Annotated in this window: 53 protein-coding genes, 1 tRNA gene and 1 pseudogene (2 of these 55 cut by a window edge); 30 read left to right on the forward strand and 25 right to left on the reverse strand. The window is 33.9% G+C overall.

Translation table 11 applies throughout. The features are described 5' to 3' along the window. From LXH21_RS14800 to LXH21_RS14875, 16 genes and pseudogenes are all read left to right on the forward strand, one after another. A protein-coding gene (locus LXH21_RS14800) for a sulfatase family protein (RefSeq protein WP_239867618.1) crosses the window boundary here: on the forward strand, positions 1–991 show its 3' portion. Its footprint begins 458 nt before the window's first position; 991 of the gene's 1,449 nt are visible here — the last part of the coding sequence; its start codon lies beyond the left edge, outside the window; its stop codon occupies positions 989–991. Positions 992–1,248: 257 nt separating this feature from the next. Continuing rightward, entirely contained in the window at positions 1,249–1,569 is a 321-nt protein-coding gene (locus tag LXH21_RS14805; protein WP_239867621.1) for a hypothetical protein, read from the forward strand. A gap of 12 nt (positions 1,570–1,581) precedes the next feature. Then, positions 1,582–2,550 carry a family 16 glycosylhydrolase gene (locus LXH21_RS14810; RefSeq protein ID WP_239867624.1) on the forward strand — a complete coding sequence of 323 codons (969 nt, stop codon included), beginning with the start codon at positions 1,582–1,584 and terminating at the stop codon, positions 2,548–2,550. 28 nt (positions 2,551–2,578) lie between these two features. Continuing rightward, entirely contained in the window at positions 2,579–2,929 is a 351-nt protein-coding gene (locus tag LXH21_RS14815; protein ID WP_239867627.1) for a hypothetical protein, read from the forward strand. A 770-nt stretch (positions 2,930–3,699) separates the two neighbouring features. Continuing rightward, a complete protein-coding gene (locus LXH21_RS14820) occupies positions 3,700–4,545 on the forward strand; it encodes an RteC domain-containing protein (RefSeq protein ID WP_239867630.1) in 846 nt (281 codons plus the stop codon). Positions 4,546–4,815: 270 nt separating this feature from the next. Then, positions 4,816–5,154: a helix-turn-helix domain-containing protein gene (locus LXH21_RS14825; RefSeq protein ID WP_239867632.1), complete on the forward strand. Its 339-nt coding sequence runs from the start codon at positions 4,816–4,818 to the stop codon at positions 5,152–5,154. Between the two features lie 56 nt (positions 5,155–5,210). After that, entirely contained in the window at positions 5,211–5,423 is a 213-nt protein-coding gene (locus tag LXH21_RS14830) for a hypothetical protein (protein ID WP_239867635.1), read from the forward strand. 76 nt (positions 5,424–5,499) lie between these two features. Further along, positions 5,500–6,537 carry a DUF3945 domain-containing protein gene (locus tag LXH21_RS14835; protein WP_449536212.1) on the forward strand — a complete coding sequence of 346 codons (1,038 nt, stop codon included), beginning with the start codon at positions 5,500–5,502 and terminating at the stop codon, positions 6,535–6,537. Between the two features lie 21 nt (positions 6,538–6,558). Then, complete coding sequence (locus tag LXH21_RS14840) at positions 6,559–8,640, forward strand: type IA DNA topoisomerase (protein WP_239867638.1); 2,082 nt, start codon at positions 6,559–6,561, stop codon at positions 8,638–8,640. A 654-nt stretch (positions 8,641–9,294) separates the two neighbouring features. Beyond that, complete coding sequence (locus tag LXH21_RS14845) at positions 9,295–9,849, forward strand: RNA polymerase sigma-70 factor (RefSeq protein ID WP_239867641.1); 555 nt, start codon at positions 9,295–9,297, stop codon at positions 9,847–9,849. A 108-nt stretch (positions 9,850–9,957) separates the two neighbouring features. Further along, positions 9,958–10,881: a FecR family protein gene (locus tag LXH21_RS14850; RefSeq protein WP_239867644.1), complete on the forward strand. Its 924-nt coding sequence runs from the start codon at positions 9,958–9,960 to the stop codon at positions 10,879–10,881. Positions 10,882–11,011: 130 nt separating this feature from the next. Beyond that, entirely contained in the window at positions 11,012–14,404 is a 3,393-nt protein-coding gene (locus tag LXH21_RS14855; RefSeq protein WP_239867647.1) for a TonB-dependent receptor, read from the forward strand. Positions 14,405–14,428: 24 nt separating this feature from the next. Then, positions 14,429–15,964 carry a RagB/SusD family nutrient uptake outer membrane protein gene (locus LXH21_RS14860; RefSeq protein WP_239867650.1) on the forward strand — a complete coding sequence of 512 codons (1,536 nt, stop codon included), beginning with the start codon at positions 14,429–14,431 and terminating at the stop codon, positions 15,962–15,964. 186 nt (positions 15,965–16,150) lie between these two features. Next, complete coding sequence (locus tag LXH21_RS14865) at positions 16,151–17,977, forward strand: alkaline phosphatase (RefSeq protein ID WP_239867653.1); 1,827 nt, start codon at positions 16,151–16,153, stop codon at positions 17,975–17,977. 31 nt (positions 17,978–18,008) lie between these two features. Further along, entirely contained in the window at positions 18,009–19,514 is a 1,506-nt protein-coding gene (locus LXH21_RS14870) for a calcineurin-like phosphoesterase C-terminal domain-containing protein (RefSeq protein ID WP_239867656.1), read from the forward strand. A gap of 204 nt (positions 19,515–19,718) precedes the next feature. Next, positions 19,719–19,907: pseudogene (locus LXH21_RS14875) on the forward strand (topoisomerase C-terminal repeat-containing protein); the annotation flags it as partial. 905 nt (positions 19,908–20,812) lie between these two features. Here the strand turns inward: LXH21_RS14875 and LXH21_RS14880 are convergent. The 4 genes from LXH21_RS14880 to LXH21_RS14895 all read right to left on the reverse strand — a co-directional run bounded on the left by LXH21_RS14880 (position 20,813) and on the right by LXH21_RS14895 (position 23,956). Further along, the gene (locus tag LXH21_RS14880; protein WP_239867662.1) at positions 20,813–21,724 is read right to left on the reverse strand and encodes a helix-turn-helix domain-containing protein; all 912 of its coding nucleotides are present in this window, start codon (positions 21,722–21,724) and stop codon (positions 20,813–20,815) included. 87 nt (positions 21,725–21,811) lie between these two features. Further along, positions 21,812–22,264, reverse strand: coding sequence for a nuclear transport factor 2 family protein (locus LXH21_RS14885; RefSeq protein ID WP_239867665.1), 453 nt, complete (start codon positions 22,262–22,264; stop codon positions 21,812–21,814). Positions 22,265–22,527: 263 nt separating this feature from the next. Further along, positions 22,528–23,418 (reverse strand): NmrA family NAD(P)-binding protein, encoded by an 891-nt coding sequence (locus LXH21_RS14890; protein ID WP_239867668.1) that lies wholly within the window; start codon positions 23,416–23,418, stop codon positions 22,528–22,530. A 1-nt stretch (position 23,419) separates the two neighbouring features. Further along, on the reverse strand, positions 23,420–23,956 hold the full coding sequence (locus LXH21_RS14895) for a nuclear transport factor 2 family protein (protein ID WP_239867671.1): 537 nt from the start codon (positions 23,954–23,956) through the stop codon (positions 23,420–23,422). A gap of 118 nt (positions 23,957–24,074) precedes the next feature. Between LXH21_RS14895 and LXH21_RS14900 the strand changes: the two genes are divergently transcribed. After that, a complete protein-coding gene (locus LXH21_RS14900) occupies positions 24,075–24,485 on the forward strand; it encodes a winged helix-turn-helix transcriptional regulator (protein ID WP_239867674.1) in 411 nt (136 codons plus the stop codon). A gap of 725 nt (positions 24,486–25,210) precedes the next feature. Here the strand turns inward: LXH21_RS14900 and LXH21_RS14905 are convergent. From LXH21_RS14905 to mobA, 11 genes are all read right to left on the reverse strand, one after another. Then, positions 25,211–25,696 carry a Rossmann-fold NAD(P)-binding domain-containing protein gene (locus LXH21_RS14905; RefSeq protein ID WP_239867677.1) on the reverse strand — a complete coding sequence of 162 codons (486 nt, stop codon included), beginning with the start codon at positions 25,694–25,696 and terminating at the stop codon, positions 25,211–25,213. 81 nt (positions 25,697–25,777) lie between these two features. Further along, complete coding sequence (locus LXH21_RS14910; protein ID WP_239867679.1) at positions 25,778–26,116, reverse strand: Rossmann-fold NAD(P)-binding domain-containing protein; 339 nt, start codon at positions 26,114–26,116, stop codon at positions 25,778–25,780. Positions 26,117–26,191: 75 nt separating this feature from the next. After that, the gene (locus tag LXH21_RS17320) at positions 26,192–26,488 is read right to left on the reverse strand and encodes a helix-turn-helix domain-containing protein (protein ID WP_394799582.1); all 297 of its coding nucleotides are present in this window, start codon (positions 26,486–26,488) and stop codon (positions 26,192–26,194) included. A gap of 724 nt (positions 26,489–27,212) precedes the next feature. Then, complete coding sequence (locus LXH21_RS14915) at positions 27,213–27,518, reverse strand: SDR family NAD(P)-dependent oxidoreductase (RefSeq protein WP_239867682.1); 306 nt, start codon at positions 27,516–27,518, stop codon at positions 27,213–27,215. A 367-nt stretch (positions 27,519–27,885) separates the two neighbouring features. After that, entirely contained in the window at positions 27,886–28,794 is a 909-nt protein-coding gene (locus tag LXH21_RS14920; RefSeq protein ID WP_239867685.1) for a helix-turn-helix domain-containing protein, read from the reverse strand. Beyond that, positions 28,781–29,143, reverse strand: coding sequence for a DUF4345 family protein (locus LXH21_RS14925; RefSeq protein ID WP_239867688.1), 363 nt, complete (start codon positions 29,141–29,143; stop codon positions 28,781–28,783). The genes LXH21_RS14920 and LXH21_RS14925 overlap by 14 nt, the downstream gene beginning before the upstream one ends. Continuing rightward, a complete protein-coding gene (locus LXH21_RS14930) occupies positions 29,143–30,057 on the reverse strand; it encodes an alpha/beta hydrolase (protein ID WP_239867691.1) in 915 nt (304 codons plus the stop codon). Before LXH21_RS14930 ends, LXH21_RS14925 begins: the two co-directional genes overlap by 1 nt. Before the next feature lie 574 nt (positions 30,058–30,631). Further along, complete coding sequence (locus LXH21_RS14935) at positions 30,632–30,823, reverse strand: helix-turn-helix domain-containing protein (protein WP_239867694.1); 192 nt, start codon at positions 30,821–30,823, stop codon at positions 30,632–30,634. A 94-nt stretch (positions 30,824–30,917) separates the two neighbouring features. Continuing rightward, positions 30,918–32,918, reverse strand: a complete 2,001-nt coding sequence (mobC, locus tag LXH21_RS14940) for a conjugal transfer protein MobC (protein WP_239867697.1) — start codon at positions 32,916–32,918, stop codon at positions 30,918–30,920. A gap of 104 nt (positions 32,919–33,022) precedes the next feature. Further along, positions 33,023–34,339 (reverse strand): conjugal transfer protein MobB, encoded by a 1,317-nt coding sequence (mobB, locus tag LXH21_RS14945; protein WP_239867700.1) that lies wholly within the window; start codon positions 34,337–34,339, stop codon positions 33,023–33,025. Next, positions 34,336–34,776, reverse strand: a complete 441-nt coding sequence (gene mobA / locus LXH21_RS14950; RefSeq protein WP_239867926.1) for a conjugal transfer protein MobA — start codon at positions 34,774–34,776, stop codon at positions 34,336–34,338. Before mobA ends, mobB begins: the two co-directional genes overlap by 4 nt. 714 nt (positions 34,777–35,490) lie before the next feature. Between mobA and LXH21_RS14955 the strand changes: the two genes are divergently transcribed. From LXH21_RS14955 to LXH21_RS14965, 3 genes are read left to right on the forward strand one after another with little or no spacing between them, the layout of a single operon-like run. After that, positions 35,491–36,258: a ParA family protein gene (locus tag LXH21_RS14955; protein WP_239867704.1), complete on the forward strand. Its 768-nt coding sequence runs from the start codon at positions 35,491–35,493 to the stop codon at positions 36,256–36,258. Positions 36,259–36,270: 12 nt separating this feature from the next. After that, positions 36,271–36,675, forward strand: coding sequence for a DUF3408 domain-containing protein (locus LXH21_RS14960; RefSeq protein WP_239867707.1), 405 nt, complete (start codon positions 36,271–36,273; stop codon positions 36,673–36,675). 22 nt (positions 36,676–36,697) lie between these two features. Then, positions 36,698–37,330 (forward strand): conjugal transfer protein TraD, encoded by a 633-nt coding sequence (locus tag LXH21_RS14965; protein WP_239867710.1) that lies wholly within the window; start codon positions 36,698–36,700, stop codon positions 37,328–37,330. Between the two features lie 147 nt (positions 37,331–37,477). On the opposite strand, the gene LXH21_RS14970 is transcribed toward LXH21_RS14965, so the two are convergent. From LXH21_RS14970 to LXH21_RS14995, 6 genes are read right to left on the reverse strand one after another with little or no spacing between them, the layout of a single operon-like run. Next, on the reverse strand, positions 37,478–38,284 hold the full coding sequence (locus tag LXH21_RS14970) for an HNH endonuclease family protein (protein WP_239867713.1): 807 nt from the start codon (positions 38,282–38,284) through the stop codon (positions 37,478–37,480). After that, positions 38,281–39,885, reverse strand: a complete 1,605-nt coding sequence (locus tag LXH21_RS14975; RefSeq protein WP_239867716.1) for an AAA family ATPase — start codon at positions 39,883–39,885, stop codon at positions 38,281–38,283. The genes LXH21_RS14970 and LXH21_RS14975 overlap by 4 nt, the downstream gene beginning before the upstream one ends. Next, on the reverse strand, positions 39,882–41,441 hold the full coding sequence (locus LXH21_RS14980) for a restriction endonuclease subunit S (protein ID WP_239867719.1): 1,560 nt from the start codon (positions 41,439–41,441) through the stop codon (positions 39,882–39,884). Before LXH21_RS14980 ends, LXH21_RS14975 begins: the two co-directional genes overlap by 4 nt. Further along, positions 41,438–42,859: a class I SAM-dependent DNA methyltransferase gene (locus LXH21_RS14985; protein WP_262916220.1), complete on the reverse strand. Its 1,422-nt coding sequence runs from the start codon at positions 42,857–42,859 to the stop codon at positions 41,438–41,440. Before LXH21_RS14985 ends, LXH21_RS14980 begins: the two co-directional genes overlap by 4 nt. A 43-nt stretch (positions 42,860–42,902) precedes the next feature. Next, on the reverse strand, positions 42,903–43,592 hold the full coding sequence (locus LXH21_RS14990) for a nucleotidyl transferase AbiEii/AbiGii toxin family protein (protein ID WP_239867726.1): 690 nt from the start codon (positions 43,590–43,592) through the stop codon (positions 42,903–42,905). Then, positions 43,585–44,106 (reverse strand): hypothetical protein, encoded by a 522-nt coding sequence (locus tag LXH21_RS14995; protein ID WP_239867729.1) that lies wholly within the window; start codon positions 44,104–44,106, stop codon positions 43,585–43,587. Before LXH21_RS14995 ends, LXH21_RS14990 begins: the two co-directional genes overlap by 8 nt. Before the next feature lie 275 nt (positions 44,107–44,381). Between LXH21_RS14995 and LXH21_RS15000 the strand changes: the two genes are divergently transcribed. Genes LXH21_RS15000 through traN form a run of 9 tightly spaced genes read left to right on the forward strand, consistent with a single transcriptional unit; the run spans position 44,382 to position 52,247 of the window. Then, positions 44,382–44,684, forward strand: a complete 303-nt coding sequence (locus tag LXH21_RS15000) for a DUF4134 domain-containing protein (RefSeq protein WP_239867731.1) — start codon at positions 44,382–44,384, stop codon at positions 44,682–44,684. A 10-nt stretch (positions 44,685–44,694) separates the two neighbouring features. Then, positions 44,695–45,027 carry a DUF4133 domain-containing protein gene (locus LXH21_RS15005; protein ID WP_239867929.1) on the forward strand — a complete coding sequence of 111 codons (333 nt, stop codon included), beginning with the start codon at positions 44,695–44,697 and terminating at the stop codon, positions 45,025–45,027. After that, the gene (locus LXH21_RS15010; protein WP_239867734.1) at positions 45,024–47,531 is read left to right on the forward strand and encodes a TraG family conjugative transposon ATPase; all 2,508 of its coding nucleotides are present in this window, start codon (positions 45,024–45,026) and stop codon (positions 47,529–47,531) included. Before LXH21_RS15005 ends, LXH21_RS15010 begins: the two co-directional genes overlap by 4 nt. 21 nt (positions 47,532–47,552) lie before the next feature. Then, entirely contained in the window at positions 47,553–48,185 is a 633-nt protein-coding gene (locus LXH21_RS15015; protein WP_239867737.1) for a DUF4141 domain-containing protein, read from the forward strand. 2 nt (positions 48,186–48,187) lie between these two features. Further along, positions 48,188–49,180, forward strand: a complete 993-nt coding sequence (gene traJ, locus LXH21_RS15020; RefSeq protein ID WP_239867740.1) for a conjugative transposon protein TraJ — start codon at positions 48,188–48,190, stop codon at positions 49,178–49,180. Positions 49,181–49,200: 20 nt separating this feature from the next. After that, positions 49,201–49,824, forward strand: a complete 624-nt coding sequence (traK, locus tag LXH21_RS15025; protein WP_239867743.1) for a conjugative transposon protein TraK — start codon at positions 49,201–49,203, stop codon at positions 49,822–49,824. An 11-nt stretch (positions 49,825–49,835) separates the two neighbouring features. After that, entirely contained in the window at positions 49,836–49,991 is a 156-nt protein-coding gene (locus LXH21_RS15030; protein WP_239867746.1) for a hypothetical protein, read from the forward strand. Positions 49,992–50,050: 59 nt separating this feature from the next. Beyond that, on the forward strand, positions 50,051–51,310 hold the full coding sequence (traM, locus tag LXH21_RS15035) for a conjugative transposon protein TraM (RefSeq protein WP_239867748.1): 1,260 nt from the start codon (positions 50,051–50,053) through the stop codon (positions 51,308–51,310). A 25-nt stretch (positions 51,311–51,335) separates the two neighbouring features. Further along, complete coding sequence (gene traN / locus LXH21_RS15040) at positions 51,336–52,247, forward strand: conjugative transposon protein TraN (RefSeq protein WP_239867751.1); 912 nt, start codon at positions 51,336–51,338, stop codon at positions 52,245–52,247. A 763-nt stretch (positions 52,248–53,010) separates the two neighbouring features. Here the strand turns inward: traN and LXH21_RS15050 are convergent. Further along, positions 53,011–54,078 carry a DUF932 domain-containing protein gene (locus LXH21_RS15050; RefSeq protein WP_239867754.1) on the reverse strand — a complete coding sequence of 356 codons (1,068 nt, stop codon included), beginning with the start codon at positions 54,076–54,078 and terminating at the stop codon, positions 53,011–53,013. Positions 54,079–54,123: 45 nt separating this feature from the next. Then, positions 54,124–54,516, reverse strand: a complete 393-nt coding sequence (locus tag LXH21_RS15055) for a single-stranded DNA-binding protein (protein WP_239867756.1) — start codon at positions 54,514–54,516, stop codon at positions 54,124–54,126. 1,122 nt (positions 54,517–55,638) lie between these two features. Between LXH21_RS15055 and LXH21_RS15060 the strand changes: the two genes are divergently transcribed. Beyond that, positions 55,639–55,953, forward strand: a complete 315-nt coding sequence (locus tag LXH21_RS15060) for a hypothetical protein (protein ID WP_225876795.1) — start codon at positions 55,639–55,641, stop codon at positions 55,951–55,953. A gap of 82 nt (positions 55,954–56,035) precedes the next feature. On the opposite strand, the gene LXH21_RS15065 is transcribed toward LXH21_RS15060, so the two are convergent. Both LXH21_RS15065 and LXH21_RS15070 read right to left on the reverse strand, forming a co-directional pair. Next, positions 56,036–57,340: a site-specific integrase gene (locus tag LXH21_RS15065; protein ID WP_262916221.1), complete on the reverse strand. Its 1,305-nt coding sequence runs from the start codon at positions 57,338–57,340 to the stop codon at positions 56,036–56,038. Between the two features lie 292 nt (positions 57,341–57,632). Further along, a tRNA-Tyr gene (locus LXH21_RS15070) sits at positions 57,633–57,671 on the reverse strand (it continues 43 nt past the right edge of the window).

Consider the following 57,671-nt stretch of genomic DNA (forward strand, 5'->3'; position numbering starts at 1 on the left):
TTATGGTTTTCTAGGAGGAGGACATAAATATTTCCCAGAAGATTATAAAGCACAATATGACGTTCAAGTAAAAAATGGAAACAAAAAGATTCACGCTTATTTAACGCCTTTATTGCATAATAAAATCGTTGTTGAGGAAACGGAATACATGACTGATGCACTTTCTAGAGAAGCTGTTCGTGTGGTTAAAGAAGCTAAAGATAAAAAGAAACCTTTCTTTATGTATTTAGCCTACAATGCACCTCATGTACCACTAGAGGCTAAAGCGGAGGATTTAAAAGTATTTGAAAACATCAAAGACAATGACCGTAGGACCTATGCCGCGATGGTATATGCCGTGGATAGAGGAGTAGGTGAGATTGTTAAAACACTGAAAGAAACAAAACAGTTTGAGAATACGCTGATAATTTTCTTGAGTGATAATGGTGGTAACATTGAGCATGGAGCTAATAATTATCCACTCAGAGGTACAAAAGGAGATACGTATGAAGGTGGTTTCCGTGTACCAATGTTCTTTCACTGGCCTAGTAAAGTCCCTGCTGGAAAACGTTTTGATTATGCTGTGTCAGCTATTGATTTTTATCCCACTTTTGCAAAATTAGCAGGAGCCACTCTTCCTGAAGGAAAGAAATTAGATGGTAAAGATATTTGGTCTAACTTTTTGGCTGGAAAAAACACACATAAAGATGATATGGTTTATGCTGTTCGTTACCGTTCAGGTTTCTCTGATATTGCAGCAAGAAAAGATGAATTCAAAATTGTAAAAGCAGGACCTAATAGCAAATGGAAATTATTTGATGTAAAAAATGATCCTAGCGAAACTAAAGATTTAAGTGCTAAGTATCCTGATATGCTTAAAAAAATGGTTAGCGAAATTAAAACTTGGAGCGAATCCCATGTTACACCGCTCTGGTTTGATAATAAAAAAGGGGAAGAAATGTGGTTTAGTACCAATATGCCTAACTATGACAAAGCATTCTTGTTGGATTAACTTTTGAATCATAATTTTAAAAACTGCAAAGCGTTGATTTAATGAATTGATTCTTTGCGGTTTTTTTGTTTTAGGTGTAAGTAGGGATTCTAAAGGTAAAATAAGCTAAGTAGTGGGTAATTTTCACTGTTATGTTTTAGAGCTTATTCGCTTACTTTGTGTATCAAGAAGAAATATTAAAGATATTTTTTTTTGAGAATGTGAAGGCTTTAGCTTGAATAGAGATGTTGTTTAGTAACCCAAAAAAAAAATACATTATGAAATATCCATTTAGTCATATTGGAATTCCAACTACCGAAGAGAAAAATTGGGATGGTTTTTATGAGCCAGGAAAAATACATTTTACAGATTTTTCAAAAGATGAGTATGGTGTGGAATGGGTAAAGTTTGATGCCGATAGCCCAATGCCTGAAATGATGCGTACCATTCCACATGTAGCTTATTTAGTTGATAATATGGAAGAGGCTCTAGAAGGAAAGGAAATTTTAGTACCTACTTTTTCTCCAGGAGAAGGAGTTCGTGTTGCATTTATCGTACACAATGGATCACCTGTGGAGTTTATGGAGGTTAAAGATTAATTTAATAAAGAAATGAAAAAAGGATTTTTTATTATATGTGCACTATTGCCCTTGGTACAATTACAAGCTCAGAAGGAGAAGGCTATTTTGCCACTTTCGGATCCTAATAATACGGGTAAATGGGTTTTGAATACAGAAGTTAGTGATGAGTTTGATACACCCACTTTAAATGAAGATAGATGGTATGTAGTAGGAAAGTTCGAAAACGGAAAACCTGTTTACAAACATCCTGATTTACCTAATAAAAATGTTTGGATAGGACGTGCGCCTTCGCAGTTTTCTGGAAAAAACTACCGACTAGAAAATGGGAAGTTAATTCTAGAAACGCGTTGGGAACCTGATTTTCCTTTTAGTGATAAACTAGATAAACCGTGGGGAAAAGACAATACGAGAAGTAAATTCGAAAACCTAACAACCGCTTGTTTGATTGGGAGAAAGTTTTTCCAATACGGGTACATGGAAATTAAAAGTAAAGCTGCCGATGCTGAAATCACAAGTGCTTTTTGGGCAATGGGACAAGGATTGGAATTGGATATATTTGAACACTTTGGTGACCATAGACAACCTAATAAATTAAAATTAGACAAGGAATTGTGGTGGTCTATTCACGATTGGACTGTAAAAGGAAATAATAGTGTCTATACGGAACACCATATTTTAGATTTTAGAGTAGCAGATGCTTTTCATATCTATGGAGTAGAATGGGATGAAAACGGAATCAAATATTTTATCGATGGAAAACTTTTTACTGAAGCTTCTAAAGAAAAAATTGATGAATGGGCGAAAGCCAAAGGTTTCGAAAAAGGCTATGTAGTAACTAAACCTATTTCAATTTGGTTGGATCAAGAAACGTTTCCATGGCATGGTGTTCCAGGTAGTAAAGAAGATTTAGAATTGAATAGCCCGGAAGGAAATAAAGATGATGGAATAGTTGATTTTGAAATTGAGTACGTACGCGTTTGGCAAAAGAATAATATATAACTAAAAAACAACTTTAAATTTTAAAATTATGAAAAAGATTATCGTAGCATTATTAATGGTGATATCTATTGGTGCTGTCGCACAAAACAAATCACAAGAAAAGAAAATTAAATATTTTGTAGAAGCAGCAACCAAAGAATTCAGTCTTGATGCTAAACAATCAAAAGAATTATTAGATGCACGTAGCGCTTACATTATTGTATTTATGGCAGTACAAGAGCAATTAAAAAGCGGAAAAGTATCACAAGAAGACAAACCAAAAAAGATGAATGAAGTGAATAAAAAATTCAATGATGTCTTTTCTAGAATTACAGATAAGCCTTTAAGTGAATTACAACCATTTTTTGGAAGAATGCGTGAAGAATTGCAAAATATTTAGTCTTTAATTAAAGAATAATAATAAGCTTTTAAGTAAGATTAAAAGTGAGGGCTTCGATTCTAGAATTGAAGCCCTTTTTTAGTATTTTATATTTTTTTTTTGAATTATAGCCTAAATGGATACAAAGTTCTGCCTCTAAAAGCATGATTTGGAAGTATATATTTTTGCCACTCTTAAATTTTATTATCAGTGATCATAAGACATTCCAGTTGTTAATTCTGGAAATAGTGTAAAAAAGAAATAGTTTATATATGTGAAATTTGCATTTATAAAGTACTATTATGAGAAAGTAAATCTGTTAATTATTAATCTATAAACCTATTCAAATGTAGAACTGCTCTCCCTGTATTGTATTTAAATTGAGAATTTACTTTTAAGCGATAAAATCAAAAAATAAATATCCTGTACTGATTTAAACTGCGATTTACCTCATTTCTATACTCTAATAAATATATAGAGCAGTAATTTGATAATTTATCAATGGTTTCTGCATTTATATTTATTGGTACCAAATACATATAATTAATGGCTAAAGCCTATTTATCTAGGTATTACAAATGATCATAAAAAGTGTGTGCCTGACAATTGACTAATCCATTTTTATGTTACCAATGCTGTATTATTAACTGTTTTTTGTGTAGATGTGTTATCTAAACATTGTGATTTTGTTAAGTTTTGATGTATTATAAAAATGTAGTCTTTTTAGTTGTTAAATTTATTTAAACTAAAACTCTAACTGTCAATGTTTTACAGTTTAAAATTAATTAAACATGAAAAATACATTAAAGAATATACTTTCTGACGTAAATAAATATGAAAGGGTAGTAAGTGAAAAAAGCAGTAATTTGATAGAGGAATCTTGTAAGTTAACTACTTATTTACGAGAGTTGTTAGTTGAGTTGAAATATAAAATTGTGCAGGAAGGTTTTGAAGATGAGGCTGAAGAAATTAATTTTTTTAAAAATATCAAGCCGCAGCTACTTGGGAAATTAATCTTTTATAATAAAGTATTTAGAATTGAGACCTCGTGTCCAGTTTACAATGGAAAAATGTACGAAGCCTATTTTACTAATGAACTAGAAGAATTGAAGCAGGAATTTAGCGAACATATTCGTAATTCAGATTTTTATAGATACTATCGGTCGGGTAGGACTGATCTTGATCGGGAGTACTACATGCTAGGAAAAATAAATTATGCAATGGGACTTAACAGTTTTGTTTTTGAAGTTGACTCCAATCATTCTACCTATTATGATTACAAAGTCGCTCGCATTATCGCAAATGAACTTTTATACACTTACCTGCTTTCAAAAACAGATACGAATTATAATACTGATCAAACACTACAAAATTCAGAATCGGTTAAGGAATTAATTTGGACTGACTCAAAAAATGCACTTATAGAATTAATATACGCACTCTATGCTGTAGGAGCTATTTCGCACGGAAAAGTTGGTATTCGTAAAATTAATTTAGCTTTTTTTATTTTATTCAAAATTCATTTAGGTGATATTCATCACGCGTTCCACCGGATGAAAGATAGAACAGGTTCTAGAACAGCATTCATCGATCAGCTAAAAGTATCACTTGAAGAGTATATGAATAAAAATTTATAACTCATTAGATTCCTCAATAAAACAGCGATTCTCTATGCTGTTTTTTTTTTGCCCATAATTACCAATTGGTAAGCAAGTATTCCATTTTTCATTGAATAGGGAATGTCCTGAAATGTTTGACACGTAGGCAGTACCGCTTGCCGTTTTTTTAATTAAATGAACTACAAAAATCTATTATTCAATTGGTTGGTCTTGGCAGAATTATACTTAAATCATTTACAAATTTGCACTAGATCATAAGTAAGTGTACAATTTTTAAAGTAAACCAATATGAATATTGATAGAATGGAATTTATAAGTTGGATGGAGCGAATCATGGATCGATTTGATTTAATGAATGATCAAATCAATGATGTTCAAAAAAGCAGAAACAATATTGATGGAGAAGAATTGCTGGATAATCAAGATCTTCTTCAAATGTTAAAAATTAGTAATAGGTCTTTACAGCGCTATAGATCGTCGGGCAAACTTTCTTACTATACAATTAGTGGTAAGATCTATTATAAATTATCAGATGTGCATCAATTTATACGGGAAAGCTTTAATGCACCTTTTGTAAGGTGCAAGGACAATTTAAGACATGATATTCCTACAGATGCCAAGGCGTAACGGTCTATTTTATATCTAGTTACTTTCGGATAAATTAATTTTTAAATGGAAAAGTTATGAAAGGAGATCTAAATAATAATTTGAACAAAGGAGGTCGTTTTTCGAAAGTAGTAAAAACCGAATTGGCCAAAAACGAATCTAAAGAAAAGACGAAAACAGACTCAGCTGGACTTACAATAGATGTATCTGAAATTGAAGTGAAACACTTTAAACGTGTAGATAAACAAGGTGATTTATTCTCAGATTTTTTTTCAGATTTCAAGAAGTAATTCTGAGTATTAAATCCATCTATGTAGCCTATTAAGCAGTTAAAATTATATTATCAACTATTAAAAATTATAAATTATGGAAGCAACACAGAACGCAACGGAAGCGGGAGAAAACCGTTACAAATTAGAACAAATCGATTGGAAGTCAATGTCTAATCTTGGTTTGTCTAAAGAACGACTAGAGAAAATGAATGTCCTTGAGCCTTTACTCAAAGGCTACAAAACAAATGAATTAGTTCCAGTCACTCTTGATTTAGGGTCATCAATTACTAAAATGGATGCTAGGCTTTCGCTGCAAGCAAAAGAAGACGGGCAACTGGTATTGGCAATCCACGGAATTCGTAAAGAACCTCAACTGCACTTTAAATTCTTTGGTCATGAATTTACAAAGGAAGACAAAGATAATTTGCTGAAAAATGGAAATATGGGACGAATTGTTGATTTGACAAATCCCAAAACAGGCGAGACAATTCCATCAATTATAAGCATTGACAAGTTGACTAATGAGCTCATTGCGCTACGTACAACACTCATTAAAATTCCAGAAGAAATCAAGGGAATTAAGCTTGATGATCAACAGAAAACTATATTATCGGAAGGTAAGCCTTTGTATTTAGAAGGTATGATTTCAAAAAAGGGAGAGCCATTTAATGCTTCTGTACAGTTTAATGCAGACAAGCGATATGTAGAATTTTTGTTCGATAGAGGAAATAGCAACAAGCAAGCAGAAAAGCAAGATATTGAAGCTCCAAAAGCTTTTCGAGGAAAAGAATTGGATAGTGCTCAATTTGAAAAATTCAAAGAAGGACAAACGGTTTATGTAAGCGGTTTGCTTGACAAGAAAGGAAAAGAATACCAAGGATACATCACTTTTGATAAGGATACAGGAAAAACAGGTTTTTCTTTTGACAATCCCAATAAAGTAAAAGAGAAAGCACAACCGAAAGAGGAGAGTAAAACCCAAGTTGCTGTCAATTCTGAAGGTAAAACCAACGAGGCCACTAAAAATAGTAAAGAGCCTCTGAAAAGCAAACAGACTAGCCCAGAAACTGAAAAGCAACAAGAACTGCAAGAGAAACCCAAAGAAGCCAAATCAAAAGGGCGAAAAATGTAATTATGCTAAAGACTTGTTCAGATGAAAGTAGTAATTGCAGAAAAACCAAGTGTTGCTCGGGAGATTGCTCTCTTGTTAGGAGCGACAGAAAAGAAAGAAGGTTACTTGATGGGAAATGGATATCAGGTAACCTGGGCGTTCGGACACTTAGTGACTATAGCTATGCCGGAAGATTATGGAATTAGTGGGTTTCAAAGAGAGGCTTTGCCTATATTGCCTAATCCATTCTTATTGACAGTACGTAAAGTAAAGAAAGGCAAGACTTATAGTCGTGATCTTGGGGCATTGAAACAACTAAATACTATTGATCAACTATTTAAAAACTGCGATAGTATAATTGTGGCTACCGATGCAGGACGAGAAGGCGAGCTTATTTTTCGGTACATTTATGAATATTTAAACTGCTCTAAACCTTTTGAACGGTTATGGATTAGTTCGTTAACTGAAAAGGCAATTCTTAAAGGATTTGAGAATCTAACATCGGGAAAAGACTTTGATAGTTTGCATGATGCAGGAGTAGGAAGGAGCCGTGCAGATTGGTTAGTAGGAATCAATGCGTCGCAAGCACTTACAGTTGCGAGTGGTAGTGGTGTTTTTTCGTTGGGTCGGGTTCAAACTCCAACATTAGCACTAATTTGTAAACGTTTTTTAGAAAACCGGTTATTCGCAGCTGAACAGTATTGGCAAATTGAATTAGAGCATAACAAAGAATACGTTGATTTTAAAAGTCTTTCCACTCTTAGATGGGATGAAGGCAAAAAGGCTGAGTACGTATTGAAAACAATGCATAGGCATGGAAAGGCTGCAGTTATTGACACAGAAACCAAAACCGTTAGTGAGCAGCCACCATTATTATTTGATCTAACCGCTTTACAGAAGGAAGCTAACACAAAGTTAAGTCTAACGGCTGAGGAAACGCTCAATATTGCTCAAAGTCTTTATGAGAAGAAATTTATTAGTTACCCACGTACTGGGAGTAAATATATCCCTGAAGACATGTGGGAAGAAATTCCTAAGTTAATAAGGATAATGGATGAGACTGAGAAATTCAAAGCTGTAGTTGCTAAAATGAGATTAAACCGTTTGAATAAACGAATCGTCAACGATTTAAAAGTGACCGATCATCATGGTATATTGATAACAGATAAAATACCATCGGCTTTATCAGCCAGAGAGAAGGCAATTTACGAAATGATTTCCTATCGATTATTAGAATCTGTTTCACCAGTTTGTGCTAAAGAGATAACAAACATTGTACTACAGGTGGCACACTATGATTTTGGATTAAAAGGAGTGAAAATTCTAGATGCTGGTTGGAGAGTTATCAAAGGTGATTTTAGCGATGAAGATAAGGATCCAATTCAAGAGTTACCAACGCTAAAAATAGGTGATGAAGTAAAGATTAAGACAGCAAAAGTAGTAGCAAAGAAAACCAAACCACCAGTTATTTACACGGAAGCAAGTTTGCTTTCTGCAATGGAAAGCGCAGGGAATCAGATTGAAAATGAACAGGAACGTAAAATAATACAAGGGGTAGGAATTGGTACTCCTGCCACTAGAGCAGCCATTATTGAAACACTTTTTAAAAGAGAATATATCAAACGCGATAAGAAATTGCTACTGCCTACAGAAAAGGGATTAAAGGTATATGAATTGGTAAAAGACAAGAATATTGCTAATGTAGAATTGACTGCAAACTGGGAACTAGCTTTGCAAAAAATAGAGAATAAGGAATCGAATTTAGTAACCTTCCAGAAAGAAATAGAAGCTTTTACAAGGTCTTTAACTCAAGAAATACTTGATTTAGTAATAGAAGTAGAGCGACAACCGGAGCTACTTTGTCCAAAATGTAATGTGCAAAAACTGATTATTCGAGACAAGTTGGTAAAATGCAGGGACGAAAAATGTAATTGGGTTCAGTTTCGAAATGTATGCGGCATCCAACTCAGCCTTATGGATTTGGAAGTATTAATAATTAAAGGAAAGACCAATCTCTTAAAAGGAATGATAAGTAAATCAGGAAAGAAATTCGATGCTTTTATCGCTATGGATGAAGGAGGAGAGACCTCTTTTATTTTTCCCCAAAAGAAGAAAAGGAAATAAGTAGGTTGATTGATTTGTACTTGTTTTAGTAAAATTTAATTATAAAAAAATATTGCAATTCTCGCAGTAGAAGATGAATCACTAGATTTGAGTACCAACTCAAATTATGGAAAGGAAGGCTATAAGCAGGATAGGGCTGGAATTTAGTGGAGCGTAAACACGGAGCGCAAAGGAATGAAGCTTTATCCTGCTTATATAAGCCTGACCGAACGCAAGGAATGAATGTGCGGAGCTGAGGAACGGAACAGCCTAAAAGAAACAGCTGCTTATTTTTAAGCTGCTGTTTTTTTTATGGGCTGTAAAGTGCCTGCGAGGGGTAGGTATGCCGAAAAACAGATGTCGTTTACACCTTAAAGCATGAAGGCATACCGACTGGAGCAGCCAAACGCAGTAAAGAGAATGACTGGAGTGAGACTTACAATTTCCATTAATAGCATTTTAATGTTAAGAAGATGTTTGATAAACCTTCCTTTTTATTAATGTAAACGTAACCTTGAAAACCTACCCATGCAGTTACTTTTGAAGACATATAGTAAAACCTTAAACTGTATTACATGGTATTTTTAAAATTACGAATACATCACAACATATTAAGCAAGTTAAGTCTTTCTGAGAATGTTTTTTATGTAACAAATAGTAAAAAAGCGAGCGGTCATGTATAAAAAATATGTAGACGAAGAGCTTATCGATTTATTAAAACAAGGTAAAGACAAGGCATTTGATGAATTGTATTTTCGATATAGAGATTTACTTGTTCGATTTGTATACATAAGGATGAAATCTATTCCTATTGCTGAAGAAATTGTTCAGGAAGTTTTTACCACCATTTGGGAAAGACGCAAAGACTTAGTGATTCAAAAGAAATTTTCCGCTTACATCTATACCTCAGTACGCTACGTCACCTTAGATTACATAAAAGCGCACACTGTAACCGATCAATATATAAAAGAAGTTATAGATAGTAATACATTAACTGTTAATAGCAACAATACCATGGAATCAATCTTCCATGATGAACTGCAGCAAGCTGTTGATAAAGCAACATCATTACTTCCCACAAAGGCTAAAGAAGTTTTTGTCATGAGTAGGTTCAAACAATATTCTAATAAAGAAATTGCAGAGGAGTTGAACATATCACTAGAAACAGTCAAATACCACATTTCGTATTCGCTTAAGTTTATGCGTTCCTATCTGGGAGAGTTTAATTAAGTGCGATTTCTTATTTAATACTTATCTATTTATTAACACAAGCGTAACCTTACGAACCTACCGGAAAATACAATTTCGAGGACATACTATTAAAGCAATAAACATACTATGATGCCAGAAGAACTACATCAAGATATAAAATATTTTTTAGAAGGAAAGTCATCCTTAAAAGGACAGGAACTTTGGGATTGCTGGTTTGAAAATCCTGAACTAAACGCAGAAAACCAAAAAATAACGGTTTCTAGTGATAGTAAAATAAAAAAAGAGATTGCAGTTATCAAAAATGCTAATAATTTATTTTTTATGCCAAGAAAAAATTGGACTATGGCAGCTTCATTTTTAATAGTACTGGGGCTCTCTTCTTTTTTTTTATTTTCCACGTCACTATTCAATGATAGAGAATACAATACTAATAGAGGAGAACAGGCTAAAATAACTTTGAGCGATGGTACCCAAATATGGTTAAATGCAGCCAGTACTTTAAAATATCCAATCGAGTTTAAAGGCGATACCCGCGAGGTTTATTTAACTGGGGAAGCTTTTTTTGATGTAGCCAAAGACAAAGCACATCCGTTTATAATTCACACTGACAAGATGGATACGAAAGTGGTAGGGACTAGTTTTAATGTGCATGCTTATACTGATCAGTTAAAACAAGAAGTTGCTGTAGTAACTGGAAAAGTAAATGTTAAGTCAACCGTTACTAATGAGAATATCTATGTAATTCCAGGTCAAAAAGTAGTTTTAAATGTGCATAACAACAAACTTCATGCTTATAATGGTGTAGCAAAACATACAGTATCGCTTTGGCGAAAAAACATTTTAGTTTTTGATGAAACTCCTTTGCAAGAAGTTATCGCTACACTAAATCGCAATTATAATGTGGCTATAAAAGTTGAAAATAAAAATTTGAATAATCTAAAGATAAATGCCTATTTCAAAGCACTTCCAGCAGATCAAGTTATTGATTTAGTGTGCAATATTATAAATGCTACTTATAAATTGGATAATGGTGTTTACACTATAAAGTAAATTTTTTCCTGAAAAACAAAAATCTCTTGCTTGTGCAATTGCCACAGCTAGAATAGAATACTAAGAAATGCTACGTAGAATACTTATATAAAATCATGAACAATCTAACTAAAAATTAAAACATAAGACTATGAATGAAAAACAAATGCGGTATGCCAAAAAAAATAAAGGTATTAATAAATCCGTGTTGGCAAAATTAATCCTCTTTGTCAGTTTATTTTTTATCGGAATAACAACAAAAGCGGCAACTATTGATGGTAATAACAGAGTGACATTAAAAGTAGAGAATGAAAGTATAAAAAATATTTTCCAGAGAATTGAAAATCAAGTTGATGTACATTTTATGTATGAAACGAACCAAATTAATACGAACCAAAAAATCTCTTTACAATTAAATGATGTTACTTTAGAACAAGCACTCAATAAAATTTGTGCAAATCTATTTCTTCGCTACGAAATTGTCAATAGTTATAACATTATCATTAAAAAAAGTTCAAAGGTAGGCGCAATAGATCTAGAAAAAATTATTATTACCGGAGTTGTTTACGGTGATGATGACGGAATGCCTTTACCTGGGGTAGGTATCAAAGTTAAAGGCGCTAATGTTAGCACTGTGACTGATTTTGATGGATCTTTTAGTCTTACGGTCAATGCTGATGAAGCTACGCTACTATTTTCTTATATTGGATATATTACGCAGGAAGTTCCCGTAAATGAATTAAATAAAGTTCTAAGTGTACGATTGGTGGCTGATATGAAGCAACTTAATGAAGTTGTAGTCATGGGATATGGTAGTGTGAAAAAGTCTCAAGTTGTTGGCGCTGTTTCTAGTGTGTCAATGAAAGAATCGTCAAGTAGAACTTACAATTCAACCGCTGAATTATTACAAGGAACTGTTGCTGGGGTTACGGTAATTAATAATGGGGGAGATCCAATGGCTCCGCCTACAATAAATATTAGAGGTGTAGGTTCAATAAATGCGGAATCTCCTTTAGTCGTTTTAGACGGAATTATCTATAGTGGTTCATTTAATGACATTAATCCAAATGATATTGCATCAATTAGTGTGTTAAAAGATGCGGCTTCTGCAGCAATATATGGAGCTCGTGCCTCGGGAGGTGTGATTTTAGTTACTTCAAAGAAAGGAAGTAGTGATCGCGTACGTGTTAACGTGAATTATCAAGCGGGCTATCAAAATGTAGCTAAAAAATTAGAAGCTTTAAATGCGGCGGAGTATGCTGATGCTATGAATACAGCAACGGATAATGCTGGTTTGCCTCGAGTTGCCGCTTTTGATCCAAATCAAGAACCGTCTGCTAGAACTACAAATACAGTATGGATGGATGAAATATTTCGAAAAGGAAATATTAATGACTTAACGCTTTCTATTGATGGAGGTAGCGAAAAATCAAATTTCTTTATTTCTGGAGGATACCGTAAAAATGAAGGGATTTTACTAAATACATTTTCTGAAAGATATACAGCTAGAGCCAACTCGTCTTTTAAAATTACATCCAACTTCACAATTGGTGAAAATATTACATACTCATTAAGAAATGGGCAAACAGCAAATACAAATGACGGTTATGTGGGTGCCATACTATCGGCTATATTTTATCCACCTAATGCTACTGTTTACAAGCAAGATGGATCTGGTCAATTTGGTGGTGTACCAAATAAATATATAGGTTCTTATGGTGATGTTATTAATCCTGTCGCTTATTTAAAAAGATTAGACAATAGCAATCCTATTAGCACAATTCTAATTAACCCTTATGCTCAATGGGAAATAGTTAAGGGACTTACTTTTAAATCTAATTGGGGTATTACTCGAATTGAAGACAACAGTAAACAATTTCTATCTAAAGTTACTGAGCCTGGGAAAATTTTCGATTTCAACCAACTGATTCAGTCTTCGACGACTTTAACTGATATATTAGGTGAACAAACTTTGACATTTGATAAAAAAATAGGAAAGCATAGTTTTACGGTCTTGGGAGGATATACTTATCAAGATACCAAGCAAGAATACTTCCAAATATCGGCAACTGGTTTTGATAACGAAGATCCTTCGCAACGCTATTTAGTGAATGGTAAAGATTTTAGGCAATTGGGCGCAAATGGAAATCACCAATTATTGATTTCTTACGTTGGGAGATTAAATTACTCGTATGCTGATAAATATTTATTCTCTGGAATTGTACGCCGAGACGGAACGTCAAAATTAACTTCTGCTAATCGTTGGGAAGTATATCCATCACTGTCAGCTGGTTGGTTAATTTCTAACGAGGGGTTTATGGCAAATAGTAAGAATATTGTTTCTAATCTAAAGCTACGTGCTAGTTGGGGACAAATAGGAAACTTAGGAAGCTTACAACCGTATGAATTCAGTGTTCCGTTAACGCAAACGACATCTTTACTTGGAGATACACCTATAATAAACTATGGGTACGCCGAAAGAAAATTGTCCAATCCAGATTTAATTTGGGAGAGTTCTGAGCAAACCAATTTAGGGCTTGATTTTGGTTTATTAAAAAATAAATTGAGTGGTACTATTGATGTCTTTGTGAAAACAAATAAAGATATGTTGGTTAATAATCAGTTACCAGGGCTTGCTGGTGCAAATGAAGGGCAGACTGTAAATGCAGGAAAAGTTGAAAATAAAGGAGTAGAGTTAAGTTTGAATTATAGAGAATCAATTGGGGATTTTAAAATGGACTTTACAATTAACGCATCTACATTAAAAAATCGAGTAGTTTCAATTAAAGACGATTTGACTTATTTTGAACCTCAAGGTAGAGCACGTGTGCGAAGTTTACCTATTGCAAATGTTTATGAGGTAGGTAGTGCATTAAATTCGTTCTACGGATTTTCAACTGACGGATTATTTCAATCTGTAGATGAAGTGAACAATTATGTAAACAGTACAGGTGTCAAATACCAACCCAATGCTGTAGCTGGAGATATTAAGTTTAAAGATATTAATGGTGATGGTCTTATTAATAATAGCGACAGAATCGTTTTAGGAAATCCTTTTCCTAAAACAACATACAGCTTTAATGCAAATTTAAATTACAAAGGGTTTGATATGAATATTTTCTTGCAAGGTGTAGCTGGAAATAGCGTTTTCAATGCTGTGAAACATACAGGACTTAATGCTTCATTTCCTGGATATAACTTGTTAGCTGAGTCAAAAAATGCATGGTCACCTACAAACACAAATACATCGATTCCTATTCTATCATCAAAAGACAATAATAATAATTTTGGTCGAATTTCAGATTTTTATATTGAAGATGGCTCTTTCTTACGATTAAGAAATGTATCACTAGGATATACTTTTAACAACCAATTATTTAATGATAAAGTAAAATTAAGAGTGTATGTCTCTGCGCAAAATTTGTTTACCATTACAAAATATTCAGGTATGGATCCTGAGGTAGGATTAAACAATTTCGGAATGGATTTAGGTCGTTATCCATTATCTAGAATTTATATGTCAGGTATCAATTTATCTTTTTAAAGAAAATAATAAAATAGAAGTAAAATGAAAAAAATAAGTTTTTTATTCATCGGTTTAGGACTCCTTTTTACCACATTAAGTTGTGAAAATGAATTGGATCAAATACCGCAAGGAGCGCCATCTACAGGGAATTTTTGGAAAACAGCTGCTGATGCAAAAGCAGGAGTAAATTCAATTTATGCTCTTTATAATGATGATAATATGTATGGTAGGGGATTCTTTTGGCTCAATAATGCCAGTGATGATATTGGAACTAAACCAAGGCAAAATGCAGAGCGTATTAAGAATTTTATTGTAGACGGGTCTGAATCTGATACTAAAGACATCTGGAAAGTTCATTACGAAATAATGAAACGTTGTAATGATGTGATTCGCAATATTCCAAATATTACGATTGACGAACCTACAAAAAACAGAATGTTAGGCGAAGCCTATTTTAACCATGCTGTAATGCACTTAGAATTGGCTTATCGTTATGGTGACGAGCGTGCGGGAATACCTATTCAAGATCGTGAAGATCCTACTAATATTTTTATTCCGCGTGCCAAAAATGTAGCAGAGAATTATGCTTACATCACAGCTGATTTAATCAAAGCTGCAGATTTACTTCCTTATTTTAATGAGTTAAGTGCGGATAATTATGGACGTGCGCATAAAACTGCTGCTTGGGGGTATATAGTGCGTACTTCACTTTATGCCAAAGATTATGATAGTGCAATTAAATATGCCGATTTAATAATGAAAAGTGGCAAGCATGCTTTGTTAACTAATTTTGAGGATGTTTTCAAAATTTCTAATAACTGGTCTTCTGAATATATTTGGTCTGCAACTTCAAGTGCCGCTAATACTACTTTAGGCTCTATCTTTCCGGGAGTTTGTCTTGAAGACAAAGGATGGGGTGCTTATAATGGATGGGGGAATTTTTATCCTACTAAAGAACTATTGGACACTTACGTTGCTAATGATAAGAGACTTTCGGCAACTATTTTGAAAAAAGGAGATAAATTCACGTACTTCGGTACCGAAGTTACTTTCAATGAAGGTTCTTACCAAGTGAGTTCTAGTAATCGTACGGGAATGCAATTCAAGAAGTATATGGATCCATTTAGTTTTCCTAAAACTACTTCAGGTAGTGTTGATACACGCTATGTAAATGCCAATGGAGACAAACCATCGACGGCATTAAATGTTCCGTTATTACGTTATGCAGATGTAATATTGATGATGGCTGAAGCGAAATTAATGAAAGGTCAAAATGCCGACACCGAAATAAATATGATTCGCAATCGTGCCGGTTTAGCCAGTATTTCTGGAGCAACAATGACCGACTTAAAAAGAGAAAGACGTTGTGAACTAGCAGGAGAATGGACAGACAGACATTTTGACCTTGTGCGTTGGGGAGATGCACAAGCAACATATGCAAAACCGCTTCACGATTATAATGGAGTAGTGATTTACCCAGCTCGTAATTTTAATCCAGCAATACACAGCGTATGGCCAATACCACCAGATGAAATTGCTGTAAGCAAGGGCACGCTTACGCAAAATCAAGGTTGGTAATCAATAATTTCAGTTTTGTTTTTGTTGTAAGTCTTTACCCTGCGGGTTTGTTGTAATCTCGCAGGCGTAAAGCATAAAAAGACATTATTTCTAAACTTAAAAACCGGTCTTTTTTAATTAAAGAGACTGGTTTTTTATTAAAAACTTGTGCTATTTGAACTCCGTAGCTACACAAATATTACTCTAATGAAAAAAATAATTATCCTTCTTTGCTTTCCTGTTTTCTTATTTGCGCAAGTGCACGAGTACACTTCTTCTAATATCCATTCACATAATGATTACGCAAACGCCCTTCCGTTTATTGCCGCTTATACTAACGAAGTAGGTGTGATTGAAGCAGATGTGTTTTTATCAAATAATGATTTATTTGTTGCACACACCATAGCAGATATTACACTAAATAGCACGCTAAAAAAGCAATATTTAGAACCACTTGTCTCTAAAATAAAAGCGTTAAAAGGTAAAGTATACCCAAATGACAAACCATTAATTTTAATGATTGATGTGAAGTCGGATGCGGTGCCTAGCTTACAAATGATTGTACAACAATTAGAGATATATCCTGAAATAACGGATAATAAATCATTAAAAATCATAATTTCGGGTAACAGACCAGATCCGTCTTTATGGAAAAATTATCCATCTTATATTTCTTTTGATGGTAGGATAAACGAAATATACACTACCGAGCAATTAGCACGTATTGAAATGATTAGCGAGGATTTAAAAAATCATACTGTATGGAACGGTAAGGGCGTTCTAACAGCATCAGATTTCGAAAAAATTGAGGCAATTATTAATAAAGTACACGAGCAACATAAAAAAATTAGATTCTGGTCTACCCAAGACAATGTCAACACTTGGATCGCTTTAATGAATTTAGATGTAGACTATATTGCGACAGATAATACCACTAAATTAGTGCAGTTCATAGCTAATTTAAAAGCGAATAGTTACAAAAACACCGATTTTTACGAAACCTACATACCTAAAAAAGACTTGGCTTTCGATAAAGTAAAAAAGCCTAAAAACATTATACTATTAATAGGTGACGGAATGGGTTTAACCCAAATTTATGCTGGTTATACAGCAAACAAAGGGCAATTGAATATTTTGAACATGCCAGTACAAGGATTTTCAATAACAAATGCCTCCGATAGTTATATCACAGATTCTGCCGCGGCAGCAACAGCTATGGCAACAGGAAATAAAACAAACAACCGTTTTATTGGTGTTGATGAAAATGGAAAACCTTTAGTATCTATAATACAGAAATTAGTTAAAAACAATTTTCAAACGGCCCTAATTTCTTCAGGAAATATAACTGACGCCACTCCAGCTGCATTTTATGCAAAACAAACCGATAGAAGTTTTAATGAAGCCATTGCTTTAGATTTTCTAACGTATCCAACGGATATTTTAATAGGAGGAGGGACAAACGAATTTATAAATAGAAAAGACGGCAATAATTTAGCAAAGCAATTACAGGACCAAGGATATACCTTTTCGGATAAATTTAGTATGATTGACAGTATTGGCAACACTAAATTTGTAATAGCTGATAATGGAGCAGTGGTATCTAAAAAAGACGGAAGAGGAGATTTTTTATCCAAGGCTTTTACAAAAACAATTGAGACTTTTTCCAAATTTAAAAAGCCATTTTTTATAATGGAAGAAGGAGCACAAATTGATTACGGAGGACATAAAAATGAACTGGATTATGTGGTTCGCGAACTTCTGGATTTTGATCAATTAGTGGGCCTAGCCATGAAATATGTGGACAATAACAAAGAAACCTTACTTATCGTAACTGCTGATCATGAAACAGGCGGTTTGTCTCTAATAGATGGAAATATTGAAATAGGTTCCGTGCATGGCAATTTTAGTACCAATGATCATACCGCAGTGATGGTTCCTGTTTTTGCTTATGGACCAAGTGCTCAGTATTTTATGGGTGTATATCAAAATACTGATATATACAAAAAAATAGTACAATTACTAGATGTTGAATAATGCTAGTGAAATAAATATTATTTCTGAAATCATGCGTAAATTAATTGTTAATGTAGTTTTCTTGATGTGTGGAATATATGGTTCGGCACAGTCAAATAATCATCTTTCTGGTGTTGTTTTTGTCGATAGTAATAAAAATGAAGTTTTTGACAAAGATGAGATTGTACTTCCTAATGTTTTAATTTCGAACGGAAAAGATATTGTGAAAACGGATTGCAGAGGAGAATACAACATCTCTAAAATAGAGGGTAATACCGTTTTCGTCATAAAGCCATCACAATATATTTCAAAACTAAACAAGCAAAATAGCGTTTTGTTTTATGTTCCTTTTCAAGAAATAAAAGAAATCAAAAAATATAATTTTGCTCTAAATCCTAATGTAGAAAATGAGAATTTAAAAGTTGTTTTATTAGGAGATACTCAAGTAGATGTTATCGATGATGTACATCATGTAGGCAAATTAGTTACCGAAGAATTGATGGACAACGACATCGACTTTATAATTCCATTAGGAGATCTTTCATTTGATAATTTAGCAATATTTAAACCACTTTCAGAAACTTTAGGACTAATTGGTGCGCCTATTTTTTATACCATTGGTAATCATGATTTGAATTTTAAAGAAAGTAGATATCAGGATCGTGACAAAAGTTTCGAAGATATTTTTGGGCCTTCTCATTATGCTTTTGAATATGGTAATGAATTGTTTCTGGTACTCAATAATATTTATCCATTAGACGAAAAAGGCTATGTAGGACGATTGGATGAAAATCAAAAAGAATTCATTCAACAATTGATTGCATCTAAAAAAACAGACTTTAATCGCATTCACCTTTTTATGCACATTCCGTTAGAAGAAATGGAAGACAAAGATTGGGTTATTCAATCTTTAGAGCCGTTTGAGAACGTGCTAATAAGTGCGGGACATACACACACCCAATACCATAAGTATTTTCCACGCAAATCAGGAAATCCTATTCATGAATTACTAGCTGGTGCCGTTTGCGGATCTTGGTGGGAAGGTCCACATGATCTCGATCAAATTCCTTTTGCATTGATGTATGATGGAACTCCAAAAGGATATTGGACTGTTAAAATTAATACCGAAAAGTACAATTATAATTATAAAGTTTCTGGAGCTTCAAGTAACAAACAAATGGATATTTCGGTTCCAAATAGGAATGAGTGGGATAAAACCCTTAACATTCTTAATGATGAATATATTTATGCCAATGTATTTGCCGCAGATGATGCGACCAAAGTTTTCATTAGTTACGATAAAGGGGATTGGACTGAAATGAGCAAATTTGATGGAATTTCTCCTAATGTTCAAAAACAATTTGTTTTGCAAAGGGAAGGGAAATACGATAGTATGAAAATTTCTAAATTTCCAAATCCCAAAACGATTAGTACTCATTTATGGAGAATTGAAATCCCTCGTAACTTAAATTCAGGTGCTCATGCCATCAGAATAAAAGCTATAAATAAGAATATAAATCTTGAAGTTTTTGGTAATGCTGTTTGGCTGAATTATTAGGTGATTTATTTATTTAAAAGGAATTTTAGCTCTTGCTTATAGTTTGTAATATCGATTTATTTTTTTATTTATTTAGAAAGAAACTCAAATGAGATATTTAATAATTTCAAGCGACTAATGGAGCTAATTTGTCCAAAATGTGCGGTGCAAAAATTGATTAATTGAGACAAATTAGTTAAATGCAAGGAAGATAATTGTAATTGGGTTCAGTTCAGAATTATATGCGGTATACAACTCAATCTTGTGGATTTGGAAGCATTTATAACTATAGGAAAGATGAGGTTATTAAAAGGAATGGTTAGTAAATCAGGTAAGAAATTCGATGTTTTTATAGCTATGGATGAAGGAGGAGAGACCTCATTTATATTTCCCCAAAAGAAGAAAAGGAAATAAATAGGTTGATTGATTTGTACTTGTTTTAGTATCAAGTAACTATCAAGGAATCTGTAACGCACGTAGAAAAGATAAATCTATGAGATTTGAGTAACAACTCAAGTTAAGAAAAGGAAGACTATAAGTAGGATAGGGCTGGAACGCAGTGGAGCGTAGGCACGGAGCGTAAAGTAATGAAGCTTTATCCTGCTTATATAAGCCTGACCGAACGCAAGGAATGAACGTGCGGAACTGAGGAACGGAACAGCCTAAAAAAAAAAGTTGCTTATTTTTAAGCTGCTGTTTTTTTTATGGGCTGTGAAGTGCCTGCGAAGGGTAGGGATGCAGAAAAACTGTTTTTCGTTTACACTTTAATCATGAAGGAATACCGACGGCAGCAGCCGAACGAAGTAAGGTGAATGACGGGAGTGAGACCGATTGATTACTTTTTTAAGTTTATTAATCTAATTATGTTATCAAACTATGGTTTTTTTCATTTCTGACATATCTTTCTTAGCTCGAAAAGCATATTTTTATTGACGTACTCTATAATTCTTCCGTCTTTTTATCACTTTTAGCGACGCTACATTGACATTACCAAATTTCTAGAATATCAGAAGCTTTGACTTTTTAAGGAGCCTACAACTAAGGCAATTTTTTTATTTTTGTTCAATCTCTTGTACACCATGCCTTCAACTAAATTTTCACCTCTCAAACCATTATTCAATAGAGGAGAGATTTCCAGGAATACCATAACTGTCTTGTTCTGATATAGGTTGACAAGCTATTGTTATTTTATAATGTCAAAAATAGTCGAATATTGGCGTAATATTGATAAATTTAGTAAAAATATTTGAAGAGATGTTTTCTAATTTCACCAGCGTTCCTACGCATTTAAAATAGTGATTTTTTCATATGTTACAGATTTACTTGAAAGTAGCTCTAAACTCTTTTGGAGTTAACTTTGTTTTACTTTTAAATAGTTTACTGAAACTTTGACTTTGTTCAAAGCCTAATTCATAAGCTATTTCAGTAATTGTCAATTGAGTTGTAGATAACTTTTCTTTCGCTTTTTGAATCAATTTATTGTGAATATGTTGCTGTGTGGTTTGACCAGTATGTGTTTTTAATACGCCACTCAGGTAATTTGAAGATATGTTCAAACTTGTCGCCAAAAACTTTACTGACAATAATGACTTCTGCTCTAAATTTTCATTTTTAAAATAAGCATCGATCAAATCCTCTAATCGCTCAAGAATTTGATGGTTATTAATTTTTCTGAATAGAAATTGACGCTGATAAAAGCGTTCTGAATAACTTAAAAACGACTCAATTTGGGTAACTATAATATTCTCAGTAAACTTATCGATATTCAAATTATTTTCAAGTTCTATATTTTTAATGAAAGTTGTTAATACAGCTTCTTCTTTTTCCGATACAAATAGGGCTTCATTTATTCTATAATTGAAAAAATCATATCCTTTTATTGTTCTCACTAGAGAAGTATTCCATAGAAAATCTGGATGGATAAGTAGGATATAACCACTGGAAGAAAAATTCTCATCCGCATCAAAAGAAAAAACTTGATTGGGAGCAATGAAATACAAAATACCATTGTCAAAATCGTATTTTTGTTGTCCATAACGATATTTTATATTGCCACTTTCCGTTCTCTTTAGCGAAATTGTATAGAAGTCAAAAACATAGCTTAATAAGCCTTCTCCCGGATGGGGCTCAACTTTAGAAAGATCGATAACACTTAAAAGCGGATTCTCTGGATCACCTATTCCGAGTGCTTTATGATATTCTTTAATTGATTTTAATCGAATTAGTTCCACCCTGATAAAATTATATTTTAATTTTTATAACAAAGGTATGGTACTTTTCTAAATGAATTTCCCATCCTTCGTGAAACCTGCTATATACTATTTATTTTCCTTTACACCAAGCTGATTAAGGAAACCTCTATTATCCATTCTTACCCATTCATCAATTAATCTACCTTGATTATCAAATTTGAAGATATTCATTAAATCGTAAACTACTTTTTCTCCATTAGGCGATATAATGCCAATTGGCGATTGGGTAAAATCATTTATAAATTTTCCTTCAATGAATGTTTGACAGGCAATATAATTGTCCTGTTCAATTATAATTCCTCTTTTAATTACTAATGGACCAAATGCAGCTTGTACCGATTGAAAGTAACTGATTAGACCCCTGTAATCTGCGTCAAATCCAGGACCGTGAAATTGAAAATTTTCTGTATCGAAATAAGAGTCTAATTCTTTTTGGTCTTCACCCGAAACTAAAAGTTCACCTGCTCTAATTAAACGTTGTGATAAATTGCTTAAATCTTTTCTTTTTAAATTCTCCATTTTTTATTTATTAGTGATTACGATGCAAAATTGTTCAAATAGAAGGCGATTTATGTGTGCAAATCTCTGTTTGTTGTGTTCAAAAATTTTTCCTTGATCTTAGGAAATAGTTTGGTTGTTTCATTACAGCTAACGGTCTAGTATATGAGCAGTAGCGGATTTTTACGCACTAATTTTTACGTCTACGACAGACCTTAATATACAAAAAAGCCATAGAGGAAGCACTAATTCCGCTATGGCTTGTATACATTTAGGCACAGGATTTATTCTGTCATCAAGATTTTGTTTTTAATTACACTTTCCAGCGTTGTCGGTGTAGAGTCTTCTGCTGCTCTCTCTATGGAATATGCTCCATTTTTGTCTCCAAGTGCTTTTAATAAATCATAAAATTCTCCTTGAATTGTTTCATTAAGTCCAAATTGTGCATAGGTCTTTTTCACAGCATCGTAGCTTTCCTGCTTATATACAACTGGTCTGCCCAAAGTTTCTGTAAAAATGTTTTCTATGTGTTTACAAGTTAGATTCTCTGGTCCCATAACCCTTTTTATTAAATGACCTTTCCAATTGCCGTTTGCAAGATGTTTTGCAGCTTCAAATCCTATATCGTCTGAACTTACAAATGGTATTTTATGGTCATCGTCAAAAGGAAATGTAAAAAAGCCTTTATTCAAAATAGATTCTTTTTGAATTATAAAATTTTCCATAAAATAACCTGGACGAATTACCATTACATTGTCGCTAACTTTCTTAAATTCATCTTCCATAATTCCAACATAGGATATTGTTCCCAAACCACTTCCTCTATGAGCACCCAAAGAGGATATGATGACAACTCTATTAATGTTGTTTTTGGCTACTGCTGTTGTACCTGCTGTAATTACTTTGTCGTAAACCTCTTTTAAACTTGGTAAACTTACTATTGGTGGCACCATCCAAAACAGTACATCGCAATCTTTTGTTGCCGATACCACTTCATCCGTATGTAGAATGTTTGTTTGTTGAATTATTGTTTTATCTGTATTCAATGCTTCTAATACTTTTGCTGCTGCATTAATGTCTTTTACCAATAATACAAGTTCGTGGTCTGTTTTTGCTAATTCTTTGACAACAACTTTCCCTACGTTTCCTGTTGCTCCTGCTATTGCTATTTTCATATTACTTATCTTTTTTAAATATATCTTTTACGTCTTTTTCTTCGCTAAATGCTGATGCAGCTAATGGATTCCAATATTCTTTCAGGTTTAAAATTTCACCTTTCTTTAATATGATTCTAACTACATAATCATTTGTAAATCTTTTTTTAGTGGTTGGTACGGTAAATTCTCCATGAAACTCCGCCCAAAAAATATTTTTGTTAACTGTGTAAACTTTCACATTGGTAAATTCCATATTAGGCATATTACTCAACGCATTTTCCAAATAGGTTTCATACTCTTTTTTGTTCAATTTTGATGCAGTTCCCAATGAATAAGCGTAAGGATATTCAATAATTGCATCTTCGTGAAATAGTTTGATGGTTGCTGTTGCTCCAGTATTGAAACCATTCAATAAATCATCCACAATTGTTTTGTGTTTGCTTGCGTCAATTCGTTTTTGATTTACCATTTTTTCTTGCGATTGAGCTTCGTTTATAAACGTTACTGAAAGGATTATTAAGAATATCCTACCCAATCTAAAAAGTGTACATTTCATAAAGTTCTCTTTTTTTAAATTATTAATTGACAAAATTATGTAATACCTTTGCGTCTCACAAGAAGGCACTAAACAGTACAATACTTACTTTTGGGTAGTAATTCACTAAACAATACTAATGGAAGCGTTAAAAAAAAGTAAAATAAAAATTCCGTTTGAAGAATCTTTAACAAAAAAGAAGGTTTTTGATGAAGATTGTATTCTGCACAGGTCCTTTTCTTTGATAGCAGATAAATGGACTTTACTGATTATTATGTCCCTTTTACAAGGAACAAAAAGAAATAGTGAAATTCAAAGACAAGTTCAAGGCATTACACCAAAAATGTTGGCTCAAACATTGAAAACACTTTTGAAATATGGAATGGTCGAACGTAAAGTTTTTCCTGAAGTACCTCCAAGAGTTGAATATACACTCACGGAATTTGGCAGAAGTTTATCTGAACCACTATCATTACTATTCGACTGGTCTTTGGATTGGGAAGATAAATTGAATAAAATTTATTCCAAGAAAAAGCGTAGAAAGTTATAAACTATTTTTCAATTCTGTTTTCGATTTTTTCTTTAGCATCTTGTGCCTAACGTCAGTCTGTGAAAAAACCTCGGTTTAAGTTCCTTTAAATATAAAAAGCTTTTTGCAGAAAAAAAGGATATTTTGTATTTTTAAACATACAACATATCACTTAAATTTCGCGTAGCCAAATAACCAAAACGTCTTTATAGTAAAGTGTTTCTAAAGATAATCCCATCCGAGTTATAGATGCTTTTGTAGAGAATATAAATCTAATACCATTGGGATTTGAAGTACAAACCTGAAAGACTGAAGGTCGACAAAGTTTTGATACCAAAATTTTTCTCAAACTCTATTTGTAGGTCTATCTCAACGGAATCCGTAGTTTGCGCAAAAAAGAAAGCGAAGAATCCCTTATTAGCACTACCGATAAAGATGCACGAGCAATTTTGGTAGAAGGAGGTGGTAGAAGTGAGTGGTAGAATTCAAGCAGATGTGGATAACAATCACAATTTAGTAGTGTCAATATTCATTATAAATTGGGCGAATTCAAGTTTTTATTGTACTATTTTGCTTTAGATTTTACTTTTATTTTATATTCTATAATTGAAGCATTTAATAAAACCCGCAAGCATTATTTTTACTATCCAAAATTTAATCAAAATAGTTGTTGTAATCACTAGTATAAGATCAGAAAAAAACAACAATCCAAAAATGATAGGACTGTTGTCTTATGAAAAAATCTGTTAAAGAATATCAAGATTTATTTTTGCCCATTCAAGAATACCAACAGTAGGTATATTTTCTCTATGATTAAAAGTCTGTTTCATTGGCCAACTAACACCAGGGTTGGTAAAAACTAATCGATATTTATGGAAGCTATTTTCTGGATCGCTTTTTAATGATTCGTTTAAATGTTTCTCATCCCATAGTATGCGTTTAAATGTTGAATTATGTAATGCCTCCAGGTGTACTGCTATTTGCTCGAATGTAGCAGTTTCACCTGATACGTAAACTACCTGATTTAATATAGTAGGTTTATAAAATAAAACCTCAATAGTAAGTTTACCTATGTCTTCACAACTCGTCAAAGTTAGGGTGTGTTGCCAAGATGCTAATGCATGAACAGTTTTGTTTTTCAAATTTACCACACCAAAATCTTCTCTAAACAAAAAGCTTGTGATCATACCTGTGGATACAATAACCCATTTGGTTTTTGATTGTGAACGCAATAGATCGCGAACATCTAGTTGCTCATCAAATACAGGCTGAGCACTACCGCGACCTATTTTATCGTAGTCTGCTCCAAACTGCTAGGGCACATAGCGTGACACTCCTGCTTCTAATACCGCTTTTGTGATTTTTATTTGCATACCGCTGCCTATAGAGAAACCACTGCAGCAGATGATAGTATCATATTTAGAAAATACATTTGCTAGTTCTGTAATACTATTATTTACTAAGTCCATTTGCTCTAGAATGGTTTGCTCCAATATAACATTTCCTTTGTAATCTTGAATTCTTGAAGTTGATGGCTGCACTAGAGCTGCAATTTTAATAATTGATTGATGCGTACCTTGATAATTGTATAAAGCCTGCAGCATAGAGACACCGACTTCTCCGGTACCTATCACTAAAAAAGATTGATTCATAAAAAAAATATTTTATTGTTTATGAAACAAAATTAGTCTGAATTAATAAAAGAGTAGGTGCAAAAAAACAACTAATCAATGCAAAAAATACGTATTTCTATATTCGATAGGCGTGCAGTTAGTATGCTTTTTATAAAAATTGATAAAATGTGGAGTCTCTTTAAAATGAAGACTCCAGGCAATCTCTTTTATAGAGTAATTGGAGTGCCTCAACAAAATATTTGCTTCTTCGATTATACGTTCGTGAATTAACTTCTGAGTAGTCTTACCAGTATTTTTTTTCATCGATTTATTGAGATGATCTATACTACAGTTTAGTTTCTCTGCAAAATAAGCTGGTGTCTTACCAGTGAGAGGACTTTCTATATTAATGGAGAAAAATACGGTTTCTAAATGTTTAAAAAAAGATTATCTAACGTATCCTCCTTTTTATCAATGGTAATACTTTTTGATGAAAGTAATTTTTGTACATGATGAATAATGTCGAAAATTCTTGCCCGTATTACTTCCTCTTTAAACGGATAATCGGAGTCTTTTTCTTGTTCAATCTCCTTAAATAGGTTAAGAAGTAAGTGAAATTTTTTTTCCGATAATGATTGGACGAAGACTTTTTTTTCCTGAAAAACAGGCCAATTGCGTAGGTTTATTTTTGTAGTTCCTCTCAGAAACAGATCCGTGGAAATACAATATATTCCCATAAATTTTTCATCGAGCGTAGTAAATGATGAACGTGTTAAAGGATCTGTAAATACAATAGAATAACCTGAAATTGGAATATTTATATTGTCACAGTGATAAACCGCGTCTCCTTTTAATAGTCCTATTTTATAAAAGGGTTTTCGTTGTAATCTTTCACATTTAGAAAGATCTCCCTTAAGATTTTCCCAATGCAGTATATCAAAGTGTCAAATGTATTTAGTAGTACTTTTTTCCTGATGGCTTACGTGCTGATTGTAAAATAACTGGATGTCTTGTATGTTCATTTGTCTGTCTATTATTCAATTTTTTTCATTCAACCTTGTTTTCTTTGGTTAATTGCGTGGTCGAGCAGCTAATTTAGCAAAATAAATGATTAGAAAATCTGCGATTATTTTCGTTAGTAGGCTAGAAGTAGCAGTAAATTATATATGGTGCTAGCTGTAGGGATGCTGTTGTTATGCTGTCGAGTTAATGATACGTTTACCAGCTGAACTAAGTCAGCTTTATTATTTTCATCGATTTTTACAAATACAGCTTCGCCTCCGTTATTTTTAATTTCTTCAACAACATTTTTCAATTGTTCGGTATTTCTTGCACCTAAAACAACTTTTACACCATTTTTAGCCAATTTTATTGCTATGACTTTGCCAATACCCGCACTTGCGCCAGTAACAGCAACTACTTTTTCTTTAAAATTTTGCATAATTCTTCTAATTTGATTCAGTTGCAGAGTTCTTAACTGTCGACAGATGAAAAGTAGCCCAATTGGTATTTGTTGTAGTCAAATCGTTTTAGTGATATATAGTTTTGATTTTTCGATTTGTCTGGCTATTGAAGTTAGTGCAATGTTTAGTTTCAGCCTTGCTGCCAACGCTCGCGTATAAGAATAGTAGCGGATTAATAGGTAGTATTCACTTTTATTAAGACAGACTTTAAATATAAAAAAGCGATTTCGATTAAGCACCCAAACCGCTATTATTTTTATAGATTGTTGGCGCTATGTGGCTTTCTGTTGTTCGCTATACGCTTTGTTTCGTCGTGTGCCTGCTTGTATAATTGAATTGACGTTGTCAGTTAAATGATTGTCTATACTTCAAAGGCGACATTTCGGTTTTCTTTTTGAAAAGTCGGTTGAACGATTGTGGTTGTTCAAAACCTAATTCATAGGCAATTTCACTTACGGATAAATTTGTCGTTAAAAGTTTTTCTTTTGCTTTTTCAATGAGTTTTTCGTGAATATGTTGTTGGGCACTTTGTCCTGTTAGCAAACGCAACATATCGCTTAAATAATTTGCGGAATAATTGAGTTGATTAGCTAAATATTCCACTGTTGGTAATCCGCTATTTAAAGTTTCTGTGTTACTAAAATAATCGTTCAAAAGTGCTTCCATTTTTGAAAGCAAATCATTGTTTACAGCTTTTCGGGTAATGAATTGGCGTTCGTAAAAACGATTACAATAGTTCAATAGCAAATCAATTTGCGACAGAATTATGTCTTGTGTGTGCTTGTCAATATGCTGGTATTCTTTCTCTATTTTTTGAAAAATCTCAACAATATTTTGCTCTTCCTGTTGCGAAAGGTGCAACGCTTCATTTAGTGAATATGAAAAATAGCCATAATTTTTGATTGTACTTTGCAATGGGTGTTTTTTCAAAAAATCAGGATGAAAAATTAATACATATCCTATTCCAATGGATTCATAAGCATTAGTTGTATCTACTTCAACAGTTTGAACTTGTTTAGGTGCTATAAACGTCATTGTTCCCTTATCAAAATCATAATATTGTTGCCCATATTTTACTTTCGATTGAATATTATTCTTCAGAGAAATCGTATAAAAATCAGTAGAAAAATGTTGCCACACATCAGAATTTATTGCGTGTATTTCTGAAACCAAAACCACACTTACCAATGGATGCAAATGCGGTGGAATGGATAGTAACCTATGAAATTCGGATAAAGAGTTAATTGTCTGCATATCTGTATAAAATTCCAAAAATGATTAAAACAACAATTTCTATGGTTAGCCAAAGTAATTGTTTCAAGAAAAAGCCGTCTAAAACAAACCCGAATAAACGGGCTATAACAATTCCCAAAGTTAGAAAAAACAATAGTGCACACACTGTTTGTTTCCAATCACTCCAATGATTGTAAAAAATGAACAGAATTCCCAAGCCAATTAGAAATCCCCATTTAACCCGTTTTTCAATCATCTGATATGGGTTTTCGGGCAAAGAGATTTTGCTAATTAAGTTTGGCTTGTGTGTTAGAACGCAACCTGAAACAAGCAATACGACCCCAATTATTTTTAGAAATAGGTTGTTCATTATTTCTGTGAAAGATTTTCGTGAAAGAATGGGATTAAATTATCCAAAGCTTCTGCTGTTGCTTCGGGTTTGTCGTATAAATCATAATGACTTGCACCACTTACAATATGAATTTTTTTCTCTTTGGAAACAGCTTTGTTATATAAATCAAACCCATCTCTGTAAGAACCGAAAGCACCGACCTTGTCGCCAACGATAACTAATAATGGTTGTGTCAACAATACATTGGCAAGATGAAAAGCGTCAAACTTTATTAAGTTCGCCATACTTGTAAAAAGTAATTTATTGTTTGCAGTAGGGTATTCGCCTCTTGGTGTTCTGTAATAATCAATAGCCTCTAACATATCCATATCATTTATGCCTGCCTGTTTTGCTTCTTCGGCAGAATTTGGCGTCCAATTTGTAATCATCGGCTCTGCTCCGTTAGCCTCTGCTGTTCGTTGCGAAGAAACAGCCTCTAATGTTTCTAAAAAATTTATTTCTCTAAATGCTCTACCAATATTAGTGCCTACAACTGTTCCAATTGCTTTTATTCGTTTTTCTGTCATTGCAGCATTGGCAGCATAGCCTCCACCTGCGCAAATACCTAATAAACCTATACGCTTTTCATTTATAAAGTTTAGTGTGGTAAGATAATCTACAGCATAGCGTATATCTTCTACGCGAGTAGTTGGGTCTTCCAAATATCTTGGCTCACCACCATTTTCTCCTTGAAATGAAGCATCATAAGCCAAAGCAATAAACCCTTTTTCAGCAAGCTTTTGGGCATATAAACCAGCGGTTTGTTCTTTCACACTACTCCCAGGATGAACACAAACAATAGCGGGATAATTTTGTGATTCGTCAAAATTGTCCGGCAAATGAAGATTGGCTACTGTGTCCCAATTTCTGTTTTTGAATTTTACTTTTTGCATTGTTTTTTTTTTAAGTTTTACAATGCAAAACTCGCCCTTCTTTAAAAAATAAATGTTTCCAAATCAAGGTTGATTGTAACCGAATCGGGGTAGAAATATTGGGTAGTGTGGTTCGTTTTTTTGGTAGTGTCTGCTATTACAGCCAACGGTCGGCGCTCGTGAGCATGAGAACTTCGTATCCGCTTATTTTCTGTTAGGGATAAAATTTCTTATCTCGTGTGAGATATTCCTTCTAAAAAAGTGTTTTAATAATGGCTGCTCTAGTAGCTGGGGTACCAATTCCTACAACCTTGTATTATTTTGCGTTCCTGCATATTTTCAATCTGATTCCCTGCGTTCTTCATTGCAGATAAGACACCGATTCATTTAGGGTCCTGCATTTCTTGCCAATGGGCGCAAACGTAGATGTAGGTTTTACTTTGTGACATGTTATGTTTTTTGAATAAGTGATCAGTTTAATTTGTTTTTAGCAAGGGGTTAATTTAATAGTTCAAGGTCTTGAAGTTTTCTTCTTAGTTTGTCGTCAGCAGCTATTTTTTAAAAATCTTCTTGCAAACATAGCACTTTCAGAACATTAAAATAGGCACCTATTCACACTAGAATTTCCTTTTTCTATTTGGTATAAAGTGGTTCTAGCACTATCGGCTCTTTCAGCAATTTGTACTGCAGAGAGCTTTCTTCTTTTTCGAGCCAATTTCATATTCTCACCCATTTGCTTTAAACGGAGTTGGTGCTTGGGGAATAAGATCTGCTTTCTTACGCTCATTTTTGTAAATGTTCGTTAATATGAACAAAAACAGCAAATATGTACATAATAACAAACATTTAATAATGGTTTATTCTATTTCGAGTTATTGATTTCATACTTCTTGCACCAAATGTTGCAAATCAGGATCGTTTTTAATGCGTTCCAATTCACTTTCTGTAATAAGAACAATATCACGCTTAATCTGTTTGTAATTAGCTTCAATTTCGACTTTCATATTATCTTGTCCGTTTTCATCAACGAAAGGTAAAATAACGGGAATCTTTTTATATGCTTTGGTTTCTGCCGCTACTTTTTCATTGTCTATCACAATTTCAGAATGGAAAATTTTCTGTTCGATACGTTCGTCAAAATTATCTGAAATAGCTCCCACAAACACTCCTTGCGTAAGCGTGGAGATTTTTGATGCCGGTATCAAGCTGTCTAATTGTGTAGAAATAGAGGTTGATTTGTCATTTCGGTTGATGGTTAAACTTTGGCGTTTCTGTAACACTTTACCAAACCGTTCGGATAAGCTTTTGGCCGTCTCTCCTACAACCTGACCACTAAAGATGTTGCCCACCGTATTTTGGATAACCTTACTTTCCTTATCACCATAATCACGAGTCAATTGCGAATAATCTTGAAATCCCAAACATACCGCTACTTTATTACTTCTAGCTGTGGCAATTAAATTATCTAGCCCTCTAAAGTAGATCGTTGGCAACTCATCAATTATCACCGAACTTTTTAATTTTCCTTTCTTATTGATTAGTTTTATGATCCTGGAATTGTACAAACCCAAGGCAGCAGAATAAATATTTTGTCGATCGGGATTGTTTCCCACGCAAAGAATTTTAGGTTCATCCGGATTATTGATGTCCAACGAAAAGTCATCTCCCGTCATTACCCAATAGAGTTGAGGCGAAATCATTCGAGACAACGGAATTTTTGCGGAAGCGATTTGTCCTTGCAACTGATCTTGTGCGCCACCTTGCCAAGCATCCATAAACGGTGATAAATAATTTTCGAGATCAGGGTAGGAAGTAAGGATGGTAAAAACATCAACATATTTCTTGTTGAGCAATTCAATGGCATGTGGAAATGTACAATACTTTCCATTGTCATAAATTTTTAGAAACCAGATTATAGCGGCTAGTAATATAATGGGAGATTCCACAAAGAAATCGCCTTGCTTTTGTATCCAACTGCGGTTAAGGTTTAGCATAATGGTATAGGCAGATTCATAAGCATCTGAGATGTCTGTCATAAAATCTGGATTGATGGGATTGCAACGATGGCTTCTGCTAGGATCATCGAAGTTGATAATATAGAATTTTGGTTTAACGGCATACTTGTCCGAATGTATTAATAAATGATTATACGCAATGGTAGAAAGATCATCGAATTTAAAATCATAGATGTACATCGAAAATCCTTTTTCGATATGCTGCTTGATGTAGTTGTTTATGATGGCATAACTTTTTCCAGATCCTGGTGTTCCTAATACTATGGAGGCTCGAAATGGATTTACCACATTAATCCATCCTTCATTCCATTTGCCTTTGTAATAAAATTTGGTTGGCAGATTAACGGAATATTCATTTTGCATTAATTTGGTTTCTTGCATGAAACTTTCATTTTCATTATTAAAAACATCGCTCATAAGATTGGTACGCAATAAACGACTGATCCAAACTCCAGCCATCATTAACGAAATATAGCCCGCTGAAGTAGTAAGAATATATAAAGAAATCGCTGTACCAGCAGACAACTTCAGTAATGGTGTGTTGAGAAAGAAAAGTATAAATCCAATGACTAAGGCAATGGATATCTTAGACCAACTAATTTTTTCGTTTTTAACTCCTTTCGTTCCTAAACAACTTAAAGCTAACAATACCAAAGCAAAAATTTTGGTGTAGATGGTGTGAGAAAATAGACTTGCAGTCCGTTGAAAATTACCTAGGATCTTGTTAATGATTTGTAGCGTCCAACCCTTTTCTAAGAAAAAACTATAACAAAACCAGTAAAAGTGCATGAGTACTAAAAGGATACTTACAGCACGCATGAAAGCCATTATTTTGGCGAGTCCTCTTAAATCGTCTTCTCCTTGCATAATTGAAAAGTTAAAAATGTAACGAGCGAAAGTAGATCGAACGTAAAAGAATCTATGTCAATTGGTTTCTGTTGGCATCAGTTGGCGTTGGTTGTCTCGCTAAACTATTTCTTGCCTCGTTGATTGTTACGTTTTGTCCTTTTCTTTATTTGATTCGCAAATACTTGTTCTTCGTAATCTTCGCCTTGAGAAATTGGTAAAAAACTTCCAAGGCTTTCTATAAGACCAAAGTCAGTTGTAGAATGGGTTGAATGATTTCCATTAAGGAAATCAAAAAGAGCATGTGGTTTTTCTATTTCTGGTGAGGATTCATTTTTACTAGCTGTGATTGAAACTGATTTGTTATTCTGTCTCTCATTTTGAACTTTCTGAGTCCCTTCATTTTTCCATAAATCATTAAAAACGTTGGCAGATAAATTTTTGCTTAGTTGGGATCCATTCCAAACAGTGCGCGATTCATGGTCAATAAAAGTCATTCCGTATATACGACCTTGATCATTTCTTCGAACAATGGTATTAATTCCCTGATCGACTAGTTGCTTCTTAAAATCGGTTTCATTATTCGTGATATGCATGGCAACCTCTATTGAATTTTTTAGAATCTCTTTAGATGGTTCCGTTTTCATTTTTACTTTCGATTGTTCAAAATGCTTTTGCAAACTCTCCATGCCAGCCTGTTTTCCAAAAAGAGAGGATTTAAACTGATTTGTCGCTTTTTCTCCTTTTTCATTCAGTGCAAAATAAACAAGTCCTTGCTTAGACTGACCGTGTAATTCACCTGTTATTTGCTCAGCGGTAATATTAAAAAGAGAAAGTAGTGCATTATAAGCTCCTAAACTTTGATACAGGTAATACTTTGGCAGATGTCGAATTACAGATGCTATTTGACTTTTTACGTGGGCTTCTTTGTAATGAACAGGTTTAAAAATTACTTCCTTCGGATTTTGATTCTTTTCAGTTGCAGGAAGTAATTGATATTTTTGTTCCAGTGCACGGCAGGCATTCATGGAACGTAATTTTTCATAGGAATCAGACAACTTTTTTCCGTAACGATCAACACAGGTCGATACGATATGAATGTGAGTTCGTTCAATATCGGTATGCTTGAAAACGACATAAGGCTGTTCTCCATAGCCCATAAGTTCCATATAGTCTTGTGCGATTTTTTTAAAGTCTTCATCACTTACACTATCTTTTGGGTTTGGGTTAAGAGAAATATGCAAAACAGGTTTTTCTGTTCGCTTGTTTGCGATTAAATAAGGTTCGAAGGAACTATATAATTGGTTAACAGTAAACTCTCCATTGACTGTTTCTCTTATTCTATGAGTCATTAATATTGATCCATTTTCTTGATCAACTTTTAGTTGATTATAAGAAAGTGCACCAATTATATTTGCTCCACGTCCAATTTTTGCTATCATTTTTCTTCTTTTTTCAAATGTTTTAATTCGAATTCTTCTGTTAATTGCGTTATGGAACAGCATAACTGAGCCAACTCGATTGTTTGTTTTTCCAATTTAAAAAGATAGGCTGCTGCTTTCTTTTCAGAAAAATTACGGTACAATATCTTGACAATTTGATTGTAATTAACACCGACAGCACGAAACTGACCGTACAAAGTGGTTAAGCGCATGTAATAATCCATTGCTGCTAGATCTATTTTTACCGTTTTTATCTGCTTTTCAAATAAGAGAGAAGTGATAAATAGTGCTTTATTATCCGCTCCCGAAGCTTCAAAAAGAGAAAGGAATTTAGCATTTTCCTGGTCTGTTAATCGAAAAACATAACGGTGGATGCTAGGATCCTTTTTAGGATTCCTACCGCCTTTGTGTTGCTTTTTGTTTTGTTGATTCTCCATCATCATTCTAATTTTAATTTTTAGAAAACCCCGACTTCGGAGGGAGTTTTAAGCCCCTGCAAGGGCAAGTTGTTTTGAGGCACGGAATTCATTTCGAGTGCCTCAAAACACAACTTGCTCTGTTCTGGTGAACAGATAATCCGTCCGCCTGTCGGCGGAACAGATTTAATAGAGCAGGGAAAAACGGCTTTAAGCCGTTCCAGTTCTTATTCAAATATAGATTTGGACCTTTCATATTCTCATTTATTTACTTCTATAACAAAGTAAATCATTGAATTTTAGAATGGTGTAGTAGTAAGTATTGCCAAACATTGCCTTTGAACGCCAATGAATTCATAGTCCTGAGATGTTTTGGAGTTACCAGCTTTCTTTGTTTCAAAGTTGTAAAAGGATATTTAAAAACAATTCTATATCCAATTTCAAACACAAATACCAAGGTTTAGGAGTAAGCAAGTATTTAGTAAAATAGTAAAGTATAAAACGATACAGTTTTACAACTATGCAACTATAAAAGCATAAAAGCAGTAAAATAAATGAGCGTACCTATTACCGATAAACAAGACATAGCTGTTGGAAATTGTATGAATCTACAATTGTAGATAAGTACATACTTAAAGCAAATAAATAGGGCAAAAACTTGTAAAGAAATACAAGGAGGCATGCAGCCGTACAGCAAAGCAATTTAGTAAATAGATAATTTTAAAATTATAAGTAATGGAAACAATAAAAAAAACTTTAAAAATTAGTTTCTCTACCCAAAAGGGTGGAGTAGGGAAATCTACAATGACAACTTTGTTAGCTAGCGTGCTTCATTATCGATTGGGATATAATGTGTTGGTTTTGGACTGTGATTTTCCGCAGCATAGTCTCGGCAATATGAGAGACAGAGATCTTAAAACGGTGATGCAAAATGAGTATCATAAGAGAGCGGCTATGAAACAATTTCAGTCGATAGATAAAAAAGCATTTCCTGTCATTCGTTGTAAGGCCGAGAATGCGCTAGAAAAAGCATCAGAATATATAGATCAGTCGAATAGTGATTGGAATATTATTTTGTTTGATCTTCCAGGAACTGCCAATACTAAGGGCGTTTTGACCACATTAAAAGCAATGGACTTCATCTTTTCTCCTATTACTGCCGACCGTTTGGTAGTAGAAAGCACTTTAGGCTTTGCCAAAGCATTTCTACAACTTCCAGAAACAGATGGAGGAAACAAGAACTTAAAGTTTTGGTTGTTTTGGAATCAAGTGGACAGGAGGGAAAAGACTAATTTGTATAAGGCCTATCAAAGTGTAATAGAAGAATTAGGTCTTTCTATAATGGAGTCAAGAATAATGGATAGTAAGCGTTTCCGTAAGGAAACGGATGATACTAGTAATTATATCTTTAGATCTAGCCTGCTTCCTGCTGAGCTTAGTTTGATGAAGATAACTAAGCTTGATCTTTTTGTAAATGAATTTCTCAAAATCATAAACACTTAAATCCTTTCTTGTATGGAATCTGATAAAAAGCATAAGGGGTTTCAAAAACCAGTTGTAGATGAGGATTACCTCATGAATATTATGAGCGGGGATGAAGCGATCAACAATGATAAAAAAATAAGCCAAAGTATCGAAGCTACCGAAAATAAGCGGAATGAGAAAACTCGTGTAAGCGCTCTAAAGAAACGGAATTATGAAGAAGTATTTCTCACTAACAGATACCCGTCTGGTCGTAGTGGTAAGGTTGTGTACATAAGGCCTGAATACCACGAACGGCTCCTTCGAATTGTTCAATTGACAAGGGAAGAGAAAACAACATTGTATTCTTATATCGATAACATTTTAGAACAGCATTTTAATGATTTTGGAACCGAAATTCAAGAATTTTTTAATGAGCGAAACAAGCCGATTTTTTAAACAATTTATAATACTAAATAGCATGGAAACTGTAATTGTAATTTGTCTGCTCATCGTCATTTTTCTTTTGGCAAAGGATAAAATTGTCATTAAAAAATATCATAAGCATCAACCAAATCAAGAGAAAATCAATTCAAGTCTCTCTGATATTATGGGGCAGCCTAAGCCTCAAAGAAGCCTTTCTGTGCCAAATAAGTCCAATGACGGTCAAGAGCAAAATGAGGATAATTGTAATGATAATTTTGATATAGAAATCGACGAAGATAAAGTCGAATTACAAATTCCACAAGAAGAGCTAGAGGAAGTTTTTGGGAATGTACCTGATTTTGAGAATGAGGAAGAAGAATGGAATAGTTATGGAATATCCGATGGCGATAATGGTTTTGCCCAAGGGGTTACCTTCGAAGAGTTAAGCACTGTAAAAACGTTGTTAAAAAAAGAGAAAATGAGACCCTCTCAAAAGGAAACAGCAACAGTCCTACTTCAGAAAATACAAGGAACCGAATTATTCGACCTATTGGAAAATTCTATCGAAGATGCTTCTCAAAAAATAGCCAAGCTATTAGACGGTACACTTTCTTCAAAGACGGATTCTGGTTCTTCTTTTTTGCACAAAAATGATTTGGAGGAGTTTGATATTGGGGAGTTTGTGTGATCTTAATTATTTTGGTTTCTACTTATGTTAAAATATAAACCAACAGAACAGTTAAAATACCAACCATTATTGGGTATTATATGTGTTATAATCCAAAAAAATTTAGCATCTATTAGTTCAGTTTTGATTTACTAGTTCCAATTATCATTAAGCTGCTTTTTCAACAATTACTTTTGCCCAATCAAACCCAGAACTCTTCAAGCAATATTTAACCGCTGCTGAAAATTCAGAGTTTTTAGAACACATTGACCAAAGTTGTCTCATGTCTGTTTCTATCTCATTCTCTCTAGATTGGTCAAAAATGATAGATTGCAAATCTAATTTTTTATTAATCCTCATTAATAATATAACTGCATTTCTATATTTATCCTTCCTTTTATCTATTAGGCTAGGAGAATTTAGATTTAATCTGATAATAGAATATCTTGCTCTTTTATAATTTCTAATAATCTTGTTAGTTTCTTTAGGACGAACAATCCCTTCATTATCAAAAGCTAATTCTTCAGGGTCTCTAAATTTTATTGGGTCTAAAAACAGAATATCCTCAAGATTCAAATTGTCCGCATAATTTAAAGCTCTATTTGCATTCACATGAAAGTAAGACCTCTTTCTAACATTGGCAGCTGGGCCGGAAAACCTATAATTCATCCAATCAAAAGCTAACCACCAATATCCTTCAGTTTTTACTCCATTTTCATCAATCACTTCTTTTTTTGGTCTAAAATGATCTACATGACAATGAGCACCTGAATTGATTGATTCAGTGTACCAACATTTATCATTATAAAGTGAAGATAAATGATTTTTTAATTCATTCCAAAGTGGTTGATTTGCATCTATAATTTGATTTCTCAATACTGAATCTGCTTCATCAACTAACTCTTGCGTAACTATATCTGCTCTGTCAATCCAATCTTGAGGAGGCGGATTGTTTTCTAAATCAATATAAATCATTTTTCAGATTCTTTAATTATTTTCTCTAAGATGTCAAATGCTATTCTGCTTTTTTCAGCTTTATTTACAATAACATTTTGATCAATAATACTTTTTTCATGATCTGCTAAGGCAATTATAAATTTTTGATACAATGGATCTCTATCTGTAGTATTAATACCAAGATTCGATAATTTATAAAAAAGTTCAGTTAGCCTTAGTTTCTCATCAACTGACAAAGTATCATTTTCTTGTTTTACAATCAAATCATTTCTTTCTTCAAGTTCTTTTAAGGTGTCTTCATCAAGTGTACTTGGCAGATTAAAAAATTCACTTGTCAAAATTCCCGCAACACCCAATCCTTTTGGGTTAAAATCAGGTTCAAAAGTCTCAATTTTTTGAAATTCTTTTCCATGTTTGTCGAATGCTTTTTTAGAATAAAATATTCTAATCTCTTCCTTAGTCAATCCTCCAATTACTAATGGGTCATGTGTAGTCATTAGTATCTGACTTGTGTCATCCTTACCTGAATATTCTTCAAGCAAATTCATGTATTTCCATTTCCATAAAGGATTCAGGTGGGTATCTGGTTCATCTAAAAGAATAAGTGATTCGTCCTCTTTTGTAAAACGCAATAAACCTAAAACAGTTAATAATTGTTGTTCTCCTTCCGACAATTCCTTAAAGGTAATATCTCCATTAACATTTACTTTTTTCACTTTAACTCTTACTTCTTGAATTAAATCAGAGATGTATGTACTTTCCAAACTTTTAAAAAATTCAGTATTCGTTCCATACTTTGTTGCAATTTCAATTAATTTATTTTGGTTTGAAATGTATAAATACAGTTGCTCCTGACTATGACTTCTTCTAAAGTCTTCCCTAACAGTCTCTTCATGAACTATTGGTGCCATAGAGGCACTCCAGAGATCATCTAAGAAATTACGTACAACGCCCTTTGAAGTCCAAAAATTTAATGGTTTTGCATCCTTTTTATTTTTAGCCCATACAGGCTCTTTCAGCACGAAAAGAACAGATTCTAAACCTATTATGCCTAAAAACTCTTTTAAGAACTCGCTAACTTTTTTATCAGAGAAGGCATAAAATGCCATTAGGACAAAGTAGCTGTGTATTTGTCTAGCATAAAATAATGGTCTTGGAGGAGCATCAATTCCCTCTAATAAAGCTTTGTAAAATCGAGTTTGATGTTTATCAAAATGTTCCAATAATCTATTACTAACACCTGAATAATAACTAAAAACATACTTCGGTAAATATTCATCTTTATTTTTTTTAATTTCAACCTTCGGAATAATTTTAGAAGAATACTCTTTAATCCCGCTTTTTTTAGTTCCTAAAAAGAATTTATATTTTCCCGTGGTTTTGGGACCACCCTCAACTTTAAGATAATTATCCTTACACTGATATTCTAATACATAATTAAATGAAGTTTCGTCTTCTAAATCAAGATCTCTAAATATTATAACAAGTGCCTCCAACAGATTTGATTTTCCGGCAGCATTTTGTCCTAATAAAACTGTATTCATCTTGGTTTCATCCAAATTGATTGAAAAATCTTTAAGATTTTTAAACTTTTCTATATAAATTTTATCTATTCTCATCGCAGTTCTAAATAGCCCTTATCACTACTTTCTTTAATAGTTTTTTCTTCTTCGATTTGTTTTTTTAGCTCCGCGTAAAATCTATCAATACTCTCACTCTCGTTGGTTTTATTATAATGCTCAGACATCTTCCATAGATCTTCAGCATGAAGTCTACCATTTGCTTTAAGTAGTTCTACTAATTTCATATTGATGGTTTTATTATTATATTTTATTTCTCTTAACGGCAGTACCCTCTCATTTTCAAAGGAATTCCTTTTAACTAATATGTTATTTTCATCCCCCAAAAATTGATATAAAACAGACTGCAGTAGTTTTTCCGATTCATTTTTACTTATTAAAATTTCCTCTTCGAGTTTACTGCAATTTGCTTGCAAATAATTGACCTTTTCCACGATTTCTTTTTGTTCTGCCAAGGGAGGTAGAGGAAGCGGAATAGAATTTAATTTACCTCTATTTAATTTTATCTGCATAGGCGGCTCGCCACTTAAATATGGTTTTAAATCAATTGAGTTAATGTATATTTCTAAATACAATTTTGAAATTTCACTTATAGTATCAATTACATGCGCATGATTATTAACCCAATACTTACCGTGAGCCATATATGCTACAGGTTTATTTCTTCTAAGCAAATTTCCACCATCTTCCGCAACTAATAATAATGACTTGTCGAAAATATAATCATCGATGTAATCAATTACTCCTTGTGCTCCGTAATAATCATAAATCCCTTTTCTTTTTAGTCTTTCTGTTTTGGAAAGAGGAATCCTGTCACCATCTTTATTTATACTACTTTCTCCAATTCTGTACCACTTCCAACTACTTGGAATTTCGAAGGGCATATCGTTTTTATTAATGGCTGGGAAGGATTCTTCTTTTTTAATTTTTTTTTCTCTTATCAGTTTTTCCTTTTCTATCTTTATTTTTTTAAATAAATCTTGTGCAGATTCGACATTTGGATTATTATTTCGCCATTCTTTAGTTAACTCGCCTTTAACCGCATCAGTTAGAATAGCCTGTCGTAACTTAATTAAATTTTTTTCTCGGAATGTAACTTCCTTTATTAATTTATAATTTTTATCTTCTATAGTTTTTATCTCATTTAAAATCCTTTCCTGCTCTTCTTTAGTAGGTAGAAATATCTCTAATTCAAAAATTTGCTTTGGTTGAATTCTTTTGGATCCCACACCCTTAGCTAAATTTTCTAGTTGTAAGTATGAGTTACCCTTTTTAAAGAAGTAAAAAATCCATTCGGGATAACAAGAATCATCTACGTCAAAAGCAGGAATATCTGAGCTAGATTCATATCCATCTAATTCTTCCGGTACAATACCAAAAGCACCTTTATGTAAATTTTGTTTACCATAAATAAATTGTCCCGCTTTTCTGATGTGATATTTTGTAGCCCCTTTTTTATCTTTAGTTTTAGGTCTTTTTTCAACACCCAATACATTAAGTTTAACTCTAATACGTTTATCTGGATCAGGATTGTCTGAAACAATTTTAGATTCAGTTAAAAGAGAACCAAGTTTTACTTTTTTCCAGTCTTTCATAGAAAAGCTTTTTTAATTTCGGTAAGTATTATTGAACTCCTTTGAAATGAAGTTTCTAAAATCGAAATTAACTCCTCAGTAGATTCTGCTATTTCTTTTTCAGAACTGATTTCATTTTTAATATCCAAATTGAAATTTCTATTTTTTATTTCTTTTGAGGAAACTTTCCAAGCATATTCATTTTCAATCCTATTAAACCACCATTCTTTTATCTCTTCAAAATGAGAAATATCTATTGGCCTTGTGGCACTATAATTCTTTATTCCATTTGGATATGGCATTTCATAATACCAAGTTTCTTTAGTTGCTTTTCCTTTTTCAAAAAAAAGCAGATTTGTTTTAATACCAGTGTAAGGATTAAATACGCCACTTGGTAGTCTTACAATTGTATGTAAATTACATGTTGTTAAAAGGTCTTCTTTTATTCTAGTTTTTACACCTTCACCAAATAATGATCCATCAGGTAAAACGACAGCCGCTCTTCCATTTTTCTTTAAAATTTTTATAATCAATGCTAAAAACAAATCTGCAGTTTCTTTCGTTCTAAATTCTTCTGGGAAATTCTTTTCAATTCCATCTTCTTCTTGACCACCAAAAGGAGGATTTGATAAGACGATATTCACTAGGTCCTTATTTTTCCAACTATCATATTTAGCTGATAATAAATTACCTTTAGTTATTGCTGGCTTCTCTATACCATGAAGTATTAAATTTGTTGTGCAAAGTAAATGAGGTAATGGTTTTTTCTCAATACCTCTTATTGAGTTTTGAACTATTACTGATGTTTCATCAAAATCTTTCTGTTTTGATAAATTAACCATAGAACAAGTTAAAAAACCTCCTGTACCACATGCTGGATCTAGAATACTTTCACCAATTTGAGGGTTAATCATGTCAACCATGAATTGAGTTACAGCTCTAGGGGTATAATATTCACCCGAAGAACCTGCACTTTGTAGTTCTCTTAATATTGTTTCATAAATATCATTAAAAACATGTCTATCCTTGTTGTTTTTAGAAAAATCAATTTTATTAATTTCATTTATAACTTGGCGGAAAAGATTACCGCTTTTCATATAATTATAAGTATCATTAAATACTGATTTTATAATTACCGATTGGTCTGTGTCTGTTGGGTCAATTGTTTTCAGTACAGGAAATAATTCTTCATTAATGAAACTAATTAGTTCATCGCCAGTTAAACCATTTTCATCAGCAGCCCAGTTTTGCCATTTTAATTTTTCTGGAATTGGACTTTTATATTCTTTTCTTGATATTTTCCATTCTTCTTCTTTGTCTGCAAAAATTTTCATAAAAAGCATCCATACCATTTGAGAAATTCGCTGTGCATCACCATCAACGCCTTCGTCTTTTCTCATTATGTTTCTTATGGATCTTATTATACTTGTTGTACTCATTTATTATATTTTTAAAGCATTAAGTGAATAATAGCTTTTGTTTTTATTTTATTATTTGTTCTATTTTCTCCAACAAAATTTGAAACCGTTCTTCTCTAATTAACGGATGGATGTGCATGGCTAAAATTTCGTTAGCTTGTGGATGTTTTTTAATGGCTGTAAGTTCTTGCGTGATGTATTGTTTCAAGTCATCTTCACTCTCTAGGATTTCTTCCACTATTGTTGTTCTATTGTCGATAAGATAGATGATATCTTCGTAGTCGTGGCTTCCGTAAAAGTCATTTTGTCCTCGATCTTTAAATGCCTCTAATTTAGTAGCCAGAAAATAAGGAGATGGTAATACGTTGATCTTAATTCCTTCTGACAATTCTACTTGTTGTAAGTATTTGAATCCCGGCTTATACCATTTATTAGATATTCCAATACTACTGTCGTCTGCAGGCATTATGTCTATGGCGATATTTTCAAACTGATATGAACAAATGGACTGTCCTTGAGGATCTGGGTAGAAATTAAGTTCTGCTAATCGTTCTTGCATTTGTGTCCATTCATAATAATTAGCTAAATTAATAGTCATGTCTATATCAGAAGTGGGACGAATTTCCTCAGCAGCGGGGTCATCAGTATATAAGCTAATCACGGCTCCTCCAATGAATACCATTTTTTCATTTAATTCCTTTAAGCCTTTTGCCACTTGAGCTACTAATGCTAGATTGATTATTTTATTATACATGGAGTATTCTTTTTTCTAATTCTCGTTTTGCCATTTCTTTTTCTCTTACTCTTCCCACTCTAATAGCATCCACTAAAGTTAATAATTCGTATAAATCGGTGTCTTTTAATGAAGCCTCTACGACGGAGGAGTATAAAGGTTCTATAGCCTGCCCTCGGTCTAAACCTTTTGCATAAGGCCAAACATATTTATCAGTGGCTTGAATTATTTTATTTAAAGGTTCAGCAGAATGAGCTGTTAGTATTCCTCTAACTAATGCTCCTGGTTGTTGCGGAAAAGCATAGCCTACACCATGAATTAAGAATTCATTAAAAGCAATTTTGTTCACTTTTTTTCGGGCATCATCAATTAATCCCGCATATTTAGAACGATTTAAAGACTGGCTCACTTCAGATTGACTCATGCCTAATTCTTCTGCAATAGTATGATGAAACCAAGGTTGTTCACCTAGTGCAATTATTTTCAACAAAATTACAATGTCTTGTGGTTTGAGATTACTTTTTGCTTGTGTCATTCTAATATTTCATATTGCGATATGCAATACTAACTAAAAAATATAGAAAAAGCAAACTTTTTTAATTCACTATATCGCATATTGCGATTTGCAATATAGCAGTATTTATTACTCAAATTTAGTGATTTTTACTATCACAAAGTAAATTGAGAAGTCTTCTTCTGCCAAACAACTCCACTTAACGACAACATATTAAAAAGCAACTGTTTCCAAATGATATTTGTTCCATACTCTGTAAAGTACAGGAACAAAGAACAATTTAAATTTTTCAAATCATGAACAATCAAGTTAAAAAAGTAGTGTTGGTAGTGGTTGTACTATCAACAATTAGTGCAATGGCACAAGGAAATGGAAAAGCAGGAATTACGGAGGCGACCGAAATGGTTACCTCTTATTTTGATCCTGCTACAAAACTTATTTATGCTATTGGGGCAGTGGTGGGCCTCATTGGTGGGGTGAAGGTGTATAACAAGTTTAGTAGCGGAGATCCAGATACGAGCAAGACAGCGGCGAGTTGGTTTGGAGCTTGTATCTTTTTGATTGTTGCGGCAACTGTTTTACGTTCGTTCTTCCTTTAGTATTTTCGGTATGAATACGTATAATATTAATAAAGGTATTGGAAGAACGGTGGAGTTCAAAGGACTGAAAGCGCAGTACCTATTCATCTTCGCAGGCGGTTTGCTCGGGATACTTATCCTGATAATGATCTTGTACATGACTGGAGTCAATTCTTATCTGTGTCTGTTTATAGGAATCGGTGGTGGATCGCTATTAGTATGGCAAACTTTTTCACTAAACAGAAAGTACGGCGAACATGGTTTGATGAAAGTGGGAGCGAACAAGCGTCATCCACGATATATCATCTGTCGTATGCCTGTATATCGCTATTTTCAGTTGAATTCCAAAATGCATCAGCCATGAGAAATAAATCAAAGGCGACTACACTGGAAAGTAAGTTTCCGTTGCTGGCAGTAGAAAATAATTGCATTATCTCCAAGGAACCTGATATCACCGCTTGTTTTCGAGTACAGCTACCAGAGCTTTTCACAGTAGCCTCTGCGGAATACGAAGCTATTCATTCTACTTGGCACAAGGCTATAAAAACCTTGCCTGATTATACGATGGTACACAAACAAGATTGGTACATTAAGGAAAATTATGCTCCTGATATAGCCAAAGATGGTTTGAGTTTTTTGGCAAAGTCCTACCAACAACATTTTAATGAGCGTCCGTTTCTGAACCATTATTGTTATCTGTTCTTAACTAAAACGTCCAAAGAGCGTATGCGAATGCAAAGTAATTTTTCTTCGCTTTGCAAAGGGGTGCTTATCCCAAAAGAACTAAGAGATAAAGAAATCCTTTCTCGCTTTATGGAATCGGTGGCGCAATTTGAGCGAATTGTGAACGATTCCGATTTTATAAAACTGGAACGCTTAAGCGAAGAAGATATTATTGGAACAACTAGCAAACAAGGATTATTGGAACAATACCTTAGTCTTTCGAGAGAGGAGGGAATTCCACTGCAGGATATCGCTTTGGGCGGAGAAGAAGTTCGCATAGGAAACAAAAGGCTTTGTCTGCACACCTTGTCTGATACCGATGATTTGCCTAGTTCAGTAGCAGCAGAAACCCGTTATGAAAAACTATCTACCGATAGAAGTGACTGTCTTTTGTCTTTTGCTGCGCCAGTTGGATTATTGTTAAGCTGCAATCACATCTACAACCAATATCTTTTTTTAGATAACAGCGAAGACAACCTACGCAAGTTCGAAAAATCAGCAAGAAACATGCATTCCTTAGCTCGTTATAGCCGAGCCAATCAAATCAATAAGGAATGGATCGAACGCTATTTGAATGAAGCACACTCTTTTGGACATGCTTCTATTCGAGCGCACTTCAATGTAATGGCATGGTCAGATAATCCTGTGGAATTAAAACAACTAAAGAACGACACCGGTAGTGCTTTGGCATTGATGGAATGCAAACCAAGGCACAACACTACAGATGTGGCGACGCTCTATTGGGCAGGAATGCCAGGCAATGCAGGAGATTTTCCGAGTGAAGAAAGCTTTTATACGTTTATTGAACCTGCGCTTTGTTTCTTCACTGAAGAAACCAATTATAAAAGTTCACCTTCCCCTTTTGGAATCAAGATGGCCGACCGACTGACGGGGAAACCCATTCATTTGGATATTTCTGATTTGCCCATGAAGCGCGGTATTATCACGAACAGAAATAAATTCATACTTGGTCCATCCGGTTCAGGAAAGTCCTTTTTTACCAATCACATGGTCAGACAATATTATGAACAAGGTGCTCATGTGTTGCTAGTCGATACAGGAAATTCGTATCAAGGATTGTGCGAACTGATCAAAGGAAAAACCAAAGGAGAAGATGGTGTTTATTTCACCTATACCGAAGACAATCCGATTGCCTTTAATCCTTTTTACACCGACGATGGCATATTCGATATTGAAAAAAGAGAAAGCGTTAAGACTTTGATATTGACCTTATGGAAAAGGGATGATGAGCCACCAAGACGGTCCGAAGAAGTGGCACTTTCAAATGCAGTGAGTTGTTACATTGAACGAATCAAGCACACTGAAGAATTTCCTTCCTTCAATGGATTTTATGAATTTGCACAAGGAGATTATAGACAGGTCTTAGAAGATAAAAAGGTACGAGAAAAAGACTTTGATATTGCCAACTTCTTAAATGTATTAGAACCCTACTACAAAGGAGGTGAATACGATTATCTATTGAATTCCGAAAAACAACTTGATTTACTTTCTAAGCGATTTATTGTATTCGAAATAGATGCGATCAAGGATCATAAAATCCTTTTTCCAATTGTGACTATCATCATTATGGAGGTTTTTATCAATAAGATGCGTCGCTTGAAGGGAGTACGAAAACTAATCCTGATTGAAGAAGCTTGGAAAGCGATTGCAAAAGAAGGGATGGCAGAGTACATCAAATACCTTTTTAAAACGGTTCGAAAGTTTTTTGGAGAAGCCATTGTTGTAACGCAAGAAGTAGATGATATTATCCAATCACCTATTGTAAAGGAAAGTATTATCAATAATTCGGATTGTAAAATACTACTGGATCAAAGGAAGTACATGAACAAATTTGATGATATCCAGGCCATGCTTGGTCTGACTGAAAAAGAAAAAGCGCAAGTGCTGTCCATCAATATGAACAATGATCCCAAGCGACTTTACAAAGAAGTTTGGATTGGGTTAGGAGGTACACATTCGGCAGTATATGCTACAGAAGTTAGTTTCGAGGAATATTTAGCCTATACCACTGAAGAAACAGAAAAGTTGGAAGTCATGCAACTGGCAAGTCAATTAGATGGAAATGTAGAACAGGCTATCAAGAGAATTGCCATTGAGAAAAAGGAAAAAGAAAACAATCAGTAAAAATTTTAAAAACGAATAGCAATGAAAAATTTAAAAATTATGGTGTGCATGGTGTTTTTATTCGCTTTCATGCCGACTGTTAAAGCACAGTGGGTGGTCACAGATCCTACAAATTTGGCTCAAGGAATTGTCAATTCAGCAAGACAGATTATACAGACTTCTACCACAGCGACCAACATGATTAACAACTTTAAAGAAGTTCAAAAAGTGTATAATCAAGGAAAAGAATATTATGATAAACTAAAGGCGGTAAACAACCTAGTAAAAGATGCTCGAAAAGTGCAACAGACTGTGTTACTTGTTGGTGATGTTTCTGAAATGTATGTAAACAATTTTGGAAAAATGTTGAATGATCCCAATTTCAATGAGCAGGAATTAACAGCTATTGCGAATGGGTATTCGATCTTACTCAACGAAAGCACAGAACTTTTGAAAGAGTTAAAACAAATTGTAAACTCTTCCAGCTTGTCGCTCAATGATAAAGAACGAATGGACATTATTGACCAAGTGTATCTAAAAGTTAAAGAGTACCACAATTTGGTTCGTTATTTTACGAATAAAAATATATCGGTCAGTTACCTGCGAGCCAAAAAAGCCAATAACAGCCAAAGAGTGTTGGATCTATACGGAACCGCTAACCAGAAATACTGGTAATCATGGAATTTAGTAATCTTCATGAAGTACTACGTTCGCTCTATGACGAGATGATGCCACTATCAGCAGATATGGCAGCAGTTGCTAAAGGTTTGGCTGGATTGGGTGCCTTGTTTTATGTTGCATTAAAAGTCTGGCAAGCGCTGAGTAGTGCCGAACCGATAGACGTCTTCCCGTTACTTAGACCTTTTGCTTTGGGTATCTGTATTACATTTTTTCCAACAATTGTATTGGGAACACTTAACGGTGTATTGAGTCCAGTGGTTCAAGGAACGCACAGCATATTAGAAAGTCAAGTTTTAGATTTGAATGCTTTACAACAGCAGAAAGACCTATTGGAGAGAGAAGCGATGCTTCGTAATCCTGAGACGGCCTATTTAGCATCGGATGAAGAATTTGATAAAAAGTTGGAGGAACTCGGATGGACACCTTCCGATTTGGCAACTATATCTGGGATGTATATCGAAAGAGAAATGTACGGAGTTAAGAAAATGATCCGTGACAGTTTTCGTGAATTTATAGAAGTTCTTTTTCAAGCGGCTGCATTAGTCATAGATACGATACGCACCTTCTTCTTAATAGTGCTTTCAATATTGGGGCCAATAGCATTTGCGATTTCAGTCTGGGATGGATTTCAGTCTACTTTGACGCAATGGTTGACTCGGTATATTAGTGTGTACCTCTGGTTACCCGTTTCAGATCTTTTTAGTGCGATGTTGTCCAAGATCCAATCCTTAATACTCCAAAAGGATATTGACAGTTTATCTGATCCCAATTTTATTCCCGATTCATCGAGTACTGTTTATATCATATTTATGATTATTGGCATCATAGGGTACTTTACCATACCTACGGTGACTGGATGGATTATTCAGGCTGGTGGCGCAGGAAATTTTGTTCGAAATATAAATCAAACAAGTACTAAAACCGGGAATATTGTTGGGGCAGGAACTACCACAATTGCAGGTACTATTGGCGGTAAATTAATGAAATAAAAATTTAAAACTAAGATGAAATGGAATTTAAAACTTTAAGAAACATCGAAAACAGTTTCAGTCAAATTAGGCTTTACGCTCTTGTGTTTGCAGTACTGTGTGTGGGAATATCGGGTTATGCTGTTTGGGAATCTTACCGGTTCGCTGAATTGCAACGTCAGAAGGTCTATGTATTAGACAACGGAAAATCGCTAATGTTGGCTCTTGCTCAGGATGCTTCGATCAATCGACCTGTAGAGGCTCGTGAGCATGTTCGTCGGTTTCACGAGCTTTTCTTTACACTAGCTCCAGATAAAAAAGCCATTGACAATAACATGAAAAGAGCATTCAATCTTGCTGATAAAAGTGCTTTTGATTATTACAAAGACTTAGCAGAAAAAGGATATTATAATAGGATCATTTCAGGAAATGTCCAACAACGACTTGAAGTGGATAGTGTGGTATGTGATTTTGAAACCTATCCTTATGCTGTAAAAACGTACTCTAAGCAGTTCATCATTCGATCCAGTAATATAACAAAAAGGAATCTTGTCACTTCTTGCTACCTAGTTAATTCCGTTCGTTCAGATAACAATCCACAAGGATTTAATATAGAGAAGTTTACGGTTTTAGAAAATAAGGATCTAGAAATTATAGAACGCTAAAAATTGTAACAATGAAGGAGATTCGAACAAATATTAACCTATGGATCAACGAAGTTGAGGTGAAATGGAGGATGCTTCCATTGCAGAAGCAGTATAAATACATCATGATTTGTTTTGCCGCCTACCTAATAATCAGTATAGGTGGTATTCTTAGCAGTTTGTATTAGTTTCTGTAGCACTCAATCCCTAGAGGGATCATTAGTACTAATTGAAAAAAAGAAAAGACATGAAAGAAAATGAAAATAAGAAAAGTGCGGTCTACGTTACAGATGGCAGTATAAATACATCTCCTGATGAGCTGGCAGTGTGTAAGGAGAGTAAAGCCGAAAAAATTAAAAAGCCAATCATCTTTGGATTGATGGCGATAGTATTTTTTGGCTGTATGTATTTGATTTTTAAACCAGCAGAAAATATAAAAAATATTGAGATTCTAGGACTTAACGACTCTGTTCCTCAGGCTACAACTATTGGTTTAGAAAATGACAAACAAAAAGCCTATGAACAGGAATTATTAGAACAGAAAAATCAAGAAAAACAAAACGCCCTGACATCGCTATCGGATTACTGGAATGAAGGGAGTGCAGAAAAATCTTTGCAAGATGTTCCTGAAAAAGAAGCGAATACTAACGCCTCTTTAAATAGTTATCGTAATGCACAAAACACATTGGGCAGTTTCTATAGTAAAGATAAATCTGAAACACAGGAATTACGCAAACAACTAGAGGAGCTAAAAGAAGAATTGGCAAAAAAGGAAGAACCTCCAACTAATGTTGTAGATCATCAGTTGGAGTTAATGGAGAAATCGTATCAGATGGCGGCTAAATATTTGCCGATCAATTCAGCATCGCCTGAAAGCAAGGCAAATGTTACTTCTTCACCACCAAAAGAAGCCTTTGTTTCGATAATTCCAGAAAGTCGAAATGTCGTTTCTAACCTTAAGCAAAGCGTTGAGGAGCATCTCATAGTAGCGGTTAGCAATAGTACATTCACCAGTGCTGATCAGCAACATCAAACAAAGAATAGTATTCGTGCTGTTGTTCAAGAAACACAACTCGTCTCCGAAGAAACCAGTGTTAGCCTACGTTTATTGGAACCCGCAAGGATACAGAACAAAACGATCCCAATCGGAACTGTAGTAACTGCAAATTCGAAGTTTCAGCAAGGTAGGCTACAACTGAAGATTAGTTCTATTGAGTTGGAGGGAAATATTCTCCCCATTGAGCTCACAATCTATGGTTTGGACGGACAACAAGGATTGGCAGTGCCTTATTCTCCAGAACGTACCGCTATGACCGACATGGCAGCAAATATGGGACAAACTTCTGGCAGTAGTGTCATGTTGTCCACTTCTGCTGGACAACAGATCGCAGGGGATTTAAGCCGAGGATTAGTACAAGGTGTATCAAATTATTTCTCAAAAAAAATTAAGACTCCAAAAGTTACCCTAAAAGCAGGACTGCAAGTGCTGCTAGTATCAAAAAAATAATTGTTCAAAAAATAAATGGTATAAAATGAAAACAGCTGTAAAAAATACATTGATGATCCTGATTTTAATGTTAGGATGCACATCAATTACGCACGGGCAAAATGCCCTATGCTTGAGTCACAAGGAGAACTTAAGTGTAATAGAACCATACGATATAGAAGTAACATTCGATAAAACTACGCATCTATTATTTCCCTCTGGTATTCGTTACGTAGATTTAGGTAGTACTAATTTGGTTGCCAGTAAGGCTGAGGATGCTGGTAATGTTTTGCGAGTAAAGGCATCTGTTCAGGATTTTGAACAAGAAACCAATTTTTCAGTAATTACGGAAGACGGAAATTTCTATAGTTTTAATGTCTCCTACAATTCATATCCTAGGGTTACAAATTACAGTTTAACTAAAACTGTTATAAGTGATCGTGGATGGAGCTCAAAACCAATTTTGTTTAAAGAACTTGGTACGAATTCGCCCAACATGGTCGACGAATTAATGGAGGAGATTTATAAGCAAAACAAGCACTTTATAAAACAAATTGGCACCAGAAAATTTGGAATAGAATTTTTATTAAAAGGTATTTATATTAACGATGACAAATTTTATTTTCATACACAAATTAAGAATTTAAGCTTCGTTTCATTTCCAATTGATTTCGTCAATTTTAAAGTGGTAGATAAAAAGAAAGCGAAACGAACAGTTGTACAGGAAGTAATTAAATATCCAATAAGAGTCTATAGCGCTATCGATGAGGTAGAAGGAAAAACGGTTTCTAGAAATGTCTTTGTTTTAGATCAATTTACGATCGCTGATGGCAAAGTACTTCGCATAGAACTCCATGAAAAAAATGGTAGTCGATTGCAAGTTTTGGAGATCAAAAACAGCCACTTACTTAAATCCAAGTTAGTTAAGAAGCAACATACAAAGGAAGATTTAGAGTAATGATCAAAATTAAATAGCAAGTGATTGCTTTACTGAATCAAGTAAAGCAATCACTTTGATTTTTGTTATCATAAATAAATAGGGTAACTACTTTTAAATGAGTAGCTTGTTTTTATTTTGTTGCTTTTTTTTGTAAATTTATCACGTGAAATTTATAAATATTTGATTATGAATCCTGCATTGTTTTTAGGTATAATTGCTCTAATTATAGGTGTAAGTCTTCGATATTGGATCAATAGACGAAAGTTTTATAGACGGAGTCCAATGGGAGTAGAGGGCTTTTCGAGTTTTGAAAAATCAGTAGTAATAACATTCTTTGAAAGAGTGACCAAATGGATTTCCATTGGATTTATTATTTTTGGATTACTTATGTTATGGAGTTATTCAAGAAAGAAGTCAAGCGAAAAGAAACCAATTCAAATCAAAGTTGAAAATGTGAAATAATGTGGCGGCATTCTTTTGCTTCTTTTCTTTTGACGCTGTTGTGGAAAGAAAAGAAGGCGGAAATAAGTAATAGGATGAAGAATATCCTATCATTTAACGCGAACCTTTTCAGGAAAAATAGAAGGAAGCGTTGCGTACTGATTACTTTTTTCTGAAGTGGTTCAACCCACTTCTTCAAAAAGACTTTTCCGACCATTTGGAAGGGAAGGTCTTTTTGAAGTTCAAGATTTCAAGATATGTATTCCGTAAAACAAAAAAAGGATACTAATAAAAATAGACGGCCACTATCAAAGTGGGCCGTCTATAGTTTTTAAAAAGATTAATTAAAGCAATTCACACCCATATTTTGAAAATTTGTGCAGATCTCAAAAGCTTTTTGAGATTTTAATTGAGCAGTACCTCCCAAAATAATAGATTGCAATTTGGCTTCGCTATCCTTGTAGCTACGTACATTTTGGTAGTAGCCCGTTACAGCGTTGTAAGCTCCAAACAAAGTTCCTTTTGTCGTGTTCATTTGTTGTGAGTCGCTTGTCATAGCATAGGCAAAAGCATCTTCAACGGTATTCTTAAAAACTGTGGATATTTCGCCATCATTTCCAGCTTTAAGATGTTGTAAGGTTTCTTTGTTGGGGCAAAGTGCGAATTGGATCATTTTTTTAACCTCATGATCGTGCACTTTTACTTTTGCCCAATTATTAAAAATGTCTTCTAACTGATTGCTAAATTGGTTTGCTAATCCCATTACTTTGTGTGCATTCTCCAAACGTTGTTTAGCTCCTGAAGTATGGCGTATGCGTACTACATTACTCATATTGCGAAGCGAAGCGTTTAGTGTATTTTGGCAAACAATCCTAACGGGTGTAAACGCTGCCGTAATGCTTCCGCTACCATCGTGTGAAGTAGTGAGGAAAATATATTTTTCTGTAACATCATCACCACTGCCAACCCGAATATAGTCTGGTAATTTAGCCGTAATGAAAATACGTTCTCCATTTCCTAAAGCGCCTGCAGTCTCGTACAAAATCCCATCAGTACCACCTACAATGGAATCGAAGAAACTAAATGCTTCACGATTTTGTACGATGTGATAGTCTTTACCGACTACACCCAAAACGGTATTGTTATCCGTGCGGATTGTAGCAAAATAATTGGGTACGTTGAACTCATTGTTTATTATCGCTAAATTGTCAGTAGGATCAATTATGTTTGACGCCTTGGTATAAAGAGGACTTTTTGTAACTTCATAATCAAGTCCTGCGTGGTTAATTGCTTGCGCGCTTGTTGGATAGTCTGTTACTATTTGACCCAAACCGTGCCAAGCTTTTTCTTGTACGCTAAAAAAGGAATAACGTCCTGTTCTTTCGTTGAAATTTAAATTGTGTGCCATGATAATAAAATTTTAAAAGTTAAAAAAATGATTAAGTATTTAGTGTTAAAATGGTAGGTCATCTACAAGCTCCTCTATGATGATCTTTTTGTTTTCTTGTTTTACGACGGCCTGTGCCTGTTCTATTTTTTTACTACCTCCATGTAATTTAATAGTCGAGGCGTGAAAATTTAAACTAGATCTTAGTTCTCCGTTAGTAGCAGTCCAGGCTCTTGTACTCACTCTTCCTGTTAGCTCTACTAAAGCCCCTTTAAGGAGTATTTTTGCTACATTTGGACTTATCCAGTAGGAGCAATCAAAATAGCTAGTTTGCTCTATGCGTTCGCCTTGCTTATTTCGGTAACTATCATTAATAGCTACTGAAAAATTTACCACTTTTTTCTCCTGCGGTGTTGTGTATACTTCCGCATCCCTTGTTAATCTTCCGATGATGTTCATAGTTTTTACTTTTTAGATTTATTTTTTAAAATTAATTTATTCGGTAATGAGAGGAGGTGCTGTTTTGTTTCAGTCTAATTCCAAAATAAATAGTATTAAATTTCATTGTTGACATTTTTTTTATTCGTCCAAAGAGCCGGAGTATGCTATGTTTCGTTTCGAGAGCATAAAAGGTTAGTGTTTAGCAAAAACAAGGTTTTATCAAATAAATACAACCCGCATGGGTGGAGATTTTTTGATAAACCCGTAGGGCTTGACCTTTTTTTTGCGTTAAAAACACTAGTATACCTTTGCTCTTGAAATGGGACAAAAGCATACTGGTTTTTGAATAGTAATAGGCTGGAAGCAAGGTTGTAAAGAAGATTATTTGGGATTACAAAGAAAAAAGCGACTCTTCAAATAAGTACTGTATAATGTTATCCATCCACTATTTCTCCAAAATAATAAAATGGCTATCGAAGCCATGTAAAAGGATCTTGAAAATTATACGTAGGTAGTGGCTTTAATTTTCAAGATTATTTTATCAATTATCCGACTAAGCTCTTTTATGCTGGAGCAGAGCGGAAGTATAAATGTGCTTTGAGGATTGGAGTTAATTTGAAATTGAGCGAAGTATAGATTTGACTGTTCTAAAAGTTGATTTTTGAAAAAAATTGTACTATAAATTGATGTGAACTGCCACTAGAGGACAAATAATACCATTGCTAATCAGATGTATAAAGAACTCAATTTATCTCTATACTTTAGGGTAAAAGAACTACGATCAAGCTATTTGTTAAAATTTGTAAGTGAAGTGAATAGCTAGTTAAACTAAAAGGAAGAAGGAGTTGTATTGTTTAAATTTTTAATAAGAGGAAATTATGAATGACATGGTAACAAAAGAAGATTTGAGGCAGTTTGGTTTGGAGCTATTATGCAATATCGGTACTTTGATGACACAGACTAGGGAAGTTCAGAATGAAATAGTAGACCAAGAATGGATAAAAAGCAAGCAAGTCAGGCTATTAATGAATATGTCTCCGGGATCTATTCAAAATTTAAGAGTGACCCAAAAAGTACGATATAAAAAAATACTCGGCTCGTACTACTATAATAAAGTGGATCTCCTTAAACTTTTTACAGATGAAAGATGCAAATAAAAGCAGTAAAGATAGTTTGATGAATACTTTTTTGATTTATATGGAAGATCCTCGATTAAACGTTTGGCATTTAGCGCTATTACTTGCTATACTTAGTTTGGGTTATAAGCAAGGACAAATGCAAAATATTAAAGTGAGTCGAAGTAAAATCATGGCACTATCGCATATTAATACGATACCAACCTATCATAAGTATTTCAAAGAATTACAGAATTTAGGATACATCGAATATTTTCCTTCCTATCATCCCGGTGTTAAAAGTGAAGTCTATCTGAAAGACAAAAAGGTTGCTCCATGATGGTAGCAACCTTTTTGCGTTTTGAATTAATATGTTCCAGTTGTCTTCAAGTTCTAGATAATAAACAGTATTTGCTATGATTTCAAGATAAGTGATACTTCTGCTTGATTTTTTTTATCTCCTTCTCTAATCTGGTGAGGATGGCTAGATCTGACTCACACATTACTGGATCCGTTTTATTTATCCGTTTATTAAGCAATGCCATTTCTCGTCCAACTGTAACTTGTTCGGTAATAGCGTAGGCTTCTGTCTGCTTCACAGAGGAATGTCCAAGCATTTCCTTCACTACATTTATCGGTACATTGTTTTGTAACGTAACAGTGCTTCCGAAGGTCCTGCGAGCCATGTGTGTATTGAGAGTAAAAGGAAAAGCACACAGTAAAGCAATCTCCTTCAAATATTCATTCATTTTTTGATTTGAGGCTACAGGCAAGACAGTGCCACGTTGCATACAAAGAGGGTGATCCTTATATTTATCAATTATTTTAAGCGCTTGCGGTAGGAGAGGAACATTAGTTGCAGAGCCTGTTTTTTGTCTTTCAGACATGATCCACGATTGTTTATCGACACCCACTTTAATATCAGTCTTTTTTAATTGATATACGTCGATATAAGCTAATCCCGTATAGCATTGGAAGACGAACACGTCTCTAACTACATTGAGTCTATCAGTACTAAAGTAATGTCGTTCTAACTCATATAATTCCTGAGTTGAAAGAGGCTTTTTTATAATTTTTGATTTTTTAGCTTTAAAGTTCTTAAAAGGATCTTTCAGGATAACTTCATTATCAATAGCACGAAGTACTATTTTTTTAAAGTTAGCGATATATTTTAAGGTTGTATTATTACTGCAATTACGAACAGAACGTAAGTAAAATTGAAAGTCTTTTATAAATTCAAGATTCAAATCAGAAAATTCAAGATCTTCAGCATTAAATTTAAGTCGGATAAAAGCTCGTAAATGATTAATAGTGATAGTAAAACGGTCGAGAGTTCCTTTTGCGTATCCTTTACCCAGCAAAGCCGTCATTTCATCATTATGCTTTTGGAACTCTTCAAGTACTTTGACTCTCGCAGCATTTTTCCCTAAGATGTAATCCATAACTTTCTGAGCAGTAATAAGCTTTCCGTTATACATGTTCTCGGTTTTGTACTCATTGATTTTTAGTGTAAGAGACTCTAAGAACATATTAATAGATTTCGCATCTTCCTTAGTTCCGATTGCTCTTTCTAATTTTTGATCCCAACGCGAGATATCCCATTTACGTTTTGTAGATGTTTCTTTAGGTATCCCATCCACGGTAATTCTAAGATAAATGGTTCTAATTTTACTTTCATTGCGGGGGATTTTCAAAAAGAAAACCAGCCCAAAACTGCTTTCTAACATAATTCAACTTTTAAGGTTAATAAATGTAGAATTATAACGTCAAAAAATCAAGTCGTTAAGCACGTTAACCCCTGTGTGTATAAGGGTTTAACTCATATTCTGTGGCACATTTTTGAAAAATACAAATGTGCCACGATTCTGCCATAGAAACTTTGAGCGCTTTTATAAATTTTGACAAAGTGCAGAAAATGAAAAAAGCCTGCAAATCGTTGGATTTGCAGGCTTAACACTTTTTTTGAGGACTTTTGAAAAGATTGAAAAACTTTTATTTTTTAATCTTAATCCCTTTTAGTGGGGAGAGTAGGATTCGAACCTACGAAGACGTAGTCAG

The sequence above is a fragment of the Flavobacterium algicola genome (assembly GCF_022399565.1).
GTDB lineage: Bacteria > Bacteroidota > Bacteroidia > Flavobacteriales > Flavobacteriaceae > Flavobacterium > Flavobacterium algicola.

Coding starts and splice junctions, on each gene's coding strand:
- LXH21_RS14805 (WP_239867621.1), top strand. CDS start 1,249: ATGAAATATCCATTTAGTCATATTGGAATTCCAACTACCGAAGAGAAA.
- LXH21_RS14810 (WP_239867624.1), top strand. CDS start 1,582: ATGAAAAAAGGATTTTTTATTATATGTGCACTATTGCCCTTGGTACAA.
- LXH21_RS14815 (WP_239867627.1), top strand. CDS start 2,579: ATGAAAAAGATTATCGTAGCATTATTAATGGTGATATCTATTGGTGCT.
- LXH21_RS14820 (WP_239867630.1), top strand. CDS start 3,700: ATGAAAAATACATTAAAGAATATACTTTCTGACGTAAATAAATATGAA.
- LXH21_RS14825 (WP_239867632.1), top strand. CDS start 4,816: ATGAATATTGATAGAATGGAATTTATAAGTTGGATGGAGCGAATCATG.
- LXH21_RS14830 (WP_239867635.1), top strand. CDS start 5,211: ATGAAAGGAGATCTAAATAATAATTTGAACAAAGGAGGTCGTTTTTCG.
- LXH21_RS14835 (WP_449536212.1), top strand. CDS start 5,500: ATGGAAGCAACACAGAACGCAACGGAAGCGGGAGAAAACCGTTACAAA.
- LXH21_RS14840 (WP_239867638.1), top strand. CDS start 6,559: ATGAAAGTAGTAATTGCAGAAAAACCAAGTGTTGCTCGGGAGATTGCT.
- LXH21_RS14845 (WP_239867641.1), top strand. CDS start 9,295: ATGTATAAAAAATATGTAGACGAAGAGCTTATCGATTTATTAAAACAA.
- LXH21_RS14850 (WP_239867644.1), top strand. CDS start 9,958: ATGATGCCAGAAGAACTACATCAAGATATAAAATATTTTTTAGAAGGA.
- LXH21_RS14855 (WP_239867647.1), top strand. CDS start 11,012: ATGAATGAAAAACAAATGCGGTATGCCAAAAAAAATAAAGGTATTAAT.
- LXH21_RS14860 (WP_239867650.1), top strand. CDS start 14,429: ATGAAAAAAATAAGTTTTTTATTCATCGGTTTAGGACTCCTTTTTACC.
- LXH21_RS14865 (WP_239867653.1), top strand. CDS start 16,151: ATGAAAAAAATAATTATCCTTCTTTGCTTTCCTGTTTTCTTATTTGCG.
- LXH21_RS14870 (WP_239867656.1), top strand. CDS start 18,009: ATGCGTAAATTAATTGTTAATGTAGTTTTCTTGATGTGTGGAATATAT.
- LXH21_RS14885 (WP_239867665.1), bottom strand. CDS start 22,264: ATGGAGAATTTAAAAAGAAAAGATTTAAGCAATTTATCACAACGTTTA.
- LXH21_RS14890 (WP_239867668.1), bottom strand. CDS start 23,418: ATGAAAATAGCAATAGCAGGAGCAACAGGAAACGTAGGGAAAGTTGTT.
- LXH21_RS14895 (WP_239867671.1), bottom strand. CDS start 23,956: ATGAAATGTACACTTTTTAGATTGGGTAGGATATTCTTAATAATCCTT.
- LXH21_RS14900 (WP_239867674.1), top strand. CDS start 24,075: ATGGAAGCGTTAAAAAAAAGTAAAATAAAAATTCCGTTTGAAGAATCT.
- LXH21_RS14910 (WP_239867679.1), bottom strand. CDS start 26,116: ATGAATCAATCTTTTTTAGTGATAGGTACCGGAGAAGTCGGTGTCTCT.
- LXH21_RS14915 (WP_239867682.1), bottom strand. CDS start 27,518: ATGCAAAATTTTAAAGAAAAAGTAGTTGCTGTTACTGGCGCAAGTGCG.
- LXH21_RS14920 (WP_239867685.1), bottom strand. CDS start 28,794: ATGCAGACAATTAACTCTTTATCCGAATTTCATAGGTTACTATCCATT.
- LXH21_RS14925 (WP_239867688.1), bottom strand. CDS start 29,143: ATGAACAACCTATTTCTAAAAATAATTGGGGTCGTATTGCTTGTTTCA.
- LXH21_RS14930 (WP_239867691.1), bottom strand. CDS start 30,057: ATGCAAAAAGTAAAATTCAAAAACAGAAATTGGGACACAGTAGCCAAT.
- LXH21_RS14935 (WP_239867694.1), bottom strand. CDS start 30,823: ATGAGCGTAAGAAAGCAGATCTTATTCCCCAAGCACCAACTCCGTTTA.
- mobC (WP_239867697.1), bottom strand. CDS start 32,918: ATGCAAGGAGAAGACGATTTAAGAGGACTCGCCAAAATAATGGCTTTC.
- mobB (WP_239867700.1), bottom strand. CDS start 34,339: ATGATAGCAAAAATTGGACGTGGAGCAAATATAATTGGTGCACTTTCT.
- mobA (WP_239867926.1), bottom strand. CDS start 34,776: ATGGAGAATCAACAAAACAAAAAGCAACACAAAGGCGGTAGGAATCCT.
- LXH21_RS14955 (WP_239867704.1), top strand. CDS start 35,491: ATGGAAACAATAAAAAAAACTTTAAAAATTAGTTTCTCTACCCAAAAG.
- LXH21_RS14960 (WP_239867707.1), top strand. CDS start 36,271: ATGGAATCTGATAAAAAGCATAAGGGGTTTCAAAAACCAGTTGTAGAT.
- LXH21_RS14965 (WP_239867710.1), top strand. CDS start 36,698: ATGGAAACTGTAATTGTAATTTGTCTGCTCATCGTCATTTTTCTTTTG.
- LXH21_RS14970 (WP_239867713.1), bottom strand. CDS start 38,284: ATGATTTATATTGATTTAGAAAACAATCCGCCTCCTCAAGATTGGATT.
- LXH21_RS14975 (WP_239867716.1), bottom strand. CDS start 39,885: ATGAGAATAGATAAAATTTATATAGAAAAGTTTAAAAATCTTAAAGAT.
- LXH21_RS14980 (WP_239867719.1), bottom strand. CDS start 41,441: ATGAAAGACTGGAAAAAAGTAAAACTTGGTTCTCTTTTAACTGAATCT.
- LXH21_RS14985 (WP_262916220.1), bottom strand. CDS start 42,859: ATGAGTACAACAAGTATAATAAGATCCATAAGAAACATAATGAGAAAA.
- LXH21_RS14990 (WP_239867726.1), bottom strand. CDS start 43,592: ATGTATAATAAAATAATCAATCTAGCATTAGTAGCTCAAGTGGCAAAA.
- LXH21_RS14995 (WP_239867729.1), bottom strand. CDS start 44,106: ATGACACAAGCAAAAAGTAATCTCAAACCACAAGACATTGTAATTTTG.
- LXH21_RS15000 (WP_239867731.1), top strand. CDS start 44,382: ATGAACAATCAAGTTAAAAAAGTAGTGTTGGTAGTGGTTGTACTATCA.
- LXH21_RS15005 (WP_239867929.1), top strand. CDS start 44,695: ATGAATACGTATAATATTAATAAAGGTATTGGAAGAACGGTGGAGTTC.
- LXH21_RS15010 (WP_239867734.1), top strand. CDS start 45,024: ATGAGAAATAAATCAAAGGCGACTACACTGGAAAGTAAGTTTCCGTTG.
- LXH21_RS15015 (WP_239867737.1), top strand. CDS start 47,553: ATGAAAAATTTAAAAATTATGGTGTGCATGGTGTTTTTATTCGCTTTC.
- traJ (WP_239867740.1), top strand. CDS start 48,188: ATGGAATTTAGTAATCTTCATGAAGTACTACGTTCGCTCTATGACGAG.
- traK (WP_239867743.1), top strand. CDS start 49,201: ATGGAATTTAAAACTTTAAGAAACATCGAAAACAGTTTCAGTCAAATT.
- LXH21_RS15030 (WP_239867746.1), top strand. CDS start 49,836: ATGAAGGAGATTCGAACAAATATTAACCTATGGATCAACGAAGTTGAG.
- traM (WP_239867748.1), top strand. CDS start 50,051: ATGAAAGAAAATGAAAATAAGAAAAGTGCGGTCTACGTTACAGATGGC.
- traN (WP_239867751.1), top strand. CDS start 51,336: ATGAAAACAGCTGTAAAAAATACATTGATGATCCTGATTTTAATGTTA.
- LXH21_RS15050 (WP_239867754.1), bottom strand. CDS start 54,078: ATGGCACACAATTTAAATTTCAACGAAAGAACAGGACGTTATTCCTTT.
- LXH21_RS15055 (WP_239867756.1), bottom strand. CDS start 54,516: ATGAACATCATCGGAAGATTAACAAGGGATGCGGAAGTATACACAACA.
- LXH21_RS15060 (WP_225876795.1), top strand. CDS start 55,639: ATGAAAGATGCAAATAAAAGCAGTAAAGATAGTTTGATGAATACTTTT.
- LXH21_RS15065 (WP_262916221.1), bottom strand. CDS start 57,340: ATGTTAGAAAGCAGTTTTGGGCTGGTTTTCTTTTTGAAAATCCCCCGC.